The sequence below is a fragment of the Candidatus Allofournierella merdavium genome (assembly GCF_944382735.1).
GTDB lineage: Bacteria > Bacillota > Clostridia > Oscillospirales > Ruminococcaceae > Allofournierella_A > Allofournierella_A merdavium.
Window position 1 is genome coordinate 1 of the sequence record NZ_CALWND010000014.1, and the last position, 57,438, is coordinate 57,438.

Consider the following 57,438-nt stretch of genomic DNA (forward strand, 5'->3'; position numbering starts at 1 on the left):
GCCCCTTGAGGGGCGTTGTCTGTATTATGCCCTTCTAGGGCTTACTCAAGCCCCCGGCTTTGCCGGGGGTCCTGACTGTGCGGAAGAAAGACCGGAAGTCGTTTGCCCGCCCGTCAACGGAGAAACGGGCAGGCCGGGCAAGGCAGGGCCGCGCCCCCCTTTGCAAACAGGCGGAAAAAGGAAAACAGGAGCGCGACGACAACACTCTGCCTTTATCGTATCTGTTCCGGCCGCTGAACGCAAGCAGGCAATCACGCCCGGGCGCAAAAAAATGTGACCCGCCGTCAGCCCGGCTGCAGCCCGTGGACCAGGATCGTCCGGGCGGCCTGGGCCAGGTCCCGGGCATGCAGGCTGAAAAACTCCCGATGCGCCTCGCAGTAGCGGGTCTTGCCGGTGCGGTCCCTGTCCCGGGGGCAGCCGTTGCGGCAAAGAGGGTACCAGGGGCAGCGTCGGCACTCCTCGGGCACCGGCAGGCTACGCTCCACAAAGCCCAGGGCGCGGCTGCGAGCCTCCATTTCGGCCAGGGTGCCCTCGGCGATGTTGCCCAGCAGCCACTGGTCCAGGCAGTAGAAGTCACAGGGGTAGACGCTGCCGTCCGCCTCCACCACAAACTGCGGGCTGCATACCCCCAGCATGTTGCAGCTCTCGGGCGGGCGGCCCGCCAGAATGCCCATCCAGTTGTCAAAGTGGCGGATGGACAGATAGCGCCCCCGGTCCAGATCCTCCTTCCACAGAAGGAACAGACGGTGAAGGAATCTGGCGTAGGTCTTGGGCGTGAGGGAGCAGTCCGTTGCCGTCCCCTCCAGGGGGTCCATGCAGGGGATGTACTGCTGAAAGGCGATGCCCTCGTCCCGGAAGAAGGCATAGGCCTGCCCCACATTCGCCGCCAGCTGTTTTGTCACCACCGTCAGGGTGTTGCACTCCACCCCGAAGCGGCGCAGCCGCCGCAGGTTTTCCAGCACGACGGCGTGGCTGGGCGCTCCCCCCGCGGCGGGGCGCAGCGCGTCGTGCACGGCGGCGGCGCCGTCGATGGACACCCCCACCAGAAACCCGTGGCGGGCGAAAAAGGCGGCCCAGGCGTCGTCCAGGGAGTAGCCGTTGGTCTGAAAGGACCAGTGGAGGGGGGAACGGGCGGTGTTGGCGGCCTCGGCGTCCCGGACGAAATCCTCAAAGAAATTCAGCCCTGCCAGGGAGGGCTCGCCCCCCTGGAACACAAAGGAGCAGGGGCCGCCCCGGGCATATTCCAGGGCTTTACCGGCGCACAGCGCGGCGGTCCGGCGGGTCATTCGCCCCCGCACCCCCTGGGCACGGTGGGCCGCCTCGTCGGCGTAAAAGCAGTACCGGCAGCGCAGGTCGCAGCCTGCGGAGGCGGGCTTTATCATCATGGAAACAGCGGGCATGGCATTGGCCTCCCTTTTTGCCTTCTGGATGGTGGACGTGATGAAAAACGGGGGAGCGGCATCCCGGCGGCGGGCGCCGCGGGAAAGGCCGCGGGCTGGTCAGGGTTCTTTCTGCGCCGCCTGCAAACGGTAGAGACGAGGCGAGGTGCCCACCAGCTTTTTGAAGACCTTGCCAAAGTAGCTCTGGTTGGCAAAGCCCACCTCCTCCGCGATCCGGCCCAGAGACAGGCTGCTGGTGCGGATCAGGCTCTGGGCGGCCTGGATGCGGATGCGGTTGAGATAGTCGTTGAAGGGTTCGCGGTAATGGGCGTTCATCACCCGGGAGAGATGGTGGTAGGAGACATGCACATGGTCGGCGATGTCCGAAAGCCGCAGCGGGCGCATATAGTTTTCCGCCACAAACTGATCGATGGCGGCGATCAGGGCGCGGCTGGGCTCGCCCTCCGCCTGCCCGCCGGCGAAAACGTCCTCCAGCACGCCGTCCAGCACGTCGCACAACTCGTCGATGGTGGCGGCCAGGTCGATGCGGCGGAAAAATTCGATCTTGCGGGCGTTGAGGCCGGTGGTGTCCTGGGCTGCCTTTTCCATCGCGTAGAGGATGGTGTGGATGGACTGTTCGCAGAACTTTTTCACGGCATAGGGGGAGATGCGCTCGGTGACACAGCGGGCAAGAAAATCGCCCAGGTAACTCACAACGGCCTGGCTGTCGCCCCGGGCCACGGCGGAGATCACATAGGATGTGTCGATCTGCGCCGTGTTTTCGTATTGCAGCCCCGGCAGAACGAAAAAGACCTTGCGGGTGGGCGCGTAGAAAAACTGCTGCGGGATCTGGGCAAAGCCGCCCAGCAGCTTGCGGGAGCTTTCCAGCACGGGAAAATCCCGGAACACCCCCCAGTACAGCGCGGGGTACTCCTCCCCCTGGCCGGTGACCTGGGCCAGCACCGGCTCCAGCACCGCCATGTCGCCCAGCAGCATGCAGGCCCCCTGGTGCAGAAACACCGCCACCGGCAGCCCGCGGAGGGCGCCCAGGAGAGCGCGGCGCGCGTCCGAGGCCTGGAGGTACTCTTCGCTCTTGTCCGCGCAGAAGGAACGGATGAGGAACAGGGGGCGTTCCAGTTCCAGCGCCAGACCGTAGCTGTGCAGTTCCTGCTGTACAAAGGCCGGGTTGCTGTAGCTGCCGTTCAGCAGGTTGTCAAAGAACAGAGACAGTTCCAGCCGGGACGCGCTCTCTTTGGGCTGGGGCAGGCAGGCGGCCAGGTTTTCCAGCCGCTGCAGCAGCGTCTGCGCCGTCAGCTCGCTCTTCAAAATGTAGTCGAAGGCGCCGTTCTTCATGGCGTCGCGCACATAGGAAAAGGTGTCGAACCCGCTGATCACGATGGTCTCGATGGGCGGATGGCCGCTCTCGTTGCGCTTTTTGATCTCCGCCAGCAGTTCCACGCCGTTCATCACCGGCATGGCCACGTCGGTGATCACGATCTGGGGGGCGGTGGCGTCCAGCAAGGAGAGGGCCTGCCTGCCGTTTTCGGCAAAACCCACCACCAGAAAGCCCTTGTCCTCCCAGGGGATCATGTTCCGCAGGATGTTGCGAAAGATGTTCTCATCGTCCACGATGAGCACGCGGGTAAAGGTCTTCAACTGGCATTCCCTCCGTTTTCGTTCTGGCCGGAATCGGCCGGCAAGGTCACGGTCACGATGGTGCCGCTGCCCGGGGTGCTGCAGATGTCCAGGCCGTACTGCGGGCCGTACATCAGCTTGAGGCGCTGGTCGATGTTGTTCAGCCCCACGCCGGACATCTTTTGCTGGGCGGCGTAGCTGCCGCTGCGCAGCTTTTGCAGGGTGTCCTCGTCGATGCCGCAGCCGTTGTCCGACACCTCGATGCGCAGCGTGCCGTTGAGTTCGCACACGAATACCGAGAGATCGATCATGGAATCGCTCTCGGGGAAGCCGTGGAAGATGGTGTTCTCCGCGATGGGCTGCAGCAGCAGTTTGGGCACCCGGCGGCCGGCCAGCGCCTCGTCCGACAGCAGCACCTGCAGCCGGATGCGGCCCTCGTAGCGCAGGTTCATCAGGGCCACATAGGCGTTCAGGTTGTCCAGCTCCGTCTGCAGGTCCACCACCTCCCGGTGGTCGCTGATGGTGCCCCGCAGCAGCCGGATGAACTGCAGGATTGCCTCGCTGATCTGCGCCCGGTCGTATCCGTTTTCGATCAGGTAGCGGAAGGAGGACAGGGTGTTGTAGAGGAAGTGGGGGTTGATCTGCATGCGCAGGGCGTTCAGCTCGGCCTCCCGGCGGGCGATGTTCTCCCGGCGCATATTCTCGGTGTAGGTGTCCACCGCCTTCAGAAGGTTGGAAAAGGTGGTCTCCAGGGTATACAATTCATCCTGGTTGGCGGTGTCGTCCACCGGCAGGGTGCCGTAGCGGGTGGAAGCCATCCGGGCGGACAGGCGGGCGATGGGCCGGGTGATGCGGCGGGAGATGAGCAGGGAGACAAGGCAGGCCGACACACAGAAGATCACCGCGATGGGCACCACCCGCGCCACCACCTCCCGCAGCTGGTCGGAGACGGTGTGGGTCTCGATGTACTTGATGAGCGCGCCGTCGATGGAGGTGAGGGGCACCCGCACCGCCAGGCACTCGGTGTCGCCCAGCGCGCAGGTGTACACCGGCGTGTCGACGCCCCGCGCGTACTCCGGGATGCGGGTGATGTCCTCCAGGCGGGTGCCGATCACATCCGCCCGGTTGCTGGAGATCACGGCGCCCAGGCTGTCGGTGAGGAAGATATACTCGCCCTCCTGATACCCCTGCCGGTAGAGCTGTTCCAGGCCGGAGGGATCGATCTCCAGAAACAGCCAGCCGCAGTGCTTCATGGTGTATCCGTCCACCAGGCTGCGGGCGAAGAGGATGACGGTTTTGCCCTCGGTCACCGTGGTGATGCCGGGGTGGGACAGGGTGTAGACGATGGTGTCCACCTGGGGCGTCTGCACGGCGGGCTGCATCCAGGTCTCGGCCATCAGTTCCTCCGGAGAACATACCATCCGCTCGCCGTCGTAGGTGGTGTAGGCGACGCCGTTCACCCCCAAAACGGTCACGCACGCCTTGTACTGGGTAAAGATGCCGTAATAATTGTATAAAAAGCGATGAATCTCGGTCTCTTTCTGAAACTTGTCCAGCTGGTCGGCGCAGGGCTCGGTGAGCAGGGTGCGGAAATACAGGCTGGAATCGGACACGTTGATCACGGTGTTCAGCTGCTGGAACAGGTTGGTGGCGTTGCCGTCGATCTGCTGGAGCAGCGCGCCGTTGCTCTGCAGCACATCTTTATACAGAAGGTTCTGGGCGAAGCTGATGATGGCCAGGCTGACGGTGACGGTGGTGAGGAGGATCAGCCCCAGGCTGCTGATGGCGATGCGCCAGAAGATGCTCTTCTTGCGAAAATCCAGTCTTTTCACCGCCCTCACCTCCCGAAAGATTTCGAAGTCACCTTTATTATACAGGCAAACGGGAGGAAATGCACCACGGAAATAGGGTGCCGGGCGCAAACGGGCAAAAAAATACGAAAAGAGCAAATTATTCGCAATCCGCCGCCGCGGCCGGCCTCGTCACCCCGATTTTTTACCAGAAACGCCACAAAACAGAATCTACTTTTGCCGGCGCGGCCGCGCTATAATAAAACCAACAAATCACAGAACGGCTGTGTTGCAAAAGGCAAAAATACAGGCTTTAAGGAGGAACAAACATGTCTACGCGAATCAAAAAACTATTGGCTTTCGCGCTCGCCGGGCCTCGGCGCTCTCGCTGCTGGCGGCCTGCGGCACCACGCCCTCGTCCACGGCGCAGACGGGCTCTTCCGCTTCCGGCGGCGCCGCTGCCGAGCCGGTGACCCTCACCTTCTGGCGGGCGGGCACCGACGTGGAGACCGAGACCTACTGGAACGCCATGATCGACCGCTTCGAGGCCGAGCACCCCGGCGTCACCGTGGAACTGAGCAGCCTGCCCTGGGGCGATGAGATCGAGACCAAGCTGAACGCGGCCTACGCCAGCGGCACCGCGCCGGACATCCTCAACTACTCCCTGGTCTTGATCCCGCAGCGGGCCAGCGTGGGCCAGTACGCCAACCTGGACAACTATGTGGCTGACTGGGAGGGCGCCCAGGACATCATGCCCGCCGTGATGGAGACCGGCAAGTACGACGGCAGCGTCTACGGCATTCCCATCAAGCCCGACGCCCGCATGTTCGTCTGGCGCAAGGATATGTTCGAGGCCGCCGGGCTGGACCCCGAAACGCCCCCCACCACCTGGGAGGAGCTGAAGGAGTTCGCCGACAAGCTCACCATCAAGGAAAACGGCACCACCGTGCAGGCGGGCTATAACATGTCCATCGCCAACGGCTTCCAGGATTACCAGATCTTCCTGATGCAGAACGGCGGCGACTTTGTGGACGCGGCCACCAACACCCTTACTTACAACAGCCCGGAGGCCGTGGAGGCGCTGGAGTTTTTGAACACCTTCGTGCAGGACGGCAACGTCATCCCCGCCGACCAGTTCCAGTCCGGCTCCGACGTGTTCGTGGGCGGCAAGGCTGCCATGGCCTACAAGAACCCCGCGGACATACAGAACATGATTACCGCCGACCCCACCCTGGCGGATAAGATCGGCGTGAGCGCGCCCTTGAGCCGCAAGCAGCAGGCCACCTTCGGCGGCATGGGCTTCATGTTCCTCAGCGAGGACAGCAAGAACAAGGACCTGGCCTGGGAGTTCATCGAGATGGCCCTGAACAACGATGAGATGAAGATCCGCATCGACGATCTGGGCATCCCGCCCATCCGCCAGTCGATGGTGGAGGACTATGTGGCCCTGGATCCTGAGATGAACCAGGCCATCGTGGACGCCATCGCCGTGGGCAAGGGCGCCTACCTCGTGATCTACTCGAACGAGCTGAACAACCAGGTCTCCGCCGCCATCGAGCAGGTCTATTACGGCAAGAAAAGCGCCCAGGAGGCGCTGGATGAGAGTGTGGCCGCCTACCAGAAGGAAGTGGACGCGCTGCTGGCATCCTGACCAAAACCGGCGCGGGCGGGCACGGGAACTCCGGTGCCCGCCCTTTTTATGACTTTTTTCTGTGAAACGAAAGGGGAAGGACGCAGTGAACACAGCGGCGATGAAAAAAGGGCGCGGGCCGCGCAGGTCGGGCATTACGCCCTACATCATGATCCTGCCGGCCTACGCGGTGTATCTTTTGTTCGTGCTGGTCCCCGTGTTCGCGGGGCTGGCCTTCAGCTTCACCAACTACGATTTCTATAAAAAGATGGACTTCGTGGGGCTGAAAAACTACATCGACCTTGCCCACGACGCCGAGTTCGTGCGGTCGGTGTTCAACACCCTCTACTACGCCTTCTTCACCATCATCCCCACCCTCGCCATCGGCGTGGTGCTGGCGGTGCTGGTGAACAAGGGCATCCGGGGCACCAAGGTGTTCCGCACCTGCATGTATGTGCCCAACGTGGGCTCGATGGTGGCGCTGTCTATGATCTGGCTGTGGATCTTCGATCCCACGGTGGGCTTCATGAACCAGATCGTCACGGCGCTGGGCCTGCCCGCCCAGCAGTGGCTGTTCAACGAGGCCACGGCCATGCCCTGCCTGATCATCATGGGCATCTGGCGCTCCGCCGGATACAACATGGTCATCTCGCTGGCCGGCCTGCAGTCCATCCCGAACGATCTGTACGAGGCCGCCCGCATCGACGGCGCCGGCGAGCTCAAGCAGTTCTTCGCCATCACCCTGCCCATGCTGCGGCCCACCACCTTCTTCTTGCTGGTCACCGGCTGCATCAACTCCTTCATGGTGTTCGAACAGGTCAACATCATGACCAACGGCGGCCCGCTGAACTCCACCACCACCATCGTGCATCAGATCTACAAGAGCGCGTTCTTGAACTTCAAGGCGGGCTACGGCTCGGCCATGGCGATGATCCTGCTGGCCATGACCATCGTCTTTACACTGCTGAACTTCCGGTTTGCCAACAAGGACAACGGCACCGATGTGAACTGAGGAGGCGGAATATGATCGGTTCTATGAAAAAGGAGCGGATGATCGGCAGGATCGTGCTCACGGTCGTGCTGGCGCTGCTGTCCTTCGTGATCGTCGCGCCCTTCCTGCTGGCGATCCTCACCTCGCTGAAGCCCCTGGCGGAGATCCAGTCCGCCGATTTCACCATCCTGCCAAGGGAATGGCACTTTGAAAACTATCTCCTGGCCATGCAGCAGGGCGACTGGCCCCGCTACTTCGCCAACTCCATCACCGTCACCCTCACCACCGTGTTCTTCGCGGTGCTGTTCAACACCCTGGCGGGCTTCGCCTTTGCCCGGTTCGAGTTCAAGGGCCGCAAGTTCCTGTTCTTTTTCCTGCTCATCGGCATCATGGTGCCCGCTCAGGTCACCCTGATCCCCACCTTTTTCATGATGAAGCAGTTCCCCCTGGTGGGCGGCAACAACCTCTTCGGCATGGGCGGCACCGGCTTTTATGACACCCTGCCCGGCCTCATCATCCCCTATGTGGCCGGCTCCTTCGGCGTGTTCCTCTGCCGGCAGTTCTTCCTGGGCTTCCCCCGCTCTCTGGACGAGGCGGCGGAGATCGACGGGGCGAACAAATGGCAGCTGTACTTCCGCATCTATCTGCCCATGAGCAAGCCCATCATCGCCACCCTCATCATCACCAAGTCCTCCCAGATCTGGAACGACTACCTCTGGCCGGTGATCCTTACTACCTCCAACGAGAACCGCACCGTCCAGCTGGGGCTGACCATCTTCCGCAACGAGACGGTCATCCAGTGGCACTATCTGATGGCGGCCACCATGATCGTCATCGCGCCGCTGGTGGTCATGTTCTTCTTTTTGCAGAAATACTATGTGGGCGGCATCATGGCCGGCGGCGTGAAGGGGTGAGAGACCAATGAGCAAACGACCGAACATCATCGTCTATTTTGTGGACCAGCAGCGGTGGGACACGGTGGGCGCCTACGGCCAGCCCCTCAATGTCACCCCCAACCTGGACCTGATGGCCCGGGAGGGCACCCTCTGAGAATGCCTTCACCTGCCAGCCGGTGTGCGGTCCCGCCCGGGCCTGCCTGCAGACCGGGAAATACGCCACCGAGACCGGCTGCTGCGTGAACGCGGTCAGCCTGCCGGTGGGGGAGAAGACCCTGGCCCATTACCTCAAGGAGGCGGGGTATGCCACCGCCTATGTGGGTAAGTGGCACCTGGCCTCCGACCGGGAGGAAAACCACTATGAGGTGACCAACGTGCCAGCTGAGCGCCGGGGCGGCTACGACTACTGGATGGCCGCCGACGTGCTGGAGTTCACCTCCCACGGCTATGACGGCTATGTGTTCAACACCGCCGGCGAGCGGGTGGACTTCAAGGGCTACCGGGCGGACTGCATCACCGACTTCGCACTGGATTACATCCGCGGCCAGACCGCAGAACAGCCCTTCTTCCTCTTTTTGTCCCACATCGAGCCCCACCACCAGAACGACCACGAGCACTTTGAGGGGCCGCGGGGCAGCAAGGAGAAGTTCAAAGACTTTGTGCCGCCCGCGGACCTTAAGGGCATGGAGGGCAACTGGCGGGAGGAATACCCGGACTATCTGGGCTGCTGCAACCGGCTGGATGAGAACCTGGGCCGGGTGCGGGAGGCGCTGCGCCGTCAGGGCCTGGAGGACAACACCATCGTCTTTTACCTCAGCGACCACGGCAGCCATTTCAAGACCCGCAACTGGGAGTACAAGCGTTCCTGCCACGACGCCTTGGTGCGCATCCCCCTGGTGGCATACGGCGGGCCCTTCACCGGCGGCCATGTGGTGCGAGAGATGACCGGGCTGATCGACCTGCCCCGCACCATCCTGGAGTGCGCCGGGGTCGAGGTGCCCGCCCACATGCGGGGCGTCTCCCTAAAAGAACTGGTGGAAGGGAAAACGCCCTGCTTCCGGGACACCATCTTCATCCAGATCAGCGAGAGCCAGGTGGGACGCTGCATCCGTACCCCCCGGTGGAAGTATTCGGTGCAGACCGGCGCCGATGGCTGGACGGTCTTCTCCGGCGACGTCTATTACGAGGACTGCCTCTACGACCTGGAGGCCGACCCGGCGGAGCACAACAATCTGGCGGAGGACCCGTCGCTGGCCCCCGTCCGCGCCATGCTGGCGGCCCGGCTGCAGTGGGAGATGCTGCAGGCGGGGGAGGCATCGCCCACGATCCTGCCCCGGGCGGCCCGCCCCCGCTGACCGGGCGCAATCAACGGCCGCCGCGCCGCAGAAAGGAAACGAGAGTATGGAACGCTTTATTCTGAACGTGATCCACCGGCCGGAGATGGTGCCGGAGTACGCCGAGAAGGTGACGGGTCACGGCAAAGAGGAAAACATCAGCCGCAAGGCGCTGCTGACGGAAAGTCTGGACATCTTCAAGACCCAGCAGGCCATTGCGCACAAAAACGGCATCAAAACCACCATCCAGATGACCTACGCCAGCCTGTTCAACGCCGAGGCGGTGGCACTGGCCAAGGAGCATCACGAGCAGTACGGGGACGAGATCGCCCTGTCGCTGCTGGGGCTGCCCTGCAAGGAGTTCCGGGACAAGTACAAGACCAAGGACTTCTGCATCTGGATGTTCTCCATGGAGGACAAAAAGGCCATCGTCACCGACGTGTTCGAGAAATTCCACGAACAGTTCGGCTTTTACCCCGCCTCCACCGGCAGCTACTACCTGGATGCCGACCTGACCAACTTCATCAAGGAGAAATATCCCAGTGTGAAGTGCGCGGTGGCCACCTGCTGGGAGGAGGGCCCCAAAGCCTACCACACCTGCAACAACTCCTGGTATACCCTCTTCGACGGCGGCCCCTGGAACCCCTGGATCCCCTCGAAACAGAACACCCACGCCCCGGCGGCCAACGAGGCGGAGGACAGCGGCATCGTGGCCATCCCGCACCTGTCGCGGGACCTGCTGGCCTGCTTTGACGGCAACGGCTCCAACTTCGGCACCCACCCCCAGAACGTGCTGCGGGGGATGATCTACGACCCGGACACCTGGGAGTACCCCTATCTCTACAACCTGATCGACCAGTACCGCAGCCTTGGCAAATACAACGACGGCTACAGCTACAACATGATGTTCGTGGGCCCGGGCTGGATGAACAAGATGGGCCGGTGGGAAGCTCCCTATGAGCTGCTGCTGAAAAGCTACGAGGACGGCATGGCCTACTATGCCAAGCTTAAGGCGGAGGGCAAGCTGGAGGACATGACCATGGCCCGGTTCGCGGACTTCTACCGGGCGGGCCACACCTACACCCAGCCGGAGTGCGCCCTGTGGCGGGACATCCTCTACGGCTCGGACAAGCAGTATTTCTGGTACGCCGACCCCTACCTGCGCTGCTGCCTGGACATGAACCAGGGGGGCGCGATGATCGACCTGCGGCCCTATGTGGCAAAGCTGTACTGGCCGGTGGGCATCGGCACCCCCCATGTACAGGACGCCAGCTACCCCTTCCTCATCCAGGCCAACTACCGGGCGGGCTACTTCACCCACTACGCGGGGGAGGGAACCATCCGCAGCTGCAAGCTGACCCACAAGGGGGAAGAGGTAGACCTGTGCCTGACCCGCACCTGGGCACATTTCGCAAAGCAGGGCACTACCCGCGTGCTGACCCTGGAGCCGGTGGAGATCAAATTTGCCGACCTGACGGTAAAGGTGCAGACCGTGTTCGAGTTTGAAGAAGGCAGCAGCGTGGTGAAGACCTGCCGCCGCATCCTGGAGAGCAGCGATCCGGCGGCGAAGGTGGAACTGAACGAGTACATCACCGCCTGCTACGGCACCACCGAGTACCCGGAGGACATGACAAGCGTGGTGCTGGGCCTGCAAAACGGGCAGGAGGAAAGAAGCCTGCAATACGCCTACCGCTGCCGGGAGGACGAGATGGCCGGCGGCGAGGCGTCGGCGCTGGTGCCGCCCATCGAGACGCGGGTAACCCTGGCCGCGGCGGGAGAGCACACCGCCTATTACAAGGAAGGCTACGCCTTCAGCCCCATGTTCACGCTGGGGGCGAAGGGCGAGATCGGACAGGGAGAGGAGATGGTCACATGGCTCAGGCTGGAAAAGGCAAACTGAACTTCCGGTGCCCGGCCTGCTTTATGCGGGATCTGGACATCGACATGTTCTACGACGGGGACAAAAAGGAATACTACTGCCTGCGCTGCTGCTACACCGGCAGCGAGGCGGACGTGCAGCAGAAAAACCGCATGGCCCGCTTCCGCTACCGGGCCATGGCCAAACGCTTCGAGCGGTTCGACCAGCGATAAATCAAAAAATGCGCCCCCGGATGCGTTGCTTGCATCCGGGGGCGCTGCCTTGCGCCTGCCCCTGGCAAGGACAGGGTTACGAGCGGCGGGCGGGGGCGTTCTGGCCGCTGCCGTGCCGGCAGTGGTTCAGATAGAGGTAGAAACCGATGTTCAGCAGAACGCCCACTGCGGTGGACGCCGGCGCGGCCAGGCCGATCTTTGTCAGGCTGGCGTTCGGCTGGATGCTCATCACATAGGCCAGCGGCAGGCGCACCAGCAGCGTCTGTACCAGACCCTGCAGCATCACCCACAGGGTGCGCTGGTTTCCGTTGAAGTATCCCACCATGCTGAACAGCACCGCTGTGGCGATGGTTTCGGGGGCAAAGCCCTTGAGGTAGGCAAAGCCGTTTTGGATGACCGCCGGGTCGGTGGAAAAGACGCCCACCAGCACGTCGCCCCTGGTCATGACCAGGGCGAACACCACCACGCCGAACCCCAGCCCCACGCCGATGCCGGTGAACATGGAGCGCTTGGCCCGCCGCAGGTCGCCCGCCCCCACATTCTGAGAGACGAAGGACGCCATGGACTGCATCAGCGCGCTGGGCACCAGCATGGCGAAGTTCACGATCTTGCTGGCCACCCCGTAGCCGGAGGATGCCTCCAGCCCCAGCCGGTTGACAAAGGCGCAGAGAGCCAGAAAGGAAAGCTGGGTCAAAAACTCCTGCAGCGCCAGCGGCAGGCCGATGGCAAGAAATTTGCGGCATTGCAGGTTGAAGCGGAAGTCCTGCCGGCGGAGGGTGAAGGGCAGCTGCTTTTTCAGCAGGATGACCACCGCGCACACCACGCTCACCGCCTGGGCCAGCACGGTGGCAAGGGCTGCGCCCGCCGCGTCCATGTGAAAGCCGGCCACCAGCAGCAGGTCGCCGAAGATGTTCACCACGCAGGCCACCAGCACGAACAAAAGGGGCGACCTGCTGTCGCCCAGGCCCCGGAAGATGGCGGAGAGCAGGTTGTAAGCCACGATGAAGAAGATGCCGCCGCCGCAGATGCGCACATAACTCACGGTGAGGTCCAGCGATTCCCGGGGCGCCTGCATCAGCACCGAGATGGGCCGGGCAAAGCCCACCAGCAGCACGCACAGCCCCACCGAGATGAGGGCGAACACCAGTGCCGCGCCGCCCAGCACCCCGCCGATCTTTTCCGGGCACTTTTCTCCCAGGTACCGGGCGATGAGCACAGTGATGCCCATGGCAAGCTGGGTCACCACAAAGGTGACCAGATTCAAAAGCTGGCTGCCGGTGGACACGGCGGACAGGCCGGAGGTGGAGCCGAACCGGCCCACCACCAGCAGGTCCACCGCGCCGTAGGCTGCCTGTAAGATCAGCGCCCCCAGAATGGGCACCATAAACCAGAACAGCTTTTTTAAAATGCTGCCCTGGGTAAAATCCGCTCTTTCCTTACTCAATGGTGATCCTCCTCTGTGCCATGACCTGATAAAGCCGCCCCAGCGTGCGGATGGTGCAGGCGGCGTCCTCCTCGGAAATATCCGCAAGCAGCGGCGCCAGCCGCGTGAAATACTGCCGGGTGTACCGCTGCAACAATTCCTGCCCCGCCGGGGTGGCGGTGATGTAGGCCACCCGGCCGTCCCGGGCGCTGGGCTGCTTGCAGAGGTAACCTTTGCCCTCCATCTCCTTCACCGTGCGGGTCACCCCGGGGCGGGGCAGGCGCAGCGCGTCGCTGACGTCCGACGCCGTCGCCCGCTGGCCCCGGCGCTCCAGATCGTCGATGGCGTCCAGCAGATGAATGTGCGAGGGCGTGACCCCCGGGGGCAGCGGGGGCAAAAGGTCCCGGCTGCGCTTTGCCAGATAGCAGGCGTCAAACAGCGCCTTGATGGTGCTCGTCTCCATGGCAGTCTCCTCCAAAATAGTTACCATTGGTAATTATATAAAGGGCCGCACCCCCTGTCGATCCCCCCCGGGGCATACTTTTTTTGCGGGGGCTTTGCTGCCGGTGTATAATGGAAAAAGAAATCTTTTGTGTGCGGGAGGAAAGCGCCCTGTGACCGAAAAAAACGATTCATGCCCATCGCGAAGCGGGTGTACCGTCTGCTGGAGCGCAGGCAAAAACAGGCCTTTGTGCTGATCTTGTGCATCATGGCGGTGTCGGCGGGGCTGACCCAGTTCACCCCCAAAGCCATCGGCTTTCTCACCGACGATATACTGCGGCAGGACGGGCTTGCGTTCGGCAGCATCCTGCCGGTGCTGCTTGCCATCCTGCTGGTGACGGTGGCGAATGAACTGCTGAAGATCGGGCGGCGGGTGATGGTGGAGGATGTGGCCACCAAAACCGAGAAAAAGGCCCGGGGGCTGGTGATCGCCTCGCTGCTGCAGGCGCCCCTGGCTTTTTTCAAGGAGAACATGACCGGCAACATCCACGGCCGGCTCAACCGCTGCCTGGAGGGCACGGTGAAGCTGGAAAAGCTGCTGTTCATGGACTTTGCGCCGGCGGTGTTCAACAGCGTGGCGGCGGTGGCGGTCATCCTGACCACCCTGCCGGCGGGGCTGGCGCTGCCCATGCTGCTGGTGGTGCCCATCGGCATCGCCATCGTGGCCCGGCAGATCGCCACCCAGCGGGGCATCCGGGTGGAACTGCTGGAGACCAAAGCCGCCATGGACGGCTCCGTTGTGGAACTGCTGAACGGCATCGAGGTCATCCGCATCCTGGACAGCGCAGCGCTGGAGGGAGAGCGGTTCGAGGGCAAGTCGGAATTTTTGCGCAAAAAGGAGATGCGCCACCACCTGCAGATGGCGAAGTACGACTGCCTCAAGTTCCTCAACCAGGCGCTGTTCACCGTGCTGATGATCGGCATCTCCGTCTGGCTTGCCGCCCGGCAGGTCATCAGCGCGGGGGACGTGCTCACCGCCTACCTCTGCTTCAACCAGCTGCTGAAGCCCCTGGAGGAGCTGCATCGCATCCTGGATGAACTGTCCGAGAGCCTGGTGCTGGCGGAGGACTTCTTCCGCATGGCGGAGATCCCCCGCGACTTCTCTTATCTGCCTCCGGCGCTGCCGGCGGCAGCGGCCGGGGCGGCGGGCAGCGCCCTGGAGGCGCGGGGGCTGGAATTTTCCTACGGGGCGGACAAGCCCGTCCTCCGGGGGCTCACCTTCACGGTGGGGCAGGGGGAGTTTGTGGGCATCGCCGGGCCCAGCGGCTGCGGAAAATCCTCCCTCATCAAGGCGATCTGCAAGCTGGAAGCCTGCCAGGGGGAGATTTTCATCGACGGAAAGGACCTGCGCGCCTATTCCAGAAGCGAGCTGGCCGAGACCATCGCCCTGGTGCCCCAGAACCCCTTCCTGATCGCGGGCACCCTCCGGGAGAACATCTGCTACGGGCTGAAACGGCAGCCCGCCGACCCGGAGGTGCGTCAGGCGCTGGCCAAGGCCCGCCTGCTGGAATTTGTGGACAGCCTGCCCGGCGGGCTGAACGCCCCCGTGGCGGAGGGCGGGGCGAACCTCTCCGGCGGGCAGAAGCAGAGGGTGGCCATCGCCCGCGTCTTTCTGCGCCGGCCGAAGATCCTGATCCTGGACGAGGCCACCTCCGCGCGGGACAACACCGCCGAGCGGGCGGTGCAGGCGGCCATCGAGGAGTTGGTGCGCGGGCGGGGGATGACGGTGATCTCCATCGCCCACCGTCTCACCACCCTGCAGAACGCCGATCGCATCCTGGTAATGGACGGCGGGCGCATCGTCCAGTGCGGCGGCTACGGGGAACTTATCGCCGGGGCCGGCATCTTCCAGGATATGTACTACGGCAGGCTGAAATAAACGTCCGCCTTCATAAAAGAGGCAGCGCCCCCGGATGCGGTTTTCGCATCCGGGGGCGCTGTGCGGTTTCGGCAAAGGGGCGTGGCGCTCTGCCGGTTTTATGTCTGTTCGGGGTCGGCGGCAAAGGTGAGGGAGAGATGCAGAGGGGCGTTTTCCATGCGGTATTCCGGCAGCGGGCGGGCGCCCCAGGTGTCGTCGCCGCCCACGCCGCACTCCCAGGCCAGCAGCCGCAGCACGGTGCGGTTGCCGGCGGGCAGCTGCCAGGGATGGGCCGCGTTTTCCAGTTCGTGACTGGTGCAGGGCAGGGCGGAGAAGCAGAAGGGGGCGTTCCCCTCCACCCGCATCCCGCCGCAGGCCAGCCAGCGCACCCCGGTGCGCAGCCCGCAGCTCTGGGGCTTCATGTAGGGGGTCAGGGCGGTGAAGGCGTCCAGTTCCCACCGGCCCAGCAGCGCGCCGCCGGTGCGGTCGGCGGCGGTCTCCTCAGGGCCGAGGCCGTAGTAGCGCACCCGGCGCGCGGCTTCCACCGCCGCGCCCTCCAGTCCGAAGCAGAAGGGGGCGGGCAGGCCCGGCGCTGCCTGGGCGTCCACCAAGAGGTCGATGCGCCCGCCCGGCGCAAAGCGCCAGCGCATGACGCAGCGGCTGGCCGGGGCGGTGGGCAGGCTAAAGACGGCGGTCACCTCGTAGCAGGGGCCGTCCTCGTTCAGGGTGAAGGACTCCAGCGTGCGGTAGAGGCTGGCCGTCTTCCAGGCCGCCTTCTCCTGGGGCCAGCGGCTGGCCGTGTCGTTGGACACCGGCGCGCGCCAGAAGGTGGGAGCGAGGGGGGCGGCCAGCCATTCCCGGCCGTCCAGCCGCAGACTGCGCAGCAGTCCGTCCTCCCGGGAGAAGCGGGCCAGCAGCCCGCCGCAGGCAAGGCCCAGGTACTCGCTGCTGTCGATCAGCCGCCAGCCGCTTTCCGCGGCGGCGCGGCTGCGCACTACCTGCTGGGCGCTGGCGATCTCGTGGCCCGCCGCCGCCCAGGGCGTGTTCCGGGCAAGGCGCAGCACCGCCCGCGCCACCACCTCGCCGCCCGCCGGCAGGTCCGGCAGGTCGAAGGGGAGGCGCGCCGTCTGTCCCGGCGGGCAGGGGCAGGGCAGCGTCTGGCGGAAAAATTCCTCCCCCTCCCGCAGGCCGCTCACCTCCAGGCACAGTTCGCCCGCGTCGGTGAACAGGCTCTCGTTGCGCAGCACCACCGCGCCCGGCTCCAGCTCCAGCAGGAAGGGGGTGTACACCGCCTTCACCGCCGCCAGCTTGGGACTGGGGACGCGGTCGGCAAAGAGCAGGCCGTCGGCGCAGAAATCGCCGCTGTTGGGCAGATCGCCAAAATCGCCGCCGTAGTGCAGCCGTCCATCGGCGGTGAGCTGCTGGTCGATCCAGTCCCACACAAAGCCGCCCTGGTAGTGGGGATACAACTCCTCCAGCCGCTTGTAGGCTTCCAGCCCGCCGCAGCTGTTGCCCATGGCGTGAGCGTACTCCGCCTGGATGCGGGGCTTGTCCTGCTGTTGCCGCAGCAGTTCCTCCAGCTTTTCCGCCGGGTAGTACATGGTGGAGTAAAAATCGGTGGTGTCGGGGTAGCGCCCGTCCTGGGTCACGCCCTCGTAGTGCACCGGGCGGGTGGCGTCCCAGCGGTGGAAACACCGGGACATCTCCCACAGGGTGCTGCCCCCGCTGGACTCGTTGCCGCAGCTCCAGGCCACCACGCAGGGGTGGTTTTTGTCCCGCCCGAATATGCTGCGGGCCCGGTCCAGCACCGCCTGGCGCCAGGCGGGCTGGCCGTCGGGCAGTTTGGGGTAGCGATGCTGGGCCAGCATTGGCCGGGCGCACCAGGTGCCGTGGGTCTCGAGATTCGTCTCGTCGATGACGTAAAGGCCGTAGCGGTCGCACAGGGCGTACCACTGGCTGTGGTTGGGGTAGTGGCTGGTGCGCACCGCGTTGATGTTGCTGCGCTTCATCAGCACTACGTCCCGCTCCATCTCCTCAAAGGTGACCACCCGGCCGTGTTCGGCGCTCCACTCGTGGCGGTTCACCCCGTGAAGCAGCAGGCGCTGGCCGTTGAGTTTGAAGATGCCCCCCTCGATGGTCAGGGTGCGAAAGCCCACCGCCAGCCGGCACCGCTGGGTGGGCGCGCCGGCGCGCAGCACCTCCAGTTCCAGGGTGTAGAGGTGGGGCGCCTCGGCGCTCCAGAGGGCGGGAGAAGCCACGGTCATGGCCAGCCAGGCCGTGCCCGCCTCCACCGGCGCGTGGCAGCGGGCGGCCTCGGCCCCCGCTTCGTCCAGAAGAACGGCCCGCACCCCGTCGGCATCGCCGGCGGTGGTGATCTGCGCCGAAAAAGCGCCGGAGGCGTCCGCCCGCACCGCGATGTCCTCGGCGCGGCAGGCGGGCAGGCCCAACAGCCACACATCCCGGAAGATGCCCCAGAAGCGCCAGAAGTCCTGGTCCTCCAGCCAGGAGCCGGAGCACCAGCGGTACACCTCCACCGCCAACAGGTTTTCGCCCGGGCGCACCGCGCCGGTGGCGTCGAACTCCGCGGGGGTGAAGCTGTCCTCGCTGTAACCAAGGTACTGGCCGTTGCACCATACCCGGAAGGCCGGCTCCACCCCGTCAAAGCGCAGGCGCGTTTCCAGGTCCGGCCCCTGCCAGCCCGCGGGCAGAGAGAAGGTGCAGAGGTACTGCGCCACCGGGATGTCCCCGGGCAGGGCAGGGGGCGCCAGCTGCTCGCTGCCGTCCCAGGGGTAGGCGGTGTTGGTGTAGAGGGGGACGCCGAAGCCCTGCAGGTTCAGGTGGCCGGGCACCCGGACGGGGACAAAATCCGACCCCGGCCGGCCGGCCTCAAAGCCCTCCAGCCGCTCTTCCAGCCGGGGTGCCACCCGCACCCGCCACTGCCCGGAAAGGCACAGCGCCCGGGGCGAATCCTCGCCGGGGAAAAGGCTCTCGTGGTCGGAGTGGGCGGCAAGCTGGTTCTGACGGAAGATTTCGGGGTTCTGCAACAATTGACGGAGATCCATGGGCATTGCCTCCTTATAGATAGGTAGGGGAGGGCGCCGGCGCGCCCCATCGCTTTCATTATAAAGAGCAGCGGCACAGGATGCAATCCGGATGGGGTCAGGATTCGGGAGAGGTCTGCCGGTCCTTTTCTCTCAATGCGGTCAGCCCCAGCACCAAAGCGGCCGGGAACGCCGCGGCCAAAAGAAAACCCATCTTCAGATCGCCCCCCGCCCGGTCGGCGGCAAACCCCACGGACAGCGGCCCCAGGATGCCCCCCAGATCGCCGGCCAGGGCCAGAAAGGCGAACATGGCGGTGCCGCCGGCGGGGCAGGCCCGGGCGGAAAGGCTGATGGTGCCCGGCCACATGATGCCCACGGAAAACCCGCACAACCCGCAGCCCGCCAGGCTCAGCACGGGCAGGGGGGACAGGGAGGCCAGCAGATAGCAGGCCACACACAGGGCGCCGCAGGCCAGCATCAGAGGCCGGAGACCCGCCTTGCCGCCCGCCTTTGCGGTGAGCACCCGGGCCAGCCCCATGAGAAGGGCGAAAAGGCAGGGCCCCGCCAGGTCGCCGATGGCCTTGGGCACCCCCGCCGCGGTTTCCGCGAAGGCAGAGGCCCATTGGGTCATGGCGTTTTCGGCGGCGCCGGAGCAGGCCATCAGCAGGCACAAAAGCCAGAACAGGGGCAGGCGAAGCAATCTTCGCACCCCCAGGCCGGCCCCGTTTTCCACCAACCGCCGGATGGGGCAGGTGAGAAAGTTGAAGGTGTTATAAAGAGGGATGAGCGCCCACAACAGGGTGAGGACGCGCCAGTTTTCCAGGCCGAACAGGGCAAAAAACAGCGTGGAGCCCAGCACCACCGCCACCATCCCCCAGCAGTAAAAGGAGTGCAGCAGGCTCATCCGGCTCGCTTTGTTTTCAAAGGGACAGGCCTCCACGATGGGGCTGACCAACACCTCGATCAGGCCGCTGCTCACCGCGTAGACCACCACCGCCAGCAGGATGCCCCAAAACGGGGCGGGCAGCATGTCCGGCAGGATCGTCAGCATCCCCAGCCCCGCGGCGGACAGGATGTGCGCCGTCACCACACAGGCGCGGTAGCCGACCCGGTCCACAAATCCCGTGGCGGCCAGATCCACCAGCAGCTGGGTCAGGAAAAACACGCTGGGGATGAGAGCGATCTGCCCCAGGGAAATGCGGTAGGTCTTTTGAAAGGTCAAAAAGAGAAGCGGCGCGAAGTTGGCGCAGATGGCCTGGGTCACATAGCCGAGACAGCAGGCCCGCAGGGTCTTGTTGTAGTTGGGCTGAACGGTCATGAAATCTCCCTCCCGATGGGCTGTACAGAATACGGCGCACGCCCGGCAGGGCGGCGCCGTATTGCATTATAACAGCAAAAGAAGGGGGCGATAAGGGAGAATCCCGCCAAAAAGCAGCACTATTTTCCCAAATTGCGAATCTGGCCCGGTGTGCAGCCATAGAGCTGGCGAAACTGGCGGCTGAAGTAGCTGGTGGAGTGGAACCCGCAGGCCAAACCGATCTCCTGCACGGTCAGGGAGGTGTCGTGCAGCATCCGGTGCGCGGTTTGAAGCCGATATCGGATCAGCGCGTTCACCGGCGAGCAATCCATGTATTCGGCAAAGCAGCGGGCCGCCTCGCTGCGGCTCACGCTGGCCGCCGCTGCGATGTCGGCAAAGGTGACGGGTTCCGGGTAATGGGCGTAGATGTAGGCCAGCATTTTCTGCACCCGCACCTGGGTGCGCAGCTGCACCCGGGTGGACTGGAACTTCGGCAATGCGTCAAAGTGATGAAACAGATATTCAAACAGCCGGTTCAGCCCCCGCTGCACCGTCAGTTCATAGCAGGCGGGCCGCTGCCGCAGGCGGTGAAAAATTTCGTCCAGAAGGCGGTGGACCTGGCCGCACCGGTCGTCCTGCCGCCGGAACACCACAAAGGGCAGGCAGCCGCACTCCGCAATGGGCGCGATGTACTTTTGGTGGATGGCGCTGGTCTCCGGGGCGATCAGGGCGCCGGAAAAAACCATGATGGGCATGGGGTCCGGCGCGTCGCCGGCGACCTGGCGCACGCCGTGCAGCAGATTGCTGTTTACAAACACACTGTCCCCCGCATGCAGCAGGATGTGCTCCCGCCCCACCTGGTAATCCAGCGTGCCGCTGGCAGCCCTTGCGATCTCAAAATAGGGGTGCCAGTGCAAGGGGCCTTCCCGATCGGGCAGTTCCGAGAGTTCATCTTCAAAAAAGGTGATCGGGAAAGCGTCTGTCTCATGGACGATCCGCTCACGCATATGCTGGTCTACAATGACGGGCACGGCCAATCTCCTCCTTGCAGCAAACCATTTTAGTGGGGATACCCCGCTACAGTATAACAGGAAAACGCGGTTTTTTCCATCCGACATCGTTTCCCGCGGACCCTTCATTTTGCGCGCAAAGTCTGGTACAATGAAAAAAGGCCGTGCCGCCGGCGCCAAAAAAGGAGGAGACCGTCATGCTGGCATACACCTATGTTGAAAGGGGCAGATTTGAACTGCTGCAAAAGCCCAAACCCGTTTTGCAGGATGCGCGGGACGCCATCGTGCGGGTGACGCTGGCCAGCATCTGCTCCAGCGACCTGCACATCAAGCACGGCAGCGTGCCCCGGGCGGTGCCGGGGATCACGGTGGGGCACGAGATGGTGGGCGTGGTGGAGCAGGTGGGCTCCGCCGTCGCCACCGTCAAGCCCGGCGACCGGGTGACGGTAAACGTGGAGACCTTCTGCGGCGAGTGCTTTTTCTGCCGCCGGGGCTGGGTGAACAACTGCACCGACCCGAACGGCGGCTGGGCCCTGGGCTGCCGCATCGACGGCGGCCAGGCGGAGTATGTGCGGGTTCCCTTCGCGGATCAGGGGCTGGATAAAATACCCGACGAGGTGAGCGACCGGCAGGCCCTCTTTGTGGGGGACATCCTGGCCACCGGTTACTGGGCGGCGCAGATCGCCGAGATCGGCCCGGAGGACACGGTGCTCATCCTGGGCGCGGGGCCCACCGGCCTGTGCACCCTGGCCTGCGTGCTGCTGCGCGCACCCCGGCGGGTGATCGTCTGCGACCTGGATGACAGCCGTCTTGCCTTCGTGCGCGCCCACTGGCCCGGAGTGCTCACCGCCCGGCCGGACCATCTGCGGGAATTTGTGCTGGCCCACAGCGACCACGGCGGCGCCGACGCGGTGCTGGAGGTGGCCGGCGGGCAGGACACCTTCCGCCTGGCCTGGCAGTGCGCCCGGCCCAACGCGGTGGTCACGGTGGTGGCCCTCTACGACGCGCCCCAGGTGCTGCCGCTGCCGGAGATGTACGGCAAGAACCTCATCTTCAAGACCGGCGGTGTGGACGGCTGCCACTGCGCCGACACCCTGGCCCTCATCCGGCAGGGAAAGCTGAACACCACCCCCCTCATCACCCACACCTATCCTTTAAGGAACATCGCCGCCGCCTACGACCTGTTCGAGCACAGGCGGGACGGCGTCATCAAGGTGGCCGTGACCATGGAGTGAGGCGGCCCGCCGCAAGAAAAGCAGACAGCGCCCCCGGATGCGGCGATCGCCGCGCCCGGGGGCGCTGTTCACAGCAAAAAACGGGAGCGCCGGCCAAAGCGCCAGAGGACGGCGCGCTCCGGCAGCCGGCGGTTCACACCCCGGTGAACACCTTGGCCAGGATCTTCCAGCCGGACTCGTCCTTCTTCAGCACATGAAAATCCACATAGTCGGCGCCAAAGTAGTTTTCCAGCGTGACGCGGATCACCGCCACGTCGTTCACCACGTCCAGCACGTCCACCCGGGCGCGGGAGTCGGTGGGGCCGGCCTGGGTGGCGCCGTCAAAGAGGGTCTGGATGGGGGCGCCGTTGATGGTGGCGCTGGCGTGGAAGGCGGGCTTCATCCCCTCGCCGTCCCCCCTGGCGCAGCCGTCCACATACAGCTGGGCCACCCGGAGGATCTCCTCGTAATCTTTCACCGTTGCGTTGCTCATTCTGCTTTCCTCCCTTTGTTCGATGGGTACCCGGCGGGCTTGCCGCCGGATGTTATTATCAATGATAATTCGAGTGAGCAGAAAAACAAGTACGCACATTTAAGTGTGATACTTACGATCTCGTTCGATACTAACTGAAAAGAAAGTGACAGGAGGGGCTGTGCTCCCCGCAAAAAACGGGCACCGGCAGGACCCCGGCGCCCGACCTGCATCAAAGCTGCTTTTGCGGCCGTTTTTGGAAGAACTTCGTGCTGTACCGTTTCAAAGCCGCCGGCACGTTCAGCCGGTTTCTTGCGGTCCAGCACGATCTGGCGGTTTGTCCGCGGTCAGCAGCCGGCCGGCGACCAACCGGGCCATGGGCAAATTCAAAAACGGCAGATGACCCGTGTTTTTATAGGGTCGCTGGAGGGGAAAACACAAATAGGCGGCCGCCCCGTTTACGGGGCGGCCGCCTATTTTTGTCAGTATGAGCGGGAACGGCTCAGGCCTTCCTGCCGGCGTTTTCGGCGGAGGGGAAGATGATCTTGTTCACAAAGAAGAACACCACCATCGAGATGCCGCCGTTCAGCACCGTGGTGCCGATGTTGTAGATGAAGTCCGGCACCAGCAGGCCTGCCACCGCCACCCAGATGCAGTTGATGGAGTTGACGATGCAGGTGATGATGCAGAAGGCCACCAGGTACCAGGCGATCTGGGGGCCCAGCTTGCCGTGGGAGCGGAACACAAAGTTGCGCTGGATGGGGAAGTTGACCACCTCGCCGATGACCATGGCCACCATGTAGGCGCAGAAGTAGGCAAGGCCGCCGTGGGCCTGGTCGTAGCCCAGGATGTTCCACTGGAAAGTCTCGCCGAAGAGGGTCAGCGGGATGCCCGGCCAGCCGAAGGCCGCGTCCCCCAGCCCCGCAAAGGCCGCGGGCAGAAACTGCAGCATCAGATACTTGAACACCGTGATCACGTTGCTGACGATGACGAACAGCCCGCCCTCACGCACCCATTTGGCGGCCGCCGGGTGTTTTGCGGCAAAATTGTTCCAAAAACTCATGATTCCTTCCTTCCTTTTCCGGCCGTTGATTTTCCACGCAAGGCACATGGCGGAAAGTTTGTTCTGCAAGACAGTATACAACATCTCCGGCCATCGCAGGAGCAAATTTCACAAACGGTCGTTTTTTCATCGCAAGCAGCAGATTGATTAAAAATAATCGTCTGAAATGCCCAAAAACTTGGCAAAAAGTTGTGCGTTCCCACAAGAGTTGCGGGAACAAAAACCAGGGCATCAGGGCGCCGCCGGCGGTTTCTCACGGTGGGGTGTCAGAACCTCGCCGGCTGACAAGGGGCACAGCAAAAAAATGCCCCCGGCCGAGCCGGGGGTCCTGACGACGCGCGTTGCACAGTCCGCGCCCCGCTCCGGGGCGGCGGGCTGTTTTTACACAGCGGCTTGCCGGCCGCGCCGCCGGATGACGGCGAAGGCCGCGAGGCAGATCAGCACCGACACCAGCGAGCCCGCCGCCGTGGCAAGGCCCATGGGGAACAGGGTGTCGGGGAACAGGGTGGAGGTGAGGTATACCCCGGGCACCCGCATCAGCGCGATGGCCAGGATGTTGTGCAGAAAGGAGAGTTCCGACCGGCCGCAGGCGCAGAAGTAACCGCTGAAGCTGAAGTGGATGCCGGCGAACACACAGTCCCAGATGTAGCCCCGCAGGTATTGGCCGCCCATCCGGATCACCTCCGCGCCGTCCGCCGCGCCGCGGTCGGTGAACAGCGCCACGATGGGTTCCGCCGAAAACTGGATGACGAAGGAGGCCGCCAGGCCGAACCCCGCCGCGATGGCGATGGCGTAGCCCAGGGTCCGCAGCGCCCGGTCGGGCTTGCCGGCGCCGATGTTCTGCGCCCCCAGCGCCGAGACGGAGGACAGCATGGACGAGGGCACCAGAAAGAGGAAGCTGATGATCTTCTCCACAATGCCCACCGCCGCCGCGTCGGTCAGGCCCCGCCGGTTGGCGATGATGGTGATGAGGATGAAGGCGATCTGGATGAGACCGTCCTGCAGGGCGATGGGCACGCCGATGGAAAGGATGCGGCCCATCACCGGCCGGGCGGGGCGGAAATCCTGCTTTTTCAGCGGGATGCTCCTGCGCCGGAGGATGACCGTCAGCGCGATGGCCACGCTGAGCGCCTGGGACAGGGTGGTGCCCAGCGCCGCGCCGGCAGGGCCGATGTCCAGCACCCCCATGAACAGGTAGTCCAGGGCGATGTTGGCCGCGCAGGCCACGGCGATGAAGTACATGGGGCTGCGGCTGTCGCCCATGCCGCGGAAGACGGAACTGATGATGTTGTAGGCGGTGATGAAGGGAACGCCCGCAAAACAGATGGACAGATAGGCGGCGGTGCCTTCCACCGCCTCGGCGGGGGTGGACATCACCGCCACGATGGGCCGCACCAGGGCCTGCAGCAGCGCCATGCAGACCACCGACACCCCCATGAACAGCACGGCGGTGTTGCCCGTGACCCGGGCGGCCAGGCGCCGGTCGCCGCCGCCCACCGCCTGCCCGATGCTCACGGTGGTGCCCATGGCCAGGCCCACGATCATCACCGTGAGCATGTGCATCACCTGGGAACCCACAGATACGGCGGTGATGTCCGCCACGCTGCCGAACTGGCCGATGATGAACAGGTCGGCCATGCCGTAAAGGGTCTGGAGAAAATAAGAGAGAAGGTAGGGCAGGGCAAACAGCGCCAGATTGCCGAATACGCTGCCGGTGGTCAGATTTTTTTCCATGGATGGGCTCCACCTCGTTGTGACATGGTTATATTTATAGATTAAACGCCACAATCGCCGCCGAGTCAAGATGTTTTCGCCCGCCGCGCCGGGGAACCGGGAAAAGACGGGCCCTGCACGGCGGGCGAAAAAGACCCGGGCCGGCGGCAGTTTTGCCGTCGGCCCGGAGTTGTTTTGGCGCAAGGGGCTGCCGCTTACCCCTGCGGGCCGTAGTCCCGGGGGCCGTAGATGGCGGTGCCGATGCGCACGATGGTGGCGCCCTCCCGGATGGCGGCCTCAAAATCGCCGCTCATGCCCATGGAGAGGGTGTCCGGCAGGGCGGTGGCGTAGTGCTGTTCCTGCAGGCGGGTCAGCAGCCGCCGCATCCCGGCAAAAAACGCCCGGGTCTCGTCGGGGGCGGCCCCGGCGGGCGGAATGGCCATCAGGCCCCGCAGCCGCAGGTGCGCCGCCGCCTCGGCGGCCTCCGCCAGCGCCCACAGCCCCTCGGGCGAAACGCCGCTCTTGCTGGCCTCCGCGCCGATGTTGACCTCGATCAGGATGTCCTGGGTCAGCCCCAGCCGGCCGGCGGCGGCGTCCACCTTGCGCAGCAGGTGTTCGCTGTCCACGCTCTCGATCATGGCGGCGCGGCCCACCACCTTGTTCACCTTGTTGGTCTGCAGATGGCCGATGAAGTGCCCCGGCTTGCCCAGGTACGCCCCGGCGTCGCTTTTCTCCACCAGTTCCTGCACATGGTTCTCGCCGAACAGGTCGATGTCCAGTCCGGCGCTCTCCCGCACCTCTTCCACCGTGCGGGTCTTGCAGGCGGCGCACAGCAGCACCTGGGCCGGGTCGCGGCCGGCGGCGCGGGCGGCCTGCGCCATGCGGGCGCGGATGCTGGCCACCGCCTGCGCCATCTGCTCCTTTGTCGCTTGAGTCGCCATTGAAAAAACCTCTTTCCCACTGCCCGAAGGGCGATTCACATCGTTTGATAGACCGCGCGCTCGCCGCCGATGTATTTGGGCCGGCAGCGGGCGCACAGAAAATGGGCCTTGCCGATGTGGTCAAAGGACAGGCGCACCGGCACGGCCACCCGCCGCAGATGCATCCCGATCAGGGTGCCGCCAATGTCCAGCCCCGCCCCGGCGCGGATCTCCTCCACCAGCACCGGGTCGGAAAAGGCCTGCCAGCAGTTGGTGGCCCAGCTGCCGCCGGCATGGGGCTGGGGCACGGCGTTGACCTCCTCATAGCCGTATTGGTCGGCCGCCGCCCGCTCCAGCACGATGGCCCGGTTCAAGTGCTCGCAGCACTGGGCGGCAAGCCACAGCCCCCGCGCCCGCACGGCGGGCAGCACGCCCTCCAGCACCGCCCGGGCCGCCTCCATGCTGCTGTCTTTTCCGATGTGGCCGCCCACGATCTCGCTGCTGGAGCAGCCCACCACAAAGATGTCGCCGGGTTTCAGGCCGGCCGCGTCCAGCAGCTCCTCCGTCGCCTGCCGCGCCTGGCGGGCGATCTCGCTCAACGTTTCCTGCTGCATGCAAATGCCCCCTTTTGGCAAATCGCGTTTCCCACAATATCCCTCCGGGCGGCCGCGGCCGCCCTCTCTTTCGGTGATTACAGCATAGCATCGGCGGCGGGGCGTGTCAAATCAGCGCCCCGCCGCGGCCGGCGCTTTGGGGCGTGTTCCCGTGGGTCACGGAGGGGGACATATGCCAAAAGGGCCTGCCACACCGGGTGACACCGCTGATTACTGGCAAAACGGATAAAAAACGGGAGTCAAAGTTGTACATTTTTTAACTTGTATTATAACGTCATATTATGTTATTATGGGCTCAGAAAATCTACCACAAGGGAAAGGTGAGGGTCATTGGCATGAAAGAACGTCAGAAATGTCTTGTGCTTCTCTCGAAGAACGTGTTCACGGCCACCGGCGAGGCGCCCTTCGACGGCTTTGTGGCGGTGGAGGGCAACCGCATCGCGGCGGTGGGGCCCCGGGCCGAAGCCGGCGAATGGGTGGACAAAGCCACGCAGGTGCTGGAACTGGGCGACCGCGTGGTGACGCCCGGCTTTGTGGACGTGCACACCTTCTTCACCGGCTGGGCGCTGCTGAGCCTGGGCGCGGATTTTTCCGGTGTGAAAACCGACGCGGAGGGCGTGGCCGCGCTGCGGGAGTATGAAAAGACGGCCCCCGCGGGCACGGCGCTGTTCGGGCACAGCTGGCAGCCGGACGGCTTTGAGGTGACCGACGAGGCCCTTTTGGACAAGACCTGGCCGGACAAACCGGTGGTGGTGTTCACCGCCGACCGGGGCACCTGCTGGATGAACCGGGCCGCCCGGGAGCGCTACGGCTTCGGGCCGGAAAAGTGCTACGCCGAGATGACCTGGAAGATGATCCGGGAATATCTCCAGCTGCCCGGCATGAAGGAAAAGTATAAGGAATATATGCAGATGCTCAACGCGCGGGGCGTCACCACCATCAAGGAGATGACCTTCGACACCTACTACGGCTTTGCCGACAAGATGGAGGAGCTGGAGCGGGAGGACGCGCTGACCGTGCGCGTCTCGATGATGAGCCAGCCGGTGGGCGAGGGCATCAACATCGAGCACGGCAAGGCCATGTGCCGGCGCTTCACCGGGCCCTTTGTGTCCTTCTCCGGCTACAACCGCATGACCGACCGCTCCATCCCGTCCTCCATGGCGGAACTCATCGAGCCCTACAAGTCCCATCCGGGCATGACCAACACCGTGCCGGTGGAGTGGGACCTCATCGAGCGGGAGACCCATCTGGCGGACGAAAACGGCTTCCGCTACTCCCTGCACTGCCAGGGCGACGGCGCCATCCGGCACACGGTGGCCCTGTTTGATTCCTGCCAGAAGGACGAAAACGGAAAACTCAAGCACCGCCATGCCATCACCGACCTGGAGTATTCCAATCCCGCCGACCTGGAAAAGTTCGGCGCGCTGGGCGGCATCGTGGAGGTGTATGCCCAGATTCAGTCGCTGGACAACAAGCAGGACGTGATGGACATGATCGCGGCCCAGCTGGGCGGCGACCGGGGCAGGAACTACTGGAACCGCCGCAAGATGTGGGATTCCGGCCTGGTGGTCTCCTGCGGCACCGACCTGCCTCTGCTCATCCCCAACATCCCCGAGGCCATCTATTGCGGTGTGGGCGGCCACTTTGCCGACGGCGGCACCTACAACGAGCAGAACATGCTCACGGTGCCCGAGATGCTCACCGCCTGGACCCGCAACGGCCAGTACAACTGCTTCAACGAGGACCGGCTGGGCACGCTGGAGGCCGGCAAGCTGGCGGACATCGCCGTGCTGGGCGCGGACGTGTTCACCCTGCCCAACGAACAGGTGAAGGACGTGAAGGTGGTGCTCACCATTTCGGACGGGCGCATCGTGTACGACGCGCTGCAATAAAACCGCATCTTCAACGCTGGTAAAAAGGAGGGCTTTATGGCATACATCAAACGGGAGCAACTCGCGGCCATCGGCATCCACTATGTCTACTACCCGCTGGACTACATGCTGGATTCCCAGGCCAAAGCCGGGTACAAGACCATTGAGCTGCTGGGCATGGCGCCTCATTACCTTATGGACGAGACCTGGTATCAGGACCCGGCGGAAGTTCGCAAAAAGGTGGAGGACCGGGGCATGACCATCGGCTGCTTCACCCCCGAGTGCGCGGTCTACTACTACACCATGAACGCCCCGGAGGGCGGCTTCCACGACCGCAGCATGGAGTACTTCAAGCGGGGCATCGAGGCGGCGGAGAAGATGGGCGCCAAAAAACTGCTGACCAACTGCATCGGCGCGCCCTTCGACGAGGAGTACGACCGGGCCTACGACCGGGCGGTGCGCAGCCTGCGGGAACTGTCCAAAACCGCCGCCGACCACGGCGTGACCATCGCGGTGGAGACGGTGCGCCCGGAGGAGAGCCGGGTGGTCATCACCCTGCCGGAACTGGTGCGGCTGCTGAAGGACGTGGACAGCCCCTGGGTGAAGGCCGGGCTGGACACGGTGGCCATGGGCGTGGCGGGCGAGACGCCCCGCCAGTGGTTCGAGACCCTGGGCAAGGACATCGTGCACACCCATTTCATCGACGGCCGGCCCTATGCGCACCTGGTGTGGGGCGACGGGCTGTATCCGCTGGAAAAGTACCTGAACGTGCTCAACGAGTTCGGCTATGAGGGCCTGCTGGGGCAGGAGATCACCGACGGGCGCTATTTTGACGACCCGGCGGCGGCCGACGCGCGCAACTTCCAGGCGTTTGAGCCGTTCTTTGAGAACTGAAAGGGGGAGATGAGATGGCGACGCCGAAACTCCGCCGCGAACAGGTGGCGGGCATGAACATCCACTATGTGAACTATTCGCTGGACTATTTTCTCGACGCGCAGCAGCGCATCGGCTTCAAGACCATCGAGTTGTGGTGCGCGGCTCCCCATGTGTGGCTGGACCACATGCGCTACTACGACGCGAAGGAGATCCGCCGCAAGATCGAGAGCCGCGGCCTGGCCGTGCATGTGCTCACCCCGGAAAACTGCACCTATCCCTACCAGTTTGCGGCCAAGGAGCCGGAGCACGTCCGCCGCTCCTTTGGCTACTTCTCCAACGGCATCCGCCTGGCGGCCGAGCTGGGCTGCGAGTACATGGAGGTGAACTCCGGCTGGGGCTACTGGAACGAGGACAAGCAAGAGGCCTGGAAGCGCAGCGCGGAGATGCTGCACCGCCTGGCCGAAGTGGCCCGTGAGAACAACGTCACCCTGGTGATGGAGTCCATCCGGCCGGAGGAGAGCCAGCTGGTGATCGACCTGCCCGCGGCGCAGCGGATGCTGCGGGAGGTGGACCACCCCAACCTCAAGGCGATGGTGGACACCTGCGCCATGGGCGTGGCGGGCGAGAGCCTGGAGGACTGGTTCGCGGCGCTGGGCCCCGACATCCGGCACATGCACTTCATCGACGGCACGCCCTACGGCCATCTGGTGTGGGGCGACGGCAACCACCATCTCGGCCGGTTCATCGAGACCCTCAACCGGCACGGCTACGAGGGGTACCTGGGCCAGGAGATCACCGACGGCCGGTACTTCATGGACCCCGCGGCGGCGGATCTGCGCAACATGAAAAACTTCGAGCGATACATCGAAGATTGAGTTTTTCAAATCATACCCACTGCAAAAGGAGACAAAGTCATGAAAGCAAGCGAAGTTATCAAAAAAATTCTGGCCGAGCACGGTGAGATCACCGAGGTGTACTGGGTGGCCTGCGGCGGCAGTTTGATCGACCTGTACCCCTCCCACTTCATGCTGACGGTGGAGAGCGCCAAGACCTCCTCCGGCTGGCACACCGCCAAGGAGTTCCTGGTGGCCACCCCCAAGAAGCTGGGCAAGCACAGCCTGGTGGTGATGTGCAGCCACTCCGGCAACACCAAGGAGGCGGTGGACTCCGCCATCCTGGCCCACGAGCGGGGCGCGGCGGTGGTCACCCTCACCGACAACGCCGGCTCCAAGGCGGACGACCCCCGCTTCATCACCTGGGTGTACCCCTGGGGCGACGGTGTGCCCACCGCCGAGGTGCCGCTGGGCATCTGCCCGATGCTGGTGGCCGAGCTGCTGCGCGCCCAGGAGGGCTTTGACAAGTACGACGCGCTGGTGAAGGGCATCGCCCAGATGGACGACATCATCGCCAAGGCCAAGGTGAAGGTGAACGCGGAACTGGGCGAAAAGTTCGCCGACCTGTGCGAGAAGAACAAGTTCTTCTACATCCTGGGTTCCGGCGCCAACTTCAGCCAGACCTACGGTTTCGCCATCTGCAGCCTGATGGAGATGCAGTGGCAGAACTGCTGCTACATCCACTCCGGCGAGTACTTCCACGGCCCCTTCGAGTGCACCGAGCCCGGCGTGTTCTACTTCCTGCAGATGGGCTCCTCCTCCGCCCGGGTGATGGACGAGCGGGCGCTGGCCTTCCTCAAGACCCACACCGATCAGCTGATGGTGCTGGACGCGCTGGAATACGGCATGGGCGAAGTGGACGAGGGCGTGCGCGCCTATCTGGAGCCGGCGCTGTTCTACGCCATGAACGTGGAACTGCGGGCCGCCCGGGGCAAGCGCTTTGACCACTCCCCCGAGATCCGCCGCTACATGGGCATCGAACAGTATTGATTTGAAAAGGAGCGAGAAACGATGGCATATCAGGTGAAAGTGCTGGGCTTCGGCGACAACGTCGTGGACAAATACGAGCACATCAAGACCATGTACCCCGGCGGCAACGCGGTGAACTTTGCCGTGTTTGCCAAAAAGCTGGGCGCGGAGCGCAGCGCCTACATGGGCATCTTCGGGTCGGACAAAGAGGCCGAGCACGTCATCGCCTCCCTGCAGGAGGAGGGCGTGGAGCTGGTGAAGTGCAAACAGGTCATCGGCGAGAACGGCGCGGCCCGGGTGACGGTGAACCCTGAAAACGGCGACCGCATCTTCCTGGGCTCCAACGAGGGCGGCATCCGCGGCGATATGCTCTACGCGCTGGACCGCTTCTCCCTGGAATATGTGAAGGGCTTCGACCTGGTGCACTCCGGCAACTACTGCTTCACCGAGCGGGAACTGCCCAAGATCAAGGCGGCGGGCGTGCCCATCAGCTTCGACTTCTCCGACGATTCCACCGACGAGTACTACGAGCGCATCGCCCCGCTGGTGGACTACGCCTTCATGTCCTGCAGCGACATCTCCAAGGAGGAGACCTATGAAAAGCTGAAGAAGGTGGCGGCCCTGGGCCCCAAATTCGTCTGCGCCTCCCGCGGGGACGAGGGCTGCATCGCCTACGACGGCAAGGAATTCTATGTGCAGGGCATCAAGCCCGTGGCCAATATGGTGGACACCATGGCCGCCGGCGACAGCCTGCTCACCGCCTTCCTGGTGAACTACCTGGCCCGCCAGAAGGAGGGCAAGGGCGGCCCGGAGGCCATCCGGGAGAGCCTGGACCTGGCGGCGGGCTTTGCCGCCAACACCTGCGGCCTGGCGGGCAGCTGGGGCCACGGCAAGGTCTACGAATAACTGAAAAAGCACCGGCTTGTTGTCAGCAAAGCGGGAGCGGCGCTGCCGCTCCCGCTTTGTGCGATCCATATGATCAAAAGGAGGAAGATCCGGATGGAAAAGACCCTGGCGGCCGTGGGCTTTTGCTGCGCGGACGTGTATGAAAAGCTGAACAAGTTCTACCCCACCGGCAACGGTGTGGACTGGGGCGTGCACCTGGCCCGCATGGGGGTGCCCGTGAGCGTGGTGAGCGTGGTGGGCACCGACAGCTACGGCGAGAAGATGAAGCAGGCGCTGGCGGCGGAGGGCATCGACATCTCCCATCTGCGCACCGAGCCCGGCGACACCTGCAAGATGATGATGGACCTGAAAAACGGCACCGACCGGGTGCACCTGGAGGAGATCGAAGGGGTCATGGCGGACTACGCCCTCACCGACGAGGAGTTCGAGTTCGTGGCGAAGCACACCATGCTGCACACCGACCTGTTCGGCAAGGTGCTGGACAAGCTGCCCGCCTGGAAGGCCCGGGGCGTGCAGGTGGTGATGGACTTTTCGGTGTTCAGCGAGGACCCGGAGTACCAGTGCGAAAAGCTGTTCCCCTATGTGGACTATGTGTTCCTCTCCTACGACGGCAAAAAGGACGAGCACATCAAGGAGTGGGTGAAGAAGATCCACTCCTACGGCCCCAAGCTGGTCACCGCCACCATGGGCGAACTGGGCAGCATCTGCTACGACGGCACCACCCTGTACGAGTACGGCATCGTGCCCACCACGGTGGTGAACACGGTGGGCGCGGGCGACAGCTACATCGCCGGCTTCACCTACGGCGTCCTGAACGGCTGGAGCGTGCCCGAGTGCATGAAGAAGGGCGCGGAAGTCTCCAGCGCGGTGGTGGCCCGGTTCGAGCCGTACTGAACAGCGAACGCCGCCCCGGCCCGAAGCGGCGGGGGCGGCGCGGCAAAGCACAACACAGGGCGGCGCAGCCCGCCGCCCGCAAAAGAAAGAGGGGAAACGACCGTGCTGATCGATATGCATATCCATCCCATTTTCTACGGGCCGATCTGCGGGGATGAAAAGGAAGTGGCCTTCCGGGGCGACACCTTCGGGGTGTGGAAGCAGGGACCCATGGAGTTTGACGAACTGTTCGCCGAGTGGGATATCTGCGGGCTGACCCAGGCGGCCCTGCTGCCGCTGGATGTGACCACAACGGCCGGCGGCTGGGTGGTGGACAACGACCAGGTGGAGGCCTTGTGCAAGCTGCATCCGGACAAGTTTTACGGCTTTGCCAGCGTGGACCCCCACCGGGAGGACGCGCTGGAGGTGTTGGAGCGGGCCTTTTGCCGCCAGGGGCTGCGGGGGCTCAAGCTGAACCCCTCCAAGCAGCGGTTCGACCCGTCGGACGAGCGGATGGAGCCCATCTATGCGCTGTGCGAGCGGGAGAACAAGCCCATCATCTTCCACGCAGGGCTCTCCTGGGAGCCAAACGCCCCGGCCCGCTACGCTCATCCCCTGGCCTTTGAGGAGGTGGCCATCCGCCACCCGGACCTGCGCATCTGCCTGGCCCACTTCGCCTGGCCCTGGGTGCGGGAGATGGTGATGCTGATGATCAAGTATCCCAACGTCTACACCGACACCGCCCTGCTCTATGTGGACTCCCCCGAGGAGCAGATGAAGGAACTGTTCACCAGGGACATGGGCCCCATGTGGTTCGAGCGGTGCTTCCCCAAGCAGGTGATGTTCGGCTCCAACGGGCCGCGCTTCCGCGCCTTCAAGCTCAAGCGGGCGCTGGACAAGGTGCCCATGCGGGAGTTTGCCCGGGAGAATCTCTATTGGAAAAACGCGCTGCGTTTTCTCAGCGGCGAGGAGGTGTGAGCCATGGTCGTGCTGAAAACCATCCGGCATCTGAGCCGGGATGTGGAGGAATACTTCAATATCACACAGCAGGTGCACGACATCGTGCGCCAGAGCGGCGTGAAGAACGGCCTGGTGGCCGTGATCACCGCCCACACCACCACCGGCATCCTGGTGAACGAGGCCCTGCCCTGCGTGGAGGCGGACATCTCCGAGATGCTGGAAAAGACGGTGCCGCTGGAAGCGCCCTACCTCCACGCCCACTTCCTGCCCACCTACGGCGCCACCAGCAACAACTCCCAGGGGCACCTGAAAAGCGTGCTCACCGGCAACCACTGCCTGTTCCCCGTCATCGACGGCGAGATCGTGTGCGGCGGCGCCCAGGACATCTATCTGGCGGAGTTCGACGGGCCCCAGCTGCGCAAGGTGTATGTGGAAGTGATGGGGGAGTGACCGCGGCACCCGCGGACGAAAGGATGGAAACGGTGGGGGAGAAGTGGCTCTTTTTCGACGTGGACGGAACGCTGGTCCCCTTCGGGGAAAACGCCGCCCCGTCCAAGCGCACGCTGGACGCCCTGGCCCGGGCCCGGGCGCGGGGGCACAAGGTGTTCCTGTGCACCGGGCGCACCCGCTGCGACATCGGCCCCGGGCTGCTCTGCTTTGACGTGGACGGCGTGATCTCCGGTGCGGGGGCCCGCATCGAGATGGGGGGCGTGTGCCTGCGGGCAAAGCCGCTGCCCCTGACCCTGCTGCGGCGCACCGCCGCGCAGATCCTGCGGCGGCACGTCTCCTGCATTCTGGAAGGCACCTACGGATTTTATTATGTGGGGGAGGGCGGCGAGCGGATGCCCTGGGATTTCCCGCGCATCCGCCGCGCGGGGGAGATCACCCGCGCCATGAGCGTGGAGAAGTTCACCGCCCACACCGTCAGCGAGGCGGAGTTCGCCCCGCTGGCCGCCTGGCTGGCCCCCTGGTACGACATCTATGCCCGCCCCGACGGCCGTTTTTTTGAGATGGTGCGCAAAGGGCAGGACAAGGCGGCGGCGATCCGATGGCTCTGCCAGCGGTTCGACGTGGACAAGGCGGATGTGTTCGCCTTCGGCGACAGCGCCAACGACCTGCCCATGCTGCGGGCCGCGGGCATGGGGGTGGTCATGGGCTCGGCGCCCCTTTCCGTGCGCCGGGAGGCGGCCCTTATAACCGGCGCCGTGGAGGAAGAGGGCGTGGCGACCGCCCTGGAGCGCCTGGGCCTGGCCTGAGCGGCGGGACATGCAGAAAAGGAGGAGCGCGGCATGAAAACGATTCTGTGCTTTGGAGATTCCAACACCTACGGCTATGTTCCCGGCACGGGCGAGCGCTATGACCGGCAGGTGCGCTGGCCCTTTCGCATGGGGCAGCTGCTGGGTGAGGAGTATGAAGTGGTGGCGGAGGGCCTTCCGGGCCGCACAACGGTGTTCACCGATTACATCGAGCCCTACCGCGCCGGCATCGAGCAGATCGTGCCGGCGGTGCAAAGCCATTCGCCGGACGCGCTGGTCATTATGCTGGGCGGCAACGACACCAAGGAGCGCTACCATGTGAGCGCCCGGGAGATCGGCTTCGGCATGGAGGAACTGCTGCTGCGCCTGCGCACGGCCTATCCTTTCTCTTCCGTGCCCGGGGTGGTGCTGGTCGCCCCCGCGCCGCTGCGCTGCGGGCCGGGGCCCGAGCTTTCCGCCGCGAGCGTGGAAAAATCCCGGCAGCTGGCCGCCATCTTCCGGGACGTGGCCGACCGCTTCGGCTGCGCCTTCCTGGACGCGGGCGAGTTCGCGGCCCTGGGGGCGGACGGCATCCACTTCACCCCGGAGGATCACGCCGAGATGGCCCGCCGGGCCGCCGCGGCGGTGCGGGCGCTGTTTGAATGACAAAAAAGCCTGTTCCGGCGCTCGCGCCGGAACAGGCTTTTTCTCAAGGCGGGATGCTCAGATGTTGAACACGAAACGGCTGCCCACGATGTACTGGCGGCCGATCACCAGCGGCCTGCCCTCGCCGTCCAGGAAATAGGCGTTCATGTAAAACATCGGGTCGCCGGTGATAATGTCCAGAAAGGACGCCTGCTCGGCGGAGGCGCGCACGATCTCCAGCGTGCAGGAGGTGGTGGATGTGGGCCGCCGGCCATAATGGCGCTCCAGATAATCAAACAGCGAGGCGTTGGTCAGATCCTCATAGGAGGTGAGCAGATCCTTGAAGGGCTCATAGGGGAAAAAGTTGTTCTCCAGCATGATGGGCTCGCCGTCGGCGGTGCGCACCCGCTGCAGATAGATCACATCCGCCCGGGCGGGCAGCCCCAGAAAGCGCACCTCGTCCGAGCGGGCGGGGCAGCGCAGAATGTTCACCACCTGGGAACCCGGCTCCATGCCGCAGGCGCGGCATGCCTCGGAAAACCCCATCACGTCCTTGTCCTGGGTGATCTTGCGCATCACCTTGGGCTGGCTGACATAGGTGCCCTTGCCCTGCTTTTTCACAAGATACCCCTCGCTGCACAGCTCCTCCACGGCGCGGCGCACCGTAATGCGGCTGACGTGGTACAGCTCCGACAACTCCGACTCGGAGGGGATCTTTTCGTCCGGGGCATATTTGCCCTCCGCCAGCGAGGCCTTGATGTCCTCCATCAACTGCTGGTACAGCGGGATGAGCGAATCCTCGTTCAACTGAAAATCCATGGTTCGGGTTCCTGCCTTTCACCCCGCGCCCCGGGCGGGGAAGTGAGATGTTTGTGTATTTTATTCTAACGTATTTTGCTGAATATTTCAAGGCGCAATTGTTCAGAACGACAAATTACCGCGGAGAACTTGAAAAAATCTGGTGAATTATGTTATAGATATGTTGTAATACATACTATAACGTCATATGATTGGGTATGGAGGGATGATTATGTCATTTTTGAAAGCCATGTTCGGAACGGAAAAGCCCATCATCGGCCTTCTGCACCTGAAGCCGCTGCCGGGGGACCCGTTCTACGCGCCGGGCGGCAGCCTGGACGATGTGGTCGAGTGCGCCCGGGCGGACCTGGAGGCCCTGCAAAACGGCGGGGTGGACGGTGTGCTGGTGACCAACGAATTGAGCCTGCCCTATGAGAAAAAGGTGTCCGGCGTCACGCTGGGGGCCATGGGCCTGGTGATCGGCGCGCTGCGCGGGCAGTTCCGCGTGCCCTTCGGGGTGGAGGCCATCTATGACGGCGACGCCACCATGGAGATCTGCGCCGCCACCGGGGCGGCCTTCACCCGCTGCCTGTTCACCGGCGCCTGGGCGGGCGACCTGGGCCTGGTGGACCGGGACGTGGCCAAAACGCTGCGGCTCAAATCCGCCCTGCGGCTGGACGAGTTGAAGCTGTTCTACTTTGTCACCAGCGAGGGCGAGGTGTACCTGAACGACCGCACCACGGCGGATATCGCCAAAAGCATGATCTTCAACTGCCGGCCGGACGCGCTGGTGGTGGGCGGCGCGGCGGCGGGCGTGGGGCCCGGCGGCGAACTGCTGGAGCAGGTGCGCGCCGCCGCCGGCAAGGTGCCGGTGGTGTGCGGCACCGGCTGCCGCAAGGAGACGGTGGCTCAGATCCTGCAAAACTGCGACGGCGCCTTTGTGGGCACCACCTTCAAGAAGGACGGCGTGTTTGAAAACCGTGTGGACGAAGCGCGGGTGCGGGAGTTTATGGACACGGTGAAAGCGATGCGGGGGGATGCATGATGAAATATTTTATGGGCATTGACGTGGGCACCAACGAGACCAAGGGGGTGCTGATCGACCAGAAGTGCGAGATCGTGGCCTTTGCCAGCTGCGGGCACGATCTGCTGAATCCCCGGCCCGGCTTTTTCGAACACGACGCGGAAAAAACCTGGTGGGGCGATTTCTGCCGGCTGTCCCGCCGGCTGCTGGAGGAGAGCGGCGTGGCTGCCGCCGACGTGGGCTGCGTGGGCCTCTCCGCCCTGGGGTGCGACTGCGTCCCCGTGGACGCCGAGGGCACGGCGCTGTGCAACGCCATCCTTTACGGGGTGGACAGCCGCAGCCACAAGGAGATCGAATGGCTCTACGACTACTACGGCCGGGAGGAGGCCGAGCGGCTGTATGGCCATGAACTGTGTTCCTCCGACATCGCGCCCAAGATCCTGTGGGTGAAGAACAACCTGCCGGAGGTGTACGCCAAAACGGCCAAGTTCCTCACCGGCTCCTCCTACCTCTGCGCCAAGCTGACGGGGGAGTACACCATCGACCGGTACCTGGCCGAGGACTTTATGCCCCTGTACGATTTGAAAAACGACACCGTGGACGAGGAGCACTGCGCCCTCTACTGCCGCCCCGACCAGCTGGCCCGGGTGATGAGCGCCACCGACATCGCCGGCCGGGTCACCGCGAAGGCGGCCGCCCAGACCGGCCTGGCCGAGGGCACGCCGGTGCTGGTGGGCACGGGGGACTCGGGGGCGGAGGCCATCTCCACCGGCGTGTTCCGCCCGGGCGACATCATGGTGCAGATGGGCTCCAGCTGCTACTTCGTCTATCTGACAGATCATCTGCTGAAGGAGCCCAGGCTGTGGCCGGGCACCTTCATCATCCCGGGGGTGTACGCCGTGTGCGCGGGCACCAACACCGCGGGCACCCTCACCAAGTGGATGCGCAACGAGTTTTACCGGGACGCCGTGGCCGCCGAGGCGGCGGGGGGCGAAAACGCCTACACCGCGATGGTGAAGGAGGCGCAGTCCATCCCCGCCGGCAGCGAGGGGCTGGTGTGCCTGCCCTATTTCGCGGGCGAGCGCACCCCGCTGAACGATCCCTTTGCCAAGGGCGTGTTCTTTGGCCTCTCGGTCAATCACACCCGGGCCCATATGGTCAAGGCCGGGCTGGAGGGCATCGCCTACACCATCGCGGCCCATCTGGACCTTTTGGAAAAGGAGCACGGCGAGCCGCTGCGCCGCATCATGGCGGTGGGCGGCGGCACCAAAAACCCCGTGTGGCTGCAGGCGGTGGCGGATGTGACGGGCCGCGAGATCTGCACCGCCAAGGTGACGGTGGGCGCGGCCTTCGGCGATGCCATCATGGCGGCGCTGGCCGGCGGGGCTTATTCCAGCTGGGACGAACTGGCCGGCGTGATCACCCCCGACAAGGTGATCCGTCCGGACATGCAGGCCCACGCGGTCTATGAGAAGCAGCGGGTGGTGTTCAATGAACTGTACACCCGCAACCGGGATCTGATGAAACGCCTGTGACAGGGCGGCAAACCAGGAGGCATAAAAATGGAACAGTGCGGATTGTGCCGCCAGCGCGAGGGCGTGCGGGAGGCGGGCGTATACATCGACGGCGAAAAGAAACAGGTGCCGGTTTGTGCACATTGCATCCATGACGCCATGCGCAAAAACCACTACGGCATCGGCTTCGGCGCGGGGCTGCAGCTGTGCTGGTTCGTGGTGGCGAGCAAAGGCCTGTTCAGCGTGGCGGGCGGTTTCGCCGCCCTGATCGCGCTCTATGGCCTGGCGCGCCTGCTGCTGGTGCTGGCAGGCCACCTGGCGCTTCGCCTGGGCAAGGGCGGGCCGGTGCCCGGGTGGGTCTGGAAGTATGCCATGGCCCAGGCCGTGACCGAGGACGCCCTGCGCGACGCGCTGGCCGAGCGCATCTGCAACGTGAAGGTGCAGACCCCCCGGGAATACGAGCGCACCCATCCGGCAAAATAACGGCGGCCCCGCCAGCTTGCAGAACCTGTAAATCCCCGGTCGCCCGCCGCGCAGAGCCCCGTCTGCGCGGCGGGCGACGCTCTGTATGCCCGGGCCGCGGTAAAAAGGCAAAATGCCTTTTTACAAATCGCCCAAAAATGAACAAAATATTTATAATAAATACAGAAAAACGGCCGATGGGCTTGACGGGACGGGCCGGAGGTCTTATTCTATATATAACGTTATAATACGACTCAAAACGTTGTATTATGGCCCCTGCGGGGGGAAACTTTTTAGGAGGGTATCGTATGCAGAAACAGAAGAAAAAATTTGAACTGCCCCATGTCTATACGATCGCATTCCTGCTGATTATCCTGTTCGCGATTCTGACGTGGATCGTCCCTTCCGGCCAGTTCGAGAGGACCGAGATGGAAACGGCGGCCGGCACCCGTGAGGTGGCCGTGGCAGGTACATACCAGGAAGTGCCCAAGGTGGACGCGGAGGGCAACGATCTGCGGCAGGGCCTGGCTGAGATCCTGATGGCTCCCACCCGCGGCATTCAGGGCGCCAGCGATGTTGTGGCGTTCGTTTTGCTGATCGGCGGCTCCTTTGCCATCCTCACCAAGACCAACGCGATCAACGCGGGCATGAGCCGCGTGATCAAGAAGCTGAAGGGCAAGGACATCCTGCTCATCCCTGTGGTGATGATCCTGTTCAGCATCGGCGGCACCTCCTTTGGCATGTCGGAGGAAGCGCTTCCGTTCTACGCCATCTTCCTGCCCATCATCATGAGCCTGGGCTACGATTCCATGACGGCCTTCATGGTGTGCTTCCTCGGGCCTCAGATGGGCTACATCGGCTCCACCGTGAACCCCTTCAACGTGCTGATCGCCCAGGGCGTTGCGGGCATCCAGGGCAACCCCCAGCTGTGGTTCCGCTTCATCCAGTACGCGGTGTTCACCCTCATCGGCATCGTCTGGGTCATGATGTACGCCCGCAAGGTGAAGAAGAATCCCCAGGGCTCCATCACCTACAAGGACGATTTCGCAAAGCGTGAAGAGTTTGCCGTGGAAGGCATAAATGCGGATATGCCCTTCACCCTGCGGCAGAAGCTGGTGCTCATCGTGTTCGCCGTGGGCATGGGCATCATCGTTTGGGGCCTGGTCACAAGAGGCTGGTACATGGACGAGATCAGCATGGTCTTCCTGGCCATCGGCCTGTTGTCCGGCATCGTGGGCGGCCTCGGCGAGAAGGAGATGGCCGAGGAATTCGTCAAGGGCATGGCGGACTTTGTCTATGCTGCCGTGATCATCGGCATCGCCCGCGGCATCCTGGTGGTGGCCGAAGGCGGCCTGATCATCGACACCATCCTGAACAGCCTGGCCAACTTGCTGGCCGGTGTGCCCACCGCGGTGTTCACCACCATGATGTACTTCGCCCAGGCGTTCCTGAGCATCCTGGTGCCGTCCTCCTCCGGTCTGGCCGCCCTGACCATGCCGGTCATGGCGCCGCTCACCGACCTGATGGGCGTGAACACCGAGGCGTCGGTCACCGCGCTGTGCATCGCCAACCAGACCATGAACACCATCAGCCCCACCGCCGGCATGACGGTCGCCGGCCTTGCCGTGTGCAAGATCAGCTTCCCCCAGTGGTGGAAGACCTGCTGGAAGTTCATGATCGTGGTGGTGGTCGTGGGCGTCGTGTTCACCGCCATCTCCGGTATGCTGCCGGCTTGACGCGTCTTTCATCTGACAGCAAGAACGGCCCCGGGCGCTGCTGCGCCCGGGGCCGCTTTGTGTGTGAATGCCGCGCCGGCCTGAACGGCCAGCGTGGAGAGAACGCTTGGAAGGACGCAGCTTTGCGGGAGGTGCATGGGCGGCGGAACGGCTGAGTTCGGGGCCGTGTCTCAGACCGTTCGCCTGCGGCCGGATCATTAAAAATACCTCCCCGAGAAATGAGCCCTGATGGGATAGTTCCGTGCACAAGGAGAAAATAATGCGTCAAATTGCATAAATTATTTCTCCAAGCAATGTAGAATTAGACAAAAATCAATAAAAGTCTTGACAAGCAGGCTGTTTCACAATAAGCTAAAAGGGAAGGGTGTAAACACGAGTGTATGCGGCGGGACGGCGGCGAGGGATGAATTGATTTTGAACGTCTTCCCGCGTGCAGCTCCTTGGGTTTGCATGAAACAGACCGAATACAAATAGGAGGAAACAGAAATGAAAAAGATGCTTGCTTTGGCCATGGCATTTGTCATGTCGCTGTCCTTGGCGGCCTGCGGCAGCACGCCCGCCAGCACGCCCGCTCCCTCCGAGCCGGCGTCCGCGGCTTCCGCCGAGGGCACGGAAAACAAGGATCCTGTCAACCTGCGCTTCTACAACTACGCCCTTTCCGAGACCGCGAAGGCGGAATGGTGGGAGGAGACCATCGCCAACTTTGAGGCGGAATACGACTGGATCACCGTTGAGCCGATCTCTGTGGACTACAACAGCATGGTGACTACCCTCACCAACGACCTGGCCTCCGGCCTGACCGCCGACATGATCTACGGCGAGATCACCTGGGTGCCCGCTCTTGCGGACGCCGGGTTCATCGACAAGCCGGAAAATGTGCTCAGCCCCGAATTTTATGCCGGCTACAATCAGGATGTGCTGTCCGCCTTCCAGTACAACGACGGCATCTACGGCGTGCCCCACTACATGACCAACTGGCTGATCTTTGTCAATAAGGACCTGATCGAGGCGGCGGGCCTGAGCATGGACCAGTTCCCCACCACCGAAGCCGACCTGAAGACCTGGATCGAGACGCTGGCGGAGTATTATAAGGGCACCGACGTGTCCACCATCTTCGGCATGACCACTGCGGAAGTGGCCGCCACCGGCATGGCGCTGAACGGGATGTACACCGCCTTCGGCGGCACACTGTTCAACGACGACGGCACCCTGGCCGACTTGAACGAGGCCACCAACAAGACCGCGATGAGCGAGATGCTGGATTTCTGCAAATACCTCATCGGCAACGGCTACACGCAGGAGAACCTGAAGCTGAAAGATTACCGCGCTTCCTTTGGCGCCGGCAATGTGTGTATGTACGTTGACCAGTCCTGGGGCTATGCCCAGATCGGCGAAGTGGACGCCAACGCTGCCAACTTCACCGTGACCGCTCCGCTGCCCACCCAGCTGGGCACCAACGGCAAGGGCCTGTCGCTGGTTTCCGCCCACTCCTTCCTGTTCGGCGCCGGCCTGGAGGACTCCCACAAGGAGGCCATCGACCTGTTCATCCAGTACTGCACCAGCAACGAAGTGATGGAGGGATATCTGAACAACATCGGCCTTGCGTTCCCCGCCCATGAGAATATGGCGGACTGCAAGATCTCTCCCATTCTGGAAGGCGCTGCAAAGGGCGTGAACAACACGGTGTACCAGCCCATGCCCGCCGCTCTGGCCAGCGTCCAGACCGAGATGGCCACCGCCGCCCTGAACTACACCGTCAACGGGATGTCGCTGGACGACACGATCGCCGATTTCATCACGCAGGCAGAGTACTATATGAACCAGTAATTTGCCCGACACGCGTATACGTGGGGGGTGGGTGACGTCACCCACCCCTTTTTTGGAACACAAGGAGTGGAAACTGTATGCAAACCGTGAAAAATGACGTCGTGACGGGAGCGCAAAAGTCTTTTTCGCTGCTTAAGACCCGGCGGCAAAAGGACGCCGCATTCTCTTTGCTGCTGCTGACGCCCGCGATCATCTGCTGCGTCGTCTTTATCCTGTTTCCCATCATCGATTCGGTAAAAATGAGTTTTACCACCTACAAGATCGCGAACCTTACCCAAAACATTCCGGGCGAGTGGAACAATTTCGCGAACTACACCCGCCTGTGGTCTTCGGGGAAGCTGCAGGATTCCATTAAAGTGACGCTGCTGTTTGTGGTTGTAACGGTCGCGCTGAGTTTTGTGATCAGTATGACGCTGGCACTGATGCTCAACAGCAAGATCCGGGGCGCGCGTTTGCTGCGCAGTATCATGATGATCCCGTGGGTGATCCCCACCGTCATTTCCGGTTTGCTGTGGGCCTGGATCTACGCAAACCCCTACGGCCTGCTTCAGTATGTGATCGGCGTTCTTACGGGCGGGCAAGTGACCGGGTTCGGCATCCTGAACAATCAGGAGACCGCGATCTGGGGCGTGATCATCGTTGCGCTGTGGAAGCAGATCCCGCTCATCACCCTGCTTTTGCTGGCGGGGATGCAGAATGTTCCGGAGGATATTCTGGAGGCGGCTAAACTGGACGGCGCCAACTACCTCCAATGCCTGTTCAAAATCATTTTTCCTTTTATGCGCAGCGTGATCGCGGTGACGGTCTCCCTGTCCATCATCGACAACTTCAAGCAGTATCCCCTGTTTGCCACGCTGACCAACGGCGGCCCGGCGTCCGCCACAACAACGCTGGCAGTGCTTTCCTACGATGAGGCGTTTGTCAACTACAACTACGGTTCCGGCGCGGCGGTGACTACCGTATGGCTGCTGCTGATGGTTGTTGTTGTGTTCCTGTTCAACGCCGTCTTCCACAAAAAGGGCGATTGAAGGGGGATGTGAGCAATGAATCCGAAATTGAAACGCACTACACTGCGGTTTGGCGGCAGCGCACTGAAATACCTGGCGATCATCGCGATCTTTTTCTTCCTGCTGTTCCCGGTTTATTGGATGCTCGTCACGTCGTTGAAGACAAACGCGGAATCCTACCGCGCGATCCCGACTTTCTGGCCGGAGGCTGTCAACTTTGACGGCTACGTTTCCCTCATCAAGGATGGCAAGTTCCTGACTTACTACAAGAACAACATCATTGTCTCCGCGATGTCGGCGGTCTTCATCTGCTTTGTGTCGCTCTTTGCGGGATACGCGCTGAGCCGCTTCCACTTCAAGTGGAATATCCTCCTGTTCGCGACCTTCTCCTTCACTCAGATGATGCCCGTGATCAGCCGTCTGATCTCCCTGTATACCATTCTGCGCAAGATCAACCTGACCGACACCCGGATCGGCCTGGTGCTGGCCATCAGCGCGACGCAGATACCCTTTGCGGTGTCACTGATGGCATCCTTCTTTGACGGCATACCACGAGAACTGGAGGAGTCCGCCTCGGTGGATGGCTGCGGGCGGTTCAGAACACTGTTCAGCATCATCATGCCCCTGGTGGTACCGGGACTGCTGGCCGTGGGCGTTTACAGCTTCCTGCAGACCTGGGACGACTATCTCCACGCGATCACTCTGATCCGCTCGGCGGACCTGTGGACGCTGTCTCAGGGCCTGAAACTGACCTATCTGGGCGAAGTCAGCGACTGGCAGCTGATCAACGCGGCCTCTACGCTGGGTGCGATCCCCATGGTCTTTGTGTTCTTCTTCTTCCAGAAATACATGATCAAGGGCCTCGTTTCCGGCGCTGTCAAGGGGTGAGCGCACGACTGGTTTTTGAGTTGGGCGGCGCATAAACGCCGTGCTGCCGGCTGCCGCAGAACAAGATTCTGCGGCAGCCTTTTTATGATTTTATGAGAGGAGAGATCGCCATGAAGCAGAACATCCTGCTGTATTTCACCGATCAGCAGCGAGCGGATACCTGCGGCTGTTACGGGCAGAGCCTTCCGCTGACGCCGCACCTGGACGGGCTGGCCCGGGAGGGGACGATGTTCGAGCACGCCTTCACGGCCCAGCCGGTGTGCGGGCCTTGCCGTGCCCTGTTTCAAAGCGGAAAATGGCCCACCGAAACCGGTTGTTTCCGCAACAAGATCATGCTTCCCACCCGGGTGAAACCATTGGGCGAATACATGGAGGAGGCGGGATATGAGACCGCCTACATCGGCAAATGGCACCTGGCCAGCGAGGGGGAGATCGGCAAGCCGTCGGTGATCGACCATTCCCGCACGGCCGTTCCCAGAGAACTGCGGGGCGGCTACACCGGCTTCTGGCGGGTGTCGGACGTGCTGGAATTCACCAGCCACGGCTACGACGGCTATGTCTTTGACGAGAACGACCGCCGCATCGATTTCAAGGGCTACCGGGCGGATTGCATCACCGACATGGCCCTGGAGTTCTTCGATCAGTACGACGGCAAAAAGCCGTTTTTCATGACGGTCTCTCACATCGAGCCCCATCATCAGAACGACCGCGGGCATTACGAAGGCCCGATCGGGTCCAAAGAGAAATATAAAGACTACCAGCCGCCGAAGGACCTGGAAGCTCTTGGGGGCGACTACCGGGAGGAATACCCGGACTACCTGGGGCAGGTGGCTTCGCTGGACGAAAATCTGGGCAGGATGATCGCGCGGCTCAAGAAGGAGGGACTGTATGAGAATACCGTCATCCTCTTTGTTTCCGACCACGGCAGCCACTTCAAGACCCGCAACCGGGACAAGCATCTGAACGGTGCGGACGACTACAAGCGCTCCATGCACGACGCCTGCCTGCGCGTCCCCTTTGTGATCGCCGGCGGGCCGTTCAGGGGCAAAGGCTGCTTCAAAGACATCGTCAGCACCGCCAGCCTGCCCAAGACCATACTGGGTCTGGCGGGCGTGCGGGTGGGCGACGCTATGATCGGCGAAGACCTGGCGGACGTGGTGCAGGGTAAGTGCCCCCACCGGCGCAACGAGGCCTTCGCGCAGATCTCGGAGAGCCGTGTGGGCCGGGCGATCCGCACGCCGGACTATGCCTATTCCGTCTACGCGCCGGGGCTGAACGGCTGCGAAGCGGCGGACTCGCCGGTCTATGCGGACGATTTTTTGTACGATCTGAAACAGGACCCCTACGAGCTGAACAACCTGATCGACGATCCGGCCTATGCCGAGGTGAAACAGCAGCTGCGCCTGAAGCTTTTGACGTGGATCCAGGAGGCGGAAGGGAAGAGCCCCGTCATTACGGACGATTGAATGGCCACCCGGTGCGCGACGACGCACAAGGACCGCCGCCCCGGCCGGGGCGGCGGTCCTTGTGTTCTGAAAATTTGCGGCGCCGGTCTGCAAAGAGCTCTTCCGGTCGGGTCGATGGTGCCCGGCCCCCGGAACACGGGCGCGGAAGCGCTCATCCTTTGATGCCGGCGGAGGCCACGCCCTTCACAATGTATTTTTGGAAGATGATGAAAACGATGATGATGGGAAAGGCAAGCAGGGCGCCCGCGGCCATTGTAAGGCCCATGCCGGTGAGATACTGGGAACGGAATACCGGCAGACCAACGGGGATCGTCACAAGATCCGGCTCGGTGATGGAGATGAACGGCCACAAAAAGTCGTTCCAGCTTTGCATGAAGATCAGAATGGCCAGGGAGGACAGCGCCGATTTGGAAAGAGGAGCCGCGATGCCGAAGCATATCCGCAGCCAGCCGCACCCGTCGATCTTCGCCGCCTCGAAGAGGGCGGAGGGCAGACCGTCGAAGAAGCTTTTCAGAATGATGACGGCAAAGGGGGTGGCAATGGCGGGAACGATCAGCGAGAAGCGGGTGTTCAGCAGCCCGATGCTCTGAAACTGGGTGTAAAGCGGAATGAGCGTCGCCTCACGGGGGATCATCATGCCGATCATCACCAGAAGAAAGACAGCGGTTTTTCCGGCAAAGCGGATCTGTGAGAAGGCAAAGGCCGCGAGCGTGCAGATCAAAAGCACACAGACGGTGGTGATCGTGGCAATGATCGTGCTGTTCAAGATCCAGCGGAAAACGTCCGCCTGCGGATGATGCAGCACCGCTTCGATGTTCTCCATCGTGAACGGGGGCACAAACCAATTGCGGATCTTTGTCGTGTCGACGCTTTCCGGCTTGAAAGTTACCACCGCCATCCACACGATCGGGATAAGCCACAGCAGGCACAGACCATACGCTGCCGCGTTGACAAACAATTTGGGGAGGAACCCCGTCTTTTTTTGCATCCTGTTACGCCTCCTGCCGATTCATGATCTTGAGCTGGACGATGGATACGGATAGAATGACGAGCAAAAGTACAAAGGACGCGGCGGAGGCCTGACCGATTTGGAAGGTCGTGAAACCGGTCTCGTACACATACTGCAACAGCGTGCGGCTCGCGCCCGCCGGGCCGCCGCTCGTGATCAGGAAGACCTGGCCGAAGATCTTGAAGGATGCGATCGCCTGCAAAAACAGCACCAGCAGGTGAGTGCGCTTGAGGCAAGGGATGGTGATCCGCATGATCCGCTGCAGACCGGTGGCGCCGTCGATGGCCGCCGCTTCGTACTGCTCGGCGGGGATCTCCTGAAGACCCGCCAGATAAATCAGCATATAGTATCCGGTGTTCCACCAGAAAGTCACCATCACGATGGAGGGCCAGACCAGGGCCTCGCTGGTCAGCCAGAAAATCTCCTGCTTGATCCCGATCGCGTGCAGGCCCGCGTTCAGGAGGCCGGTGTAGGGCTGGAGAAGGTTCAGCCAGATCACAGCCGTAATGGAGACGGCCAGGATGTTCGGCAGGAAAAAGGTGGAACGCACAAAGGTGCGGCCCAGCAGCAGCTTGCTGTCCACGATGAGGGCCAGGACCAGCGCGCCCAACATGAAGATCGGCGTCGAGATCAGCACATACAGAAGGGTGTTGGTGAGCGCTTTCCAGAAAACGGGATCGCGAAACAGGCGGAGGTAGTTGTCAAATCCAATGAAAACCTTTGCGCCGGTGATGTTCCACTTGAAAAAACTGATGATGAACCCCTGGATCATCGGGTAAAGACTGAATACCGCATAGACCGCGAGAAACGGAAGGAGAAAGGCATAGCCGGCGAAGGTGTCCCGCGGCGCGGAGCGGCGCGTTCGGGTGGGGGAGGTGTGAAGCATGATATCGCCCTCTTTCAAAAAGCGGGAGCAACATACGATGAGATGTTGCTCCCGCCCAAGATTGTTTAGTTGCAGATCAGAGATTCGGCAGAAGCTGGTTCAGATTATCGCGAACCTGTGCGACGGCTTCCTCGGGAGTGATGGTGCCGAGCATCCCTTTCTGGATCGGATCGGTGACTTCGGCGATCTGGTGCAGATTGGCGTTGGGGATGGTGTAGATCGGGACCGCCACGTCCAGCGTGGATTCATAGTACTTGGGCCAGGGCATATTGGCAAATTCCTCGGTCTGCGTAGAGGGCACATAGGCGGGCAGATGACCGGCCTCGGCCCATTTGTAGTTGTTGTCGCCCCACCATTTGATGAATTCCAGGATGGCTTTGGTCTTGGCGTCGCTCATGTCGTTTTTCTGGGGGATGATAAAAGCGTGGTTCGTGGTCACAAGAGCGTTCTTGACCCCCAGCTGAGGGAAGGTGGTCACGCCAAAATCGTCGCCCAGCGCGTCCGCGGCGGCAGAGACGTTCCAGGAGCCGTCGATGTAGAACGGGACCTGGCCGGCTTTGAACATATCCAGATCGGCCGGGGGAGTCAGGTTCTCCAGAACATAGTCCGCGTAGATCTTCTGATACTTGGTCAGCGCTTCAACGGCCAGCGCCTCGTCAAAGTTGACGGTGCGGGTCTCAAGGTCTACAAAATCGTGTCCGCCAAGCTGCTCGTACATGGTCAGCCAGCCGAGCACCAGCTGAGGAGGACGCATGGTCAGCGCCAGGGGATCGGCGATCCCGGTCTTGTCGGCGGCGGTCTGGAGCATGGACATGAAGTTGTCATAGCCGGGCTCCAGCTTCAGGGAACCGTCCTCGTTCAGAAGGCCGGTGTCCGCCAGCAAGCGCTTGTTGTACATCAGGACCCGGATCAGATTGTCGCAGGGAACAGCGTAGTACTCTCCATCCACCTCGGCGGCCTGCATCGCTGCGGGGGTGTAGCCGCCAAAATCAATGTCCACGCCAAGGCGCTCGGCCTCGCTGCTGATGGGCACCAGCATACCGTCCGCCTGCAGTCCCGTGACGAAACCGCCGATGTAGGAAATGGCGAAATCGGGGCCCTCTCCGCTCATCATGCCGGTTTTCAGCTTGGTCGCGAACTGGGTGAAATCCTGCTGCTGGAAGTCGATGTGGACATTCGGATGGGTGCTGTTGTATTCCTCAAAGATCTTGCTGGCAACGGTCACGTCGCCGCCGTCCCACATGGTCCAGAAGACCAGTTCGATGGGTTCTTCCGACGACTGCCCGGAGGAGTTTGCGGCGGAAGGTTCGGATGCGGAGGGGGTGTTCGCCCCGCAACCGCTCAGGATGCCGGCGGAGAGAGCCAGCGAGAGCAACACAGCGATAAGTCTCTTTTTCATGGTGATTCTTGGATCCTCCTTCTTGTGCAAAAATTTTTGGCGTGATAAAATAGAGAAAACGAAGTTTGTAAAATACGGTCTGTACACTCGTGTGTTCAAACAGCGCCATTTGCGTGCCGGCTGCAAACGATCCGTGTTTTGTTACTCACAGCATACCACGCCGCCTTCCCTGTGGGCAATAGGCGGTTTCTGCTCTCAAAGAAGGCTTTTTTACGCCGCTGCGCGCGGGTGCAAATTCTGCAAATAGAGCACAAATTCTGCATAGGGGGAATGGAACGTGGCGGATACGTCCAAGCGCACAAGGTATTTCCTTCGCTATCTGGCGGCGTTTTGTGTGCCGGTGCTGTGCATCACAACGCTGCTTCTCTTTTTCGATTACCGCAATCAGATCTCGGCAACGCAGTCCAGAGGCATCGGGCAGCTGCAGCAGATGGCGGCCAACATAGATTATCTTGAGACCAAGATCCATTCCACGACGCTTCATATGTCCGGAAACGATCGCCTCACAAGTCTGGACACCACCTCATTTGACCCCGCAACGTACACATCGAACCGCATCTTTGGCCTCCTTCACTCCTACGAAAACAATCTCCCGAGCGGCGTGACGATGCTGTACTATCTCCGCGGGGGACAGTACATCTACTCAAACGAAAAGTTTTTCAGCTACAACGATTTCATCGCGAGCTCCGACTATGAGGCCGCGCTCGGACGGGCCGATCTTTACCTGATGCTGAACAGCGTTCAGGAAAAAACGCTGATCGGGCTTGACTCCTATGATGGGTCGGAAGCGTACTGCACGGCCCTGTACTGTCCCATCCCCGAGATCGACGACGCGCCCGAAGCCACGGTGTGCTTTCTGCTTCGCGACGCCTTTTTTCAGGATGTTGCGGAGCAGTATTTTCCGCGGATGGAGGCCTGCGCGGTGGTGACGGACGGGCACCAGCTCGTTTTCAACGGCGCCGCGTCCCTCTACACAGCGGAACAGGCGGTGGAACTGCTGGAAAAGAACCCCGGCAGCGGTGTGATGCGCCTTGCCGTTTCGGAAAAGCCGTTCATCTTTTTGAGAGAAAGATCCGCAAATTCGGACTACAACTACGGCGTCCTGATCCCGGAAGAGATCTTCTTCCAAAACACGGAGCAGAAATTTGGATTGCTCAGCCTGCTGGTGTGTGTGATGCTTCTTTTCAGCATTGCGGCGGCGATGTTTCTGGCATACTCCCACTACATCAGCGTATACCGTGCCAACGAGAGGATCGACTCGGTATCGGAGGAACTGGGGGCCCGCAATCAGCTGATCCGGGAAATGGTGCTGCGAAGGCTCGTGAAAGGGACCATAGAAAACGACGATGAGGCCGTGCTGGCATACAATCTTCGGTGCGCGGGGCTGGATTTTGCCCACCCCTATTTTGCCGTTTTTGTCTGCGACTGGAAGGATCTGACGCTCAGTGAAGACGCGATCACCAATGCGATCGGAGCGCTCAACCGGCTGCGAAACGATTGCGTGGCGATGTATCCCGCCCAGATCCCGGAGGACGACCGCCTCGCGGTGATCCTGAATTTCAGGCAGGCGGAGCAGGATCAGAACGCGATCGCCGCCGAGATCTGCGCGGCCTTGAAGGAGCAGGGGATCGCCGGCTACGCCGCCGGGATGGGGCTTGTGTACGGATCGCCCTTTCAGATCGACGATTCCTATGTGGAGGCGCTTGTGGCCATCAGCGAGGCCATGCCGCTGCTGCCTTGCGGAGCGCATATCTTCTCCACGGCGGAAAAGCTGGATGAGCAGTCGTACCAGTATCCGTATGCGGAATATGCGCTGATCGAACAGAGCATACGCAATGGAAATTCGGGTGTGGCCGTCGATGCGATCAGGCACGTGGTGGAGCGCATCGACAAGATCGGCGCGTCGCCGCTGATCCGCAAGTGCCTGCACTTTGATCTGATCAATATGATCATCAAGGTCGCGGCTACCAGCCGGCATCCCCTCTCCAACGCGGAGATCGCACAGCTTTCCAGCTGGGAGTCGAAGGACGCGCTGACCCAGCAGCTCGAGGGGATCCTCCGGCGGCTGGCGGAGCAGGCCAAAAGCGAGAACGCCGAGTCTCAGAAGAGCGCAAAATTTGCGTTGATCGACTATGTACAGACGAATTTCCGGGACAACGCGCTGACGCTGGAGACCCTGGCGACCCACTTCAACCTTTCCTATACCTATGTCAGCAAGGTATTTAAGGAGGAGACGGGGCACACCTTTTTATCGTATCTCACCCAACTGCGTTTCCAGTATATCAAAAAACAGCTGGAATCAACGGACACGCCGATCAAAGAGATTGCAGCGGCTGCGGGCTACAACGACCTGACAAACTTCATGCGCAAATTCAAAAACGCGGAGGGGATCACGCCCGGGCAGTATCGCACCGGTCATCAGGCATAAAAAGGGAACTCCCGGAGCCCTGGGGCTCCGGGAGTTCCCTTTTTGGCAATAATGGCGGGTCAAAGTTCCACTACGGGAATGTTCAACAGCTTGGCGATGGCGATCATCTTGTCGGCCACATCCTGCCACACAACACTGTAATGGTGGCTCATACCGCTGTCGGCGATCTCCTGCACCAGCTGCAGCACGGGGGTCTTGATCTTGACGTTCACCATCGAGCCGCGGGTGTTGCGCACCGTGGGGATCGCTTCGCCCCGCAGCAGGAACAGGCGATACTGCCCGTCGATGTTGGTGAAGCGGGCGGCTGTCACAGGCCCGGGCTTCAAAGCGCACCAGAAGGAGGTGCCCTGATTGACCAGCGGGTGATTGCACATGGTGACGCCGTCGGAGGTATCGTGCAGGCTGGGCGCGGCGTTGCCGCAGTGCCAGAATGTGACGGTGTTCTCTTTCTCGTCGATGTTGATGAGATCGGTCACAAACGTGGGCTTGCCGCTGAGCATATTCTGCACAATGGCTGCCAGGCCTGCGTCCACATCGCCCTCGCAGGAGATGCCGATGCCCTCGTCCGCCAGGCGGCCCAGCACCGCGCAGGGGGCGGAGTGAAGGTTGCCCATTTCCGGCCAGCATTTCATGGCGGAATAATCATACCCGCGGGCAGGCGCCAGCTGTTTCAGGGCGAGATAAAGGCGCGCGTGGTTTTCCAGATGCCCGTCGGGCAGGGCGCTGATATCCCATGTACCGCTGATGCGGGCCATCTCCGCCTCCACTTCGCTCCAGGGCAGCTGGGCCATGGTGTCGAACACCACCTTCAGGTCAGTCTCTTCAAAGTTGATGCCGAAGGTGCGGCGGATCACGACCTCGTCAAAGGCGCAGTTGTAAAAGGCGGTGGGGCGATAGCCGAACAGACCGAAGGTGAAGCCCTGCAGGTTTTTGATCACCGCGTACGCAGCGGTCAGGTTGTGCAGTTCGGTGACGACCCGCTCTTCCTCTTTGTCGCCGAAGACAACATGATGGGGCGCGTGCAGCCGGGTGAGGCTGGCGCCGTTCATCGCGGCGCAGCACAGGGCGTTGGCGTACAGCCGGTCCTGCCGCTCCCAGCGCTCTTCCCGGGGCGCCCACAAAATGATGGGGCGACGGCAGGCGTCCGCCAGACCGCAGGCGATATCGTCGCCGGTAAACGCGCCGTACACCAGCAGGATCAGGTCCACCTTGTTCTCGGTGAAATATGCGATGCAGTCGTCCAGATCCTCGTGGGAGCACACAAGACGAGAAAAACGGAAGAGTTTGGTCCCGGGCAGGTCGCTCTCCGCCCAATCGCCGTACTCCCGCAGCCGCTTTTCGGGCAGTTCCCGGGGCCAGCGCCCCGAAACAGTCACGGCAAAGCCAACGTTCAGTGCTTTTTTCATAGGAAATTCCTCCTCGTGGCCAAATTATTGTGTGAAACAGAATATAAACACGAGTGTATGCCTTCTGCAAAAATTATATGATATTTCCATTTTTCTGTCAAGAAGGAACGTTCGCGGCGGCGGGATAGGCCCTGTGCGTCAGGTGGTCTTTCGCTCGATCAGCTTCGTGTCGAAATATTTTGTGGAGGCCTTGCCTCCGGCGATCATCTCGTCAAGCATGGTGATGATCGCACGGGCGATGGCGGGACGGTCGATCTCCATGCTGGTCAGCGCGGGGGTGACATAGCTGCTCATGCGGGAGTTGTCAAAGCCGATCACCGAAATATCTTCCGGCACGCGCCGGCCGCAGGCCTGCACCGCTTGCATCGCCACACAGGCCATGTTGTCGTTTCGGCCCACGATGCCGTCCACTTCCAGGCCGCTGTTGAGCCGCGCGCACACGGCGTCGAACAGCTCGTGCTCACTGGTGCAGCCGGTGACGAAGCGGTCGGCGGTGAAGGGCAGGCCGCTCTCCTCCATCTGCGCGCAAAAGCTGCTGAAACGCAGGTCGTCCATCTTGCTGAAACGGCCATGCCGGCTGATGCGGTCGATGTACAGCAGATGCCGCCGCCCCTTGCTTTCCAGCAGCTTCACGCACTCCCGGATCCCTTTGTGCAGCCCGGTGTAGATCCGCCCTGCCTCGTCGCCGATGTTCGGATACTCCCTGTTCATCAAAAGCACCACCGGCACACCGGAGTCGATGAGCCTCTGTACGTATTTTTCGTCAAATCCCGTTGCGCTGATAACGATCCCATCCACAAGGCGGCTGTTGACCTGCGCCACGAACTCGTCGTCGTTCCGGTCGGCCAGAAGAGAGATGAGATAGCCCTTGTCGTAGGCGAGTTTATCCATCTCCTCCACGATCTTGCCAAAGTGCTCGTTGGAGATGTTGTCTGCGATGAACAGGATGTGATTGCTTTTTTTCCCTTTCAGGGTGCGGGCCACGGCATTGGGGTGATAATGCAGTTCCCGCACAGCTGCCAGCACCCGCTCACGCTTGTCCTGCGCCACATAGCGATTGTTGTTCAGCACATAGGAGACCACGGTTTCGGATACTCCGGCCCGTGCCGCCACATCCTTCCGCGTGGGAGTGTTCCTGGTCTGGCTCACGGCAAAATCGTCCTTTCCTCATAGTATTCCACATAATTATTATACCGTTTTGCGATTCTTCGTCAACATGGACAAACAAAATGCTGAAAAGTCCTTGACGAAGGCGTTGCAAAACGGTATACTCAAGATACACACGAGTGTACAGAACACCGACCGGACACCATAATTTGAAGGAGTGATCACAATGCTGACAAACAATCTGGAGCAATTGAAAAAGGCCAGTCGGGAAGGGTATGCCATTCCGGCGATCAACACCCAGGGCGGCAACTACGACATCATCTGGGCGATCTGCAAGGCAGCCGAGGAGCTGCACTCTCCGGTCATTCTGGCGCATTATGTCTCCACGGGCGCGTTCTCCGGCAACGACTGGTTCGTGAACGTGGCGAAATGGTGCGCGAACAAGGTGTCGGTGCCGGTGTCCATCCATTTGGATCACGGGGATGGCTTTCCCATCTGCATGGAGGCGCTGCGCCTTGGATTCACCTCCGTGATGATCGACGGCTCCACCAAACCCATTGAGGAGAACGCGGCGCTCACGCAGAGCGTGGTGAACGTTGCCAGGTGCTTTGGCGTGCCTGTGGAGGCGGAGATAGGGGAATTGCAGCGGCTGGACAACGGCGTTGTGCAGGAGAACAAGAATGTGGCCGACCCGGAGCAGGTGCGCCGCTTTTTGGAGCTGTGCAGCCCGGACACTCTGGCCATCGGTATCGGCAACGCTCACGGCTACTACAAGGGCAAGCCGGATATCAAGCTGGAAGTGCTGCGCGAGGTGCGCAAATTCACCGACATTCCCCTGGTGCTCCATGGCTGCACCGGCATGGACGAGAGCATCGTGAAGGAGGCCATCGGCCTGGGGGTGGCGAAGATCAACTTTGGCACCGAGATCCGCTACAAGTATGTGCAGCACTACGAAGAAGCCCTGCGGGAACTGGATCATCAGGGCCATTCCTGGAAGCTCTCCCAGTATGCAAGCAATGCCCTGTGCGAAGATGTGAAGAAGATCATCCGACTGTCCGGCTCGGAGGGCAGGGCCTGAGCAAACATACAAGGAGGAAACGGAAATGGCGAATATGCTGGTGGTCCACGGCGGCGCGCCCACGGCGGTGATCAACGCGTCGCTTTACGGCGCGGTGAAAGAAGCGAAAAAACACGCCTGCATCGACAAGATCTATGCCGCCATCGGCGGCAGCGGCGCGGTCATCCGGGAACGGTTCCTGGACATGAAGACCGTGGACGAAGAGCGGCTGGAGCTGCTGCCCTTCACCCCCGCCTCCGCCATCGGCACCAGCCGGGACCACCTGGAGCCCGAGGACTACCGGGCCATCGCCCGGGTCGTCCATAAGCATGGCATCAAATATGTGTTCTTCAACGGCGGCAACGGCAGCATGGATGCCTGCGGCAAGGTGTACAACGCCTGCCGGGAGCTGGGCGTGGAGGTGCAGGTGGTGGGCATCCCCAAGACCATCGACAACGACATCGCCGTCACCGACCACGCCCCCGGCTTCGGCAGCGCCGCGCGGTACATCGCGGCCACCGTCAGCGAGGTGAGCCAGGACGTGCGGGCCCTGCCCATCCACGTGAGCGTGGTGGAGGCCATGGGCCGCAACGCCGGCTGGATCGCCGCCGCCAGCGCCCTGGCCCGGTCCGGCAACGGGGACGGCCCCGACCTCATCTACCTGCCCGAGCGCCCCTTTATCGAGGAGGAGTTTTTGGCGGATGTGAAGGTCCTGGTGGAGAAAAAGGGCGGCGTTGTGGTGGTGGCCAGCGAAGGCCTCACCGGCCCCGACGGCAAGCCCGTTGTGGAGCCCGTCTTTCAGGTGGGCCGCGCTACCTACTACGGCGACGTGAGCGCCCATCTGGCGAATCTGGTCATCAAGAAGCTGGGCGTCAAGGCCCGCAGCGAAAAACCCGGCATCTGCGGGCGTGCCTCCATCGCCTTCCAGTCCTCGGTGGACCGGGAGGAGGCGGTGCTGGCCGGCGCCGAGGCGGTGAAAGCGGCCGTAAACGGAAAAACCGGCGTGATGGTCGGCTTTGAGCGCCTGCCCGGCGCGGAGTACGCCGTGCGGCCCATTCTCATCCCCATCGAGCGGGTCATGCTCACCGAGCGCACCATGCCCGACGAATACATCAACGCGCGGGGAAACGATGTGACGGAGGCCTTTGTGGAGTGGTGCCGGCCGCTCATCGGCGAGCCGCTGCGCCCGTTCGTCACCTTCAAAAACGACCTTTGAGGAGGAAACGCGAATGAAACTGGATTTTGAATACGGCCACGGCCTGATGAGCGCCGAACTGCCGGATACCACCGACGTGTTCATCCCCGGCACCACGGTGGCGGACCC

Annotated in this window: 50 protein-coding genes; 30 read left to right on the plus strand and 20 right to left on the minus strand. The window is 62.5% G+C overall.

Features of this window, described 5'->3' with window-relative positions:
- Positions 1–284: 284 nt before the first annotated feature.
- The 3 genes from ACH2A7_RS11175 to ACH2A7_RS11185 form a co-directional block, all read right to left on the minus strand.
- Positions 285–1,400: a radical SAM protein gene (locus tag ACH2A7_RS11175; RefSeq protein ID WP_394962011.1), complete on the minus strand. Its 1,116-nt coding sequence runs from the start codon at positions 1,398–1,400 to the stop codon at positions 285–287.
- Between the two features lie 99 nt (positions 1,401–1,499).
- Entirely contained in the window at positions 1,500–3,035 is a 1,536-nt protein-coding gene (locus tag ACH2A7_RS11180) for a response regulator (protein ID WP_394962012.1), read from the minus strand.
- Positions 3,032–4,846, minus strand: a complete 1,815-nt coding sequence (locus ACH2A7_RS11185) for a sensor histidine kinase (RefSeq protein WP_394962013.1) — start codon at positions 4,844–4,846, stop codon at positions 3,032–3,034. The genes ACH2A7_RS11180 and ACH2A7_RS11185 overlap by 4 nt, the downstream gene beginning before the upstream one ends.
- 247 nt (positions 4,847–5,093) lie before the next feature.
- On the opposite strand from ACH2A7_RS11185, the gene ACH2A7_RS11190 reads away from it, so the two are divergent.
- From ACH2A7_RS11190 to ACH2A7_RS11220, 7 genes are all read left to right on the plus strand, one after another.
- A complete protein-coding gene (locus tag ACH2A7_RS11190; protein ID WP_394962014.1) occupies positions 5,094–6,455 on the plus strand; it encodes an ABC transporter substrate-binding protein in 1,362 nt (453 codons plus the stop codon).
- Between the two features lie 85 nt (positions 6,456–6,540).
- Positions 6,541–7,446, plus strand: coding sequence for a carbohydrate ABC transporter permease (locus ACH2A7_RS11195; protein WP_394962015.1), 906 nt, complete (start codon positions 6,541–6,543; stop codon positions 7,444–7,446).
- 11 nt (positions 7,447–7,457) lie between these two features.
- The gene (locus ACH2A7_RS11200; RefSeq protein WP_394962016.1) at positions 7,458–8,339 is read left to right on the plus strand and encodes a carbohydrate ABC transporter permease; all 882 of its coding nucleotides are present in this window, start codon (positions 7,458–7,460) and stop codon (positions 8,337–8,339) included.
- Positions 8,340–8,346: 7 nt separating this feature from the next.
- A complete protein-coding gene (locus ACH2A7_RS11205; protein ID WP_394962017.1) occupies positions 8,347–8,475 on the plus strand; it encodes a sulfatase-like hydrolase/transferase in 129 nt (42 codons plus the stop codon).
- A 22-nt stretch (positions 8,476–8,497) separates the two neighbouring features.
- On the plus strand, positions 8,498–9,676 hold the full coding sequence (locus tag ACH2A7_RS11210; RefSeq protein WP_394962018.1) for a sulfatase-like hydrolase/transferase: 1,179 nt from the start codon (positions 8,498–8,500) through the stop codon (positions 9,674–9,676).
- Between the two features lie 46 nt (positions 9,677–9,722).
- On the plus strand, positions 9,723–11,555 hold the full coding sequence (locus ACH2A7_RS11215) for a hypothetical protein (RefSeq protein ID WP_394962019.1): 1,833 nt from the start codon (positions 9,723–9,725) through the stop codon (positions 11,553–11,555).
- Positions 11,528–11,746 carry a hypothetical protein gene (locus ACH2A7_RS11220; RefSeq protein ID WP_394962020.1) on the plus strand — a complete coding sequence of 73 codons (219 nt, stop codon included), beginning with the start codon at positions 11,528–11,530 and terminating at the stop codon, positions 11,744–11,746. The genes ACH2A7_RS11215 and ACH2A7_RS11220 overlap by 28 nt, the downstream gene beginning before the upstream one ends.
- A 76-nt stretch (positions 11,747–11,822) precedes the next feature.
- Here the strand turns inward: ACH2A7_RS11220 and ACH2A7_RS11225 are convergent, their stop codons facing one another.
- Positions 11,823–13,190 (minus strand): MATE family efflux transporter, encoded by a 1,368-nt coding sequence (locus ACH2A7_RS11225; RefSeq protein ID WP_394962021.1) that lies wholly within the window; start codon positions 13,188–13,190, stop codon positions 11,823–11,825.
- Complete coding sequence (locus ACH2A7_RS11230; RefSeq protein ID WP_394962022.1) at positions 13,183–13,632, minus strand: MarR family winged helix-turn-helix transcriptional regulator; 450 nt, start codon at positions 13,630–13,632, stop codon at positions 13,183–13,185. Before ACH2A7_RS11230 ends, ACH2A7_RS11225 begins: the two co-directional genes overlap by 8 nt.
- 171 nt (positions 13,633–13,803) lie before the next feature.
- Between ACH2A7_RS11230 and ACH2A7_RS11235 the strand changes: the two genes are divergently transcribed.
- Positions 13,804–15,549, plus strand: coding sequence for an ABC transporter ATP-binding protein (locus ACH2A7_RS11235; RefSeq protein WP_394962023.1), 1,746 nt, complete (start codon positions 13,804–13,806; stop codon positions 15,547–15,549).
- A 98-nt stretch (positions 15,550–15,647) separates the two neighbouring features.
- Here the strand turns inward: ACH2A7_RS11235 and ACH2A7_RS11240 are convergent, their stop codons facing one another.
- The 3 genes from ACH2A7_RS11240 to ACH2A7_RS11250 form a co-directional block, all read right to left on the minus strand.
- Positions 15,648–18,590: a glycoside hydrolase family 2 TIM barrel-domain containing protein gene (locus ACH2A7_RS11240; RefSeq protein ID WP_394962024.1), complete on the minus strand. Its 2,943-nt coding sequence runs from the start codon at positions 18,588–18,590 to the stop codon at positions 15,648–15,650.
- Positions 18,591–18,687: 97 nt separating this feature from the next.
- Positions 18,688–19,887 carry an MFS transporter gene (locus ACH2A7_RS11245; RefSeq protein ID WP_394962025.1) on the minus strand — a complete coding sequence of 400 codons (1,200 nt, stop codon included), beginning with the start codon at positions 19,885–19,887 and terminating at the stop codon, positions 18,688–18,690.
- Between the two features lie 119 nt (positions 19,888–20,006).
- The gene (locus ACH2A7_RS11250) at positions 20,007–20,897 is read right to left on the minus strand and encodes a helix-turn-helix domain-containing protein (RefSeq protein ID WP_394962026.1); all 891 of its coding nucleotides are present in this window, start codon (positions 20,895–20,897) and stop codon (positions 20,007–20,009) included.
- 176 nt (positions 20,898–21,073) lie between these two features.
- Between ACH2A7_RS11250 and ACH2A7_RS11255 the strand changes: the two genes are divergently transcribed.
- Positions 21,074–22,111: an alcohol dehydrogenase gene (locus tag ACH2A7_RS11255; protein ID WP_394962027.1), complete on the plus strand. Its 1,038-nt coding sequence runs from the start codon at positions 21,074–21,076 to the stop codon at positions 22,109–22,111.
- Positions 22,112–22,244: 133 nt separating this feature from the next.
- Here ACH2A7_RS11255 and ACH2A7_RS11260 read toward each other — a convergent pair whose 3' ends face one another.
- The 6 genes from ACH2A7_RS11260 to ACH2A7_RS11285 all read right to left on the minus strand — a co-directional run bounded on the left by ACH2A7_RS11260 (position 22,245) and on the right by ACH2A7_RS11285 (position 26,872).
- Positions 22,245–22,583: a nuclear transport factor 2 family protein gene (locus ACH2A7_RS11260; protein WP_394962028.1), complete on the minus strand. Its 339-nt coding sequence runs from the start codon at positions 22,581–22,583 to the stop codon at positions 22,245–22,247.
- 481 nt (positions 22,584–23,064) lie between these two features.
- Positions 23,065–23,625: a GtrA family protein gene (locus tag ACH2A7_RS11265; protein WP_394962029.1), complete on the minus strand. Its 561-nt coding sequence runs from the start codon at positions 23,623–23,625 to the stop codon at positions 23,065–23,067.
- Positions 23,567–23,857 carry a hypothetical protein gene (locus ACH2A7_RS11270; RefSeq protein ID WP_394962030.1) on the minus strand — a complete coding sequence of 97 codons (291 nt, stop codon included), beginning with the start codon at positions 23,855–23,857 and terminating at the stop codon, positions 23,567–23,569. The genes ACH2A7_RS11265 and ACH2A7_RS11270 overlap by 59 nt, the downstream gene beginning before the upstream one ends.
- Positions 23,858–24,006: 149 nt before the next feature.
- Positions 24,007–25,359, minus strand: coding sequence for an MATE family efflux transporter (locus tag ACH2A7_RS11275; RefSeq protein ID WP_394962031.1), 1,353 nt, complete (start codon positions 25,357–25,359; stop codon positions 24,007–24,009).
- A gap of 194 nt (positions 25,360–25,553) precedes the next feature.
- Positions 25,554–26,279, minus strand: a complete 726-nt coding sequence (locus ACH2A7_RS11280) for a YggS family pyridoxal phosphate-dependent enzyme (protein ID WP_394962032.1) — start codon at positions 26,277–26,279, stop codon at positions 25,554–25,556.
- 35 nt (positions 26,280–26,314) lie between these two features.
- Positions 26,315–26,872, minus strand: a complete 558-nt coding sequence (locus tag ACH2A7_RS11285) for a TIGR01440 family protein (protein ID WP_394962033.1) — start codon at positions 26,870–26,872, stop codon at positions 26,315–26,317.
- Between the two features lie 335 nt (positions 26,873–27,207).
- Between ACH2A7_RS11285 and ACH2A7_RS11290 the strand changes: the two genes are divergently transcribed.
- The 10 genes from ACH2A7_RS11290 (at position 27,208) to ACH2A7_RS11335 (ending at position 36,121) form a co-directional block, all read left to right on the plus strand.
- Positions 27,208–28,764: an amidohydrolase gene (locus ACH2A7_RS11290; protein ID WP_394962034.1), complete on the plus strand. Its 1,557-nt coding sequence runs from the start codon at positions 27,208–27,210 to the stop codon at positions 28,762–28,764.
- Between the two features lie 36 nt (positions 28,765–28,800).
- Positions 28,801–29,637 (plus strand): sugar phosphate isomerase/epimerase family protein, encoded by an 837-nt coding sequence (locus ACH2A7_RS11295; RefSeq protein ID WP_394962035.1) that lies wholly within the window; start codon positions 28,801–28,803, stop codon positions 29,635–29,637.
- Positions 29,638–29,651: 14 nt separating this feature from the next.
- Positions 29,652–30,494: a sugar phosphate isomerase/epimerase family protein gene (locus ACH2A7_RS11300; RefSeq protein ID WP_394962036.1), complete on the plus strand. Its 843-nt coding sequence runs from the start codon at positions 29,652–29,654 to the stop codon at positions 30,492–30,494.
- A 39-nt stretch (positions 30,495–30,533) separates the two neighbouring features.
- Complete coding sequence (locus ACH2A7_RS11305; RefSeq protein ID WP_394962037.1) at positions 30,534–31,502, plus strand: SIS domain-containing protein; 969 nt, start codon at positions 30,534–30,536, stop codon at positions 31,500–31,502.
- 21 nt (positions 31,503–31,523) lie between these two features.
- Entirely contained in the window at positions 31,524–32,387 is an 864-nt protein-coding gene (locus ACH2A7_RS11310) for a PfkB family carbohydrate kinase (RefSeq protein WP_394962038.1), read from the plus strand.
- A gap of 93 nt (positions 32,388–32,480) precedes the next feature.
- Positions 32,481–33,281 carry a fructoselysine 6-kinase gene (gene frlD / locus ACH2A7_RS11315; RefSeq protein ID WP_394962039.1) on the plus strand — a complete coding sequence of 267 codons (801 nt, stop codon included), beginning with the start codon at positions 32,481–32,483 and terminating at the stop codon, positions 33,279–33,281.
- A gap of 102 nt (positions 33,282–33,383) precedes the next feature.
- The gene (locus ACH2A7_RS11320) at positions 33,384–34,238 is read left to right on the plus strand and encodes an amidohydrolase family protein (RefSeq protein ID WP_394962040.1); all 855 of its coding nucleotides are present in this window, start codon (positions 33,384–33,386) and stop codon (positions 34,236–34,238) included.
- 3 nt (positions 34,239–34,241) lie between these two features.
- Entirely contained in the window at positions 34,242–34,670 is a 429-nt protein-coding gene (locus ACH2A7_RS11325; protein WP_394962041.1) for a secondary thiamine-phosphate synthase enzyme YjbQ, read from the plus strand.
- Entirely contained in the window at positions 34,667–35,476 is an 810-nt protein-coding gene (locus ACH2A7_RS11330; protein WP_394962042.1) for an HAD family hydrolase, read from the plus strand. The genes ACH2A7_RS11325 and ACH2A7_RS11330 overlap by 4 nt, the downstream gene beginning before the upstream one ends.
- A gap of 33 nt (positions 35,477–35,509) precedes the next feature.
- The gene (locus ACH2A7_RS11335; RefSeq protein ID WP_394962043.1) at positions 35,510–36,121 is read left to right on the plus strand and encodes a GDSL-type esterase/lipase family protein; all 612 of its coding nucleotides are present in this window, start codon (positions 35,510–35,512) and stop codon (positions 36,119–36,121) included.
- A gap of 57 nt (positions 36,122–36,178) precedes the next feature.
- Here ACH2A7_RS11335 and ACH2A7_RS11340 read toward each other — a convergent pair whose 3' ends face one another.
- Positions 36,179–36,919, minus strand: coding sequence for a GntR family transcriptional regulator (locus tag ACH2A7_RS11340; RefSeq protein ID WP_394962044.1), 741 nt, complete (start codon positions 36,917–36,919; stop codon positions 36,179–36,181).
- Positions 36,920–37,130: 211 nt separating this feature from the next.
- Between ACH2A7_RS11340 and ACH2A7_RS11345 the strand changes: the two genes are divergently transcribed.
- The 8 genes from ACH2A7_RS11345 (at position 37,131) to ACH2A7_RS11380 (ending at position 46,822) form a co-directional block, all read left to right on the plus strand.
- Entirely contained in the window at positions 37,131–37,943 is an 813-nt protein-coding gene (locus tag ACH2A7_RS11345; RefSeq protein ID WP_394962045.1) for a BtpA/SgcQ family protein, read from the plus strand.
- Positions 37,943–39,457: an FGGY-family carbohydrate kinase gene (locus ACH2A7_RS11350; RefSeq protein ID WP_394962046.1), complete on the plus strand. Its 1,515-nt coding sequence runs from the start codon at positions 37,943–37,945 to the stop codon at positions 39,455–39,457. Before ACH2A7_RS11345 ends, ACH2A7_RS11350 begins: the two co-directional genes overlap by 1 nt.
- Before the next feature lie 27 nt (positions 39,458–39,484).
- Complete coding sequence (locus ACH2A7_RS11355) at positions 39,485–39,919, plus strand: hypothetical protein (RefSeq protein WP_394962047.1); 435 nt, start codon at positions 39,485–39,487, stop codon at positions 39,917–39,919.
- Positions 39,920–40,206: 287 nt separating this feature from the next.
- Positions 40,207–41,634 (plus strand): YfcC family protein, encoded by a 1,428-nt coding sequence (locus ACH2A7_RS11360; RefSeq protein ID WP_394962048.1) that lies wholly within the window; start codon positions 40,207–40,209, stop codon positions 41,632–41,634.
- A 486-nt stretch (positions 41,635–42,120) separates the two neighbouring features.
- Positions 42,121–43,461: an ABC transporter substrate-binding protein gene (locus ACH2A7_RS11365; RefSeq protein ID WP_394962049.1), complete on the plus strand. Its 1,341-nt coding sequence runs from the start codon at positions 42,121–42,123 to the stop codon at positions 43,459–43,461.
- 77 nt (positions 43,462–43,538) lie between these two features.
- On the plus strand, positions 43,539–44,489 hold the full coding sequence (locus ACH2A7_RS11370) for a carbohydrate ABC transporter permease (protein WP_394962050.1): 951 nt from the start codon (positions 43,539–43,541) through the stop codon (positions 44,487–44,489).
- Positions 44,490–44,516: 27 nt separating this feature from the next.
- On the plus strand, positions 44,517–45,356 hold the full coding sequence (locus ACH2A7_RS11375; protein WP_394962051.1) for a carbohydrate ABC transporter permease: 840 nt from the start codon (positions 44,517–44,519) through the stop codon (positions 45,354–45,356).
- 110 nt (positions 45,357–45,466) lie between these two features.
- Positions 45,467–46,822, plus strand: coding sequence for a sulfatase-like hydrolase/transferase (locus ACH2A7_RS11380; RefSeq protein WP_394962052.1), 1,356 nt, complete (start codon positions 45,467–45,469; stop codon positions 46,820–46,822).
- A 151-nt stretch (positions 46,823–46,973) separates the two neighbouring features.
- On the opposite strand, the gene ACH2A7_RS11385 is transcribed toward ACH2A7_RS11380, so the two are convergent.
- The 3 genes from ACH2A7_RS11385 to ACH2A7_RS11395 form a co-directional block, all read right to left on the minus strand.
- Positions 46,974–47,810: a carbohydrate ABC transporter permease gene (locus ACH2A7_RS11385; protein WP_394962053.1), complete on the minus strand. Its 837-nt coding sequence runs from the start codon at positions 47,808–47,810 to the stop codon at positions 46,974–46,976.
- 4 nt (positions 47,811–47,814) lie between these two features.
- On the minus strand, positions 47,815–48,717 hold the full coding sequence (locus ACH2A7_RS11390; protein ID WP_394962054.1) for a carbohydrate ABC transporter permease: 903 nt from the start codon (positions 48,715–48,717) through the stop codon (positions 47,815–47,817).
- Between the two features lie 76 nt (positions 48,718–48,793).
- Positions 48,794–50,116 carry an extracellular solute-binding protein gene (locus ACH2A7_RS11395; protein WP_394962055.1) on the minus strand — a complete coding sequence of 441 codons (1,323 nt, stop codon included), beginning with the start codon at positions 50,114–50,116 and terminating at the stop codon, positions 48,794–48,796.
- Positions 50,117–50,393: 277 nt separating this feature from the next.
- On the opposite strand from ACH2A7_RS11395, the gene ACH2A7_RS11400 reads away from it, so the two are divergent.
- Positions 50,394–52,544: a helix-turn-helix domain-containing protein gene (locus ACH2A7_RS11400; protein WP_394962056.1), complete on the plus strand. Its 2,151-nt coding sequence runs from the start codon at positions 50,394–50,396 to the stop codon at positions 52,542–52,544.
- A 59-nt stretch (positions 52,545–52,603) separates the two neighbouring features.
- Here the strand turns inward: ACH2A7_RS11400 and ACH2A7_RS11405 are convergent, their stop codons facing one another.
- Positions 52,604–53,950: a fucose isomerase gene (locus ACH2A7_RS11405; RefSeq protein WP_394962057.1), complete on the minus strand. Its 1,347-nt coding sequence runs from the start codon at positions 53,948–53,950 to the stop codon at positions 52,604–52,606.
- Positions 53,951–54,088: 138 nt separating this feature from the next.
- Positions 54,089–55,099: a LacI family DNA-binding transcriptional regulator gene (locus ACH2A7_RS11410; protein ID WP_394962058.1), complete on the minus strand. Its 1,011-nt coding sequence runs from the start codon at positions 55,097–55,099 to the stop codon at positions 54,089–54,091.
- Between the two features lie 184 nt (positions 55,100–55,283).
- On the opposite strand from ACH2A7_RS11410, the gene ACH2A7_RS11415 reads away from it, so the two are divergent.
- A complete protein-coding gene (locus ACH2A7_RS11415; RefSeq protein ID WP_394962059.1) occupies positions 55,284–56,135 on the plus strand; it encodes a ketose-bisphosphate aldolase in 852 nt (283 codons plus the stop codon).
- Between the two features lie 25 nt (positions 56,136–56,160).
- Complete coding sequence (locus tag ACH2A7_RS11420; RefSeq protein WP_394962060.1) at positions 56,161–57,330, plus strand: diphosphate--fructose-6-phosphate 1-phosphotransferase; 1,170 nt, start codon at positions 56,161–56,163, stop codon at positions 57,328–57,330.
- Positions 57,331–57,438 lie beyond the last annotated feature (108 nt).

What these genes read in the sequence shown, in the direction of transcription:
- ACH2A7_RS11290 (WP_394962034.1), top strand. Translation starts at nt 27,208, where the DNA reads ATGAAAGAACGTCAGAAATGTCTTGTGCTTCTCTCGAAGAACGTGTTC.
- ACH2A7_RS11365 (WP_394962049.1), top strand. Translation starts at nt 42,121, where the DNA reads ATGAAAAAGATGCTTGCTTTGGCCATGGCATTTGTCATGTCGCTGTCC.
- ACH2A7_RS11395 (WP_394962055.1), bottom strand. Translation starts at nt 50,116, where the DNA reads ATGAAAAAGAGACTTATCGCTGTGTTGCTCTCGCTGGCTCTCTCCGCC.
- ACH2A7_RS11230 (WP_394962022.1), bottom strand. Translation starts at nt 13,632, where the DNA reads ATGGAGACGAGCACCATCAAGGCGCTGTTTGACGCCTGCTATCTGGCA.
- ACH2A7_RS11305 (WP_394962037.1), top strand. Translation starts at nt 30,534, where the DNA reads ATGAAAGCAAGCGAAGTTATCAAAAAAATTCTGGCCGAGCACGGTGAG.
- ACH2A7_RS11310 (WP_394962038.1), top strand. Translation starts at nt 31,524, where the DNA reads ATGGCATATCAGGTGAAAGTGCTGGGCTTCGGCGACAACGTCGTGGAC.
- ACH2A7_RS11415 (WP_394962059.1), top strand. Translation starts at nt 55,284, where the DNA reads ATGCTGACAAACAATCTGGAGCAATTGAAAAAGGCCAGTCGGGAAGGG.
- ACH2A7_RS11200 (WP_394962016.1), top strand. Translation starts at nt 7,458, where the DNA reads ATGATCGGTTCTATGAAAAAGGAGCGGATGATCGGCAGGATCGTGCTC.
- ACH2A7_RS11385 (WP_394962053.1), bottom strand. Translation starts at nt 47,810, where the DNA reads ATGCAAAAAAAGACGGGGTTCCTCCCCAAATTGTTTGTCAACGCGGCA.
- ACH2A7_RS11175 (WP_394962011.1), bottom strand. Translation starts at nt 1,400, where the DNA reads ATGCCCGCTGTTTCCATGATGATAAAGCCCGCCTCCGCAGGCTGCGAC.
- ACH2A7_RS11360 (WP_394962048.1), top strand. Translation starts at nt 40,207, where the DNA reads ATGCAGAAACAGAAGAAAAAATTTGAACTGCCCCATGTCTATACGATC.
- ACH2A7_RS11235 (WP_394962023.1), top strand. Translation starts at nt 13,804, where the DNA reads ATGCCCATCGCGAAGCGGGTGTACCGTCTGCTGGAGCGCAGGCAAAAA.
- ACH2A7_RS11205 (WP_394962017.1), top strand. Translation starts at nt 8,347, where the DNA reads ATGAGCAAACGACCGAACATCATCGTCTATTTTGTGGACCAGCAGCGG.
- ACH2A7_RS11355 (WP_394962047.1), top strand. Translation starts at nt 39,485, where the DNA reads ATGGAACAGTGCGGATTGTGCCGCCAGCGCGAGGGCGTGCGGGAGGCG.
- ACH2A7_RS11370 (WP_394962050.1), top strand. Translation starts at nt 43,539, where the DNA reads ATGCAAACCGTGAAAAATGACGTCGTGACGGGAGCGCAAAAGTCTTTT.
- ACH2A7_RS11260 (WP_394962028.1), bottom strand. Translation starts at nt 22,583, where the DNA reads ATGAGCAACGCAACGGTGAAAGATTACGAGGAGATCCTCCGGGTGGCC.
- ACH2A7_RS11295 (WP_394962035.1), top strand. Translation starts at nt 28,801, where the DNA reads ATGGCATACATCAAACGGGAGCAACTCGCGGCCATCGGCATCCACTAT.
- ACH2A7_RS11265 (WP_394962029.1), bottom strand. Translation starts at nt 23,625, where the DNA reads ATGAGTTTTTGGAACAATTTTGCCGCAAAACACCCGGCGGCCGCCAAA.
- ACH2A7_RS11350 (WP_394962046.1), top strand. Translation starts at nt 37,943, where the DNA reads ATGAAATATTTTATGGGCATTGACGTGGGCACCAACGAGACCAAGGGG.
- ACH2A7_RS11280 (WP_394962032.1), bottom strand. Translation starts at nt 26,279, where the DNA reads ATGGCGACTCAAGCGACAAAGGAGCAGATGGCGCAGGCGGTGGCCAGC.
- ACH2A7_RS11220 (WP_394962020.1), top strand. Translation starts at nt 11,528, where the DNA reads ATGGCTCAGGCTGGAAAAGGCAAACTGAACTTCCGGTGCCCGGCCTGC.
- ACH2A7_RS11270 (WP_394962030.1), bottom strand. Translation starts at nt 23,857, where the DNA reads ATGCCCTGGTTTTTGTTCCCGCAACTCTTGTGGGAACGCACAACTTTT.
- ACH2A7_RS11275 (WP_394962031.1), bottom strand. Translation starts at nt 25,359, where the DNA reads ATGGAAAAAAATCTGACCACCGGCAGCGTATTCGGCAATCTGGCGCTG.
- ACH2A7_RS11325 (WP_394962041.1), top strand. Translation starts at nt 34,242, where the DNA reads ATGGTCGTGCTGAAAACCATCCGGCATCTGAGCCGGGATGTGGAGGAA.
- ACH2A7_RS11240 (WP_394962024.1), bottom strand. Translation starts at nt 18,590, where the DNA reads ATGGATCTCCGTCAATTGTTGCAGAACCCCGAAATCTTCCGTCAGAAC.
- ACH2A7_RS11390 (WP_394962054.1), bottom strand. Translation starts at nt 48,717, where the DNA reads ATGCTTCACACCTCCCCCACCCGAACGCGCCGCTCCGCGCCGCGGGAC.
- ACH2A7_RS11255 (WP_394962027.1), top strand. Translation starts at nt 21,074, where the DNA reads ATGCTGGCATACACCTATGTTGAAAGGGGCAGATTTGAACTGCTGCAA.
- ACH2A7_RS11345 (WP_394962045.1), top strand. Translation starts at nt 37,131, where the DNA reads ATGTCATTTTTGAAAGCCATGTTCGGAACGGAAAAGCCCATCATCGGC.
- ACH2A7_RS11340 (WP_394962044.1), bottom strand. Translation starts at nt 36,919, where the DNA reads ATGGATTTTCAGTTGAACGAGGATTCGCTCATCCCGCTGTACCAGCAG.
- frlD (WP_394962039.1), top strand. Translation starts at nt 32,481, where the DNA reads ATGGAAAAGACCCTGGCGGCCGTGGGCTTTTGCTGCGCGGACGTGTAT.
- ACH2A7_RS11215 (WP_394962019.1), top strand. Translation starts at nt 9,723, where the DNA reads ATGGAACGCTTTATTCTGAACGTGATCCACCGGCCGGAGATGGTGCCG.
- ACH2A7_RS11405 (WP_394962057.1), bottom strand. Translation starts at nt 53,950, where the DNA reads ATGAAAAAAGCACTGAACGTTGGCTTTGCCGTGACTGTTTCGGGGCGC.
- ACH2A7_RS11245 (WP_394962025.1), bottom strand. Translation starts at nt 19,887, where the DNA reads ATGACCGTTCAGCCCAACTACAACAAGACCCTGCGGGCCTGCTGTCTC.
- ACH2A7_RS11300 (WP_394962036.1), top strand. Translation starts at nt 29,652, where the DNA reads ATGGCGACGCCGAAACTCCGCCGCGAACAGGTGGCGGGCATGAACATC.
- ACH2A7_RS11380 (WP_394962052.1), top strand. Translation starts at nt 45,467, where the DNA reads ATGAAGCAGAACATCCTGCTGTATTTCACCGATCAGCAGCGAGCGGAT.
- ACH2A7_RS11335 (WP_394962043.1), top strand. Translation starts at nt 35,510, where the DNA reads ATGAAAACGATTCTGTGCTTTGGAGATTCCAACACCTACGGCTATGTT.
- ACH2A7_RS11420 (WP_394962060.1), top strand. Translation starts at nt 56,161, where the DNA reads ATGGCGAATATGCTGGTGGTCCACGGCGGCGCGCCCACGGCGGTGATC.
- ACH2A7_RS11285 (WP_394962033.1), bottom strand. Translation starts at nt 26,872, where the DNA reads ATGCAGCAGGAAACGTTGAGCGAGATCGCCCGCCAGGCGCGGCAGGCG.